Origin of the sequence: Cellulophaga sp. BC115SP (assembly GCF_009905545.1) — a bacterium.
In the GTDB taxonomy this organism is placed as follows: Bacteria; Bacteroidota; Bacteroidia; order Cytophagales; family Spirosomataceae; genus Flectobacillus; species Flectobacillus rivi.
The window spans coordinates 1-57671 of sequence record NZ_JAAALB010000024.1 but is presented as its reverse complement, the minus strand read 5'-3'; the positions used below and the strand labels follow the sequence as shown (position 1 = coordinate 57671).

At 37.2% G+C, this 57671-nt stretch carries 49 protein-coding genes (1 of these 49 running past the window's edge); 29 read left to right on the top strand and 20 right to left on the bottom strand.

The annotated features are described in order from the left end of the window. The 4 genes from GVN22_RS17105 to GVN22_RS17090 all read left to right on the top strand — a co-directional run. On the top strand, positions 1-633 hold the 3' portion of the coding sequence (locus GVN22_RS17105) for a hypothetical protein (RefSeq protein WP_166552228.1). Its footprint begins 321 nt before the window's first position; 633 of the gene's 954 nt are visible here — the last part of the coding sequence; the start codon falls outside the window, past its left edge; its stop codon occupies positions 631-633. Positions 634-693: 60 nt separating this feature from the next. Further along, positions 694-1140, top strand: a complete 447-nt coding sequence (locus GVN22_RS17100) for a YdeI/OmpD-associated family protein (RefSeq protein WP_370520430.1) — start codon at positions 694-696, stop codon at positions 1138-1140. Between the two features lie 302 nt (positions 1141-1442). Next, complete coding sequence (locus tag GVN22_RS17095; protein ID WP_166552227.1) at positions 1443-2651, top strand: exo-beta-N-acetylmuramidase NamZ domain-containing protein; 1209 nt, start codon at positions 1443-1445, stop codon at positions 2649-2651. A gap of 285 nt (positions 2652-2936) precedes the next feature. Further along, complete coding sequence (locus GVN22_RS17090) at positions 2937-3692, top strand: alpha/beta family hydrolase (RefSeq protein ID WP_166552226.1); 756 nt, start codon at positions 2937-2939, stop codon at positions 3690-3692. Here the strand turns inward: GVN22_RS17090 and GVN22_RS17085 are convergent. Then, positions 3670-4530: a ThuA domain-containing protein gene (locus GVN22_RS17085; RefSeq protein WP_166552225.1), complete on the bottom strand. Its 861-nt coding sequence runs from the start codon at positions 4528-4530 to the stop codon at positions 3670-3672. The two genes, GVN22_RS17090 and GVN22_RS17085, sit on opposite strands and share 23 nt — an antisense overlap. Positions 4531-4712: 182 nt before the next feature. Between GVN22_RS17085 and GVN22_RS17080 the strand changes: the two genes are divergently transcribed. Both GVN22_RS17080 and GVN22_RS17075 read left to right on the top strand, forming a co-directional pair. Then, entirely contained in the window at positions 4713-5327 is a 615-nt protein-coding gene (locus GVN22_RS17080) for a DUF3828 domain-containing protein (protein WP_166552224.1), read from the top strand. Between the two features lie 103 nt (positions 5328-5430). Further along, the gene (locus GVN22_RS17075) at positions 5431-5868 is read left to right on the top strand and encodes a DUF1801 domain-containing protein (RefSeq protein WP_166552223.1); all 438 of its coding nucleotides are present in this window, start codon (positions 5431-5433) and stop codon (positions 5866-5868) included. Positions 5869-5954: 86 nt separating this feature from the next. On the opposite strand, the gene GVN22_RS17070 is transcribed toward GVN22_RS17075, so the two are convergent. Beyond that, complete coding sequence (locus GVN22_RS17070) at positions 5955-7037, bottom strand: acyltransferase (protein ID WP_166552222.1); 1083 nt, start codon at positions 7035-7037, stop codon at positions 5955-5957. 165 nt (positions 7038-7202) lie between these two features. Then, the gene (locus tag GVN22_RS17065; RefSeq protein WP_166552221.1) at positions 7203-7850 is read right to left on the bottom strand and encodes an NAD(P)-dependent oxidoreductase; all 648 of its coding nucleotides are present in this window, start codon (positions 7848-7850) and stop codon (positions 7203-7205) included. A gap of 289 nt (positions 7851-8139) precedes the next feature. Here GVN22_RS17065 and GVN22_RS17060 point away from each other — a divergent pair, with 289 nt between their 5' ends. Together GVN22_RS17060 and GVN22_RS17055 are read left to right on the top strand one after the other, a co-directional pair. Next, on the top strand, positions 8140-8973 hold the full coding sequence (locus tag GVN22_RS17060; RefSeq protein ID WP_166552220.1) for an AraC family transcriptional regulator: 834 nt from the start codon (positions 8140-8142) through the stop codon (positions 8971-8973). 77 nt (positions 8974-9050) lie between these two features. After that, entirely contained in the window at positions 9051-9593 is a 543-nt protein-coding gene (locus GVN22_RS17055) for a cupin domain-containing protein (protein ID WP_166552219.1), read from the top strand. Between the two features lie 272 nt (positions 9594-9865). Here the strand turns inward: GVN22_RS17055 and GVN22_RS17050 are convergent, their stop codons facing one another. Next, a complete protein-coding gene (locus GVN22_RS17050) occupies positions 9866-10204 on the bottom strand; it encodes a helix-turn-helix domain-containing protein (protein ID WP_166552218.1) in 339 nt (112 codons plus the stop codon). Between the two features lie 116 nt (positions 10205-10320). Between GVN22_RS17050 and GVN22_RS17045 the strand changes: the two genes are divergently transcribed. The 3 genes from GVN22_RS17045 (at position 10321) to GVN22_RS17035 (ending at position 12102) form a co-directional block, all read left to right on the top strand. After that, positions 10321-10713: a DoxX family protein gene (locus tag GVN22_RS17045; RefSeq protein WP_166552217.1), complete on the top strand. Its 393-nt coding sequence runs from the start codon at positions 10321-10323 to the stop codon at positions 10711-10713. A gap of 84 nt (positions 10714-10797) precedes the next feature. Continuing rightward, a complete protein-coding gene (locus GVN22_RS17040; RefSeq protein WP_166552216.1) occupies positions 10798-11439 on the top strand; it encodes an ankyrin repeat domain-containing protein in 642 nt (213 codons plus the stop codon). 207 nt (positions 11440-11646) lie between these two features. Next, on the top strand, positions 11647-12102 hold the full coding sequence (locus GVN22_RS17035; RefSeq protein ID WP_166552215.1) for a hypothetical protein: 456 nt from the start codon (positions 11647-11649) through the stop codon (positions 12100-12102). Positions 12103-12616: 514 nt separating this feature from the next. Here GVN22_RS17035 and GVN22_RS17030 read toward each other — a convergent pair. Then, complete coding sequence (locus GVN22_RS17030; RefSeq protein ID WP_370520429.1) at positions 12617-13471, bottom strand: helix-turn-helix domain-containing protein; 855 nt, start codon at positions 13469-13471, stop codon at positions 12617-12619. A gap of 88 nt (positions 13472-13559) precedes the next feature. Between GVN22_RS17030 and GVN22_RS17025 the strand changes: the two genes are divergently transcribed. The 4 genes from GVN22_RS17025 (at position 13560) to GVN22_RS17010 (ending at position 19439) form a co-directional block, all read left to right on the top strand. Then, on the top strand, positions 13560-15077 hold the full coding sequence (locus GVN22_RS17025) for a succinate CoA transferase (RefSeq protein ID WP_166552214.1): 1518 nt from the start codon (positions 13560-13562) through the stop codon (positions 15075-15077). A gap of 226 nt (positions 15078-15303) precedes the next feature. Beyond that, positions 15304-16659: a TolC family protein gene (locus GVN22_RS17020; protein WP_166552213.1), complete on the top strand. Its 1356-nt coding sequence runs from the start codon at positions 15304-15306 to the stop codon at positions 16657-16659. Between the two features lie 84 nt (positions 16660-16743). Further along, positions 16744-17793, top strand: a complete 1050-nt coding sequence (locus tag GVN22_RS17015; protein WP_166552212.1) for an HlyD family secretion protein — start codon at positions 16744-16746, stop codon at positions 17791-17793. Between the two features lie 65 nt (positions 17794-17858). Continuing rightward, positions 17859-19439 carry an MFS transporter gene (locus tag GVN22_RS17010; RefSeq protein WP_166552211.1) on the top strand — a complete coding sequence of 527 codons (1581 nt, stop codon included), beginning with the start codon at positions 17859-17861 and terminating at the stop codon, positions 19437-19439. Positions 19440-19691: 252 nt separating this feature from the next. Here the strand turns inward: GVN22_RS17010 and GVN22_RS17005 are convergent, their stop codons facing one another. The 9 genes from GVN22_RS17005 to GVN22_RS16965 form a co-directional block, all read right to left on the bottom strand. Continuing rightward, on the bottom strand, positions 19692-21605 hold the full coding sequence (locus GVN22_RS17005) for a YgiQ family radical SAM protein (RefSeq protein ID WP_166552210.1): 1914 nt from the start codon (positions 21603-21605) through the stop codon (positions 19692-19694). A gap of 343 nt (positions 21606-21948) precedes the next feature. Next, complete coding sequence (gene trxA, locus GVN22_RS17000) at positions 21949-22272, bottom strand: thioredoxin (RefSeq protein WP_095163746.1); 324 nt, start codon at positions 22270-22272, stop codon at positions 21949-21951. A 129-nt stretch (positions 22273-22401) separates the two neighbouring features. Beyond that, positions 22402-23253, bottom strand: coding sequence for a type IV pili methyl-accepting chemotaxis transducer N-terminal domain-containing protein (locus GVN22_RS16995; RefSeq protein WP_166552209.1), 852 nt, complete (start codon positions 23251-23253; stop codon positions 22402-22404). A gap of 83 nt (positions 23254-23336) precedes the next feature. After that, complete coding sequence (locus GVN22_RS16990) at positions 23337-24098, bottom strand: tetratricopeptide repeat protein (RefSeq protein WP_166552208.1); 762 nt, start codon at positions 24096-24098, stop codon at positions 23337-23339. Between the two features lie 205 nt (positions 24099-24303). Further along, positions 24304-25449: a hypothetical protein gene (locus tag GVN22_RS16985; RefSeq protein WP_166552207.1), complete on the bottom strand. Its 1146-nt coding sequence runs from the start codon at positions 25447-25449 to the stop codon at positions 24304-24306. Positions 25450-25584: 135 nt separating this feature from the next. Beyond that, on the bottom strand, positions 25585-26568 hold the full coding sequence (locus GVN22_RS16980; protein ID WP_166552206.1) for a hypothetical protein: 984 nt from the start codon (positions 26566-26568) through the stop codon (positions 25585-25587). A 157-nt stretch (positions 26569-26725) separates the two neighbouring features. Beyond that, positions 26726-28102 (bottom strand): MBOAT family protein, encoded by a 1377-nt coding sequence (locus tag GVN22_RS16975; protein ID WP_166552205.1) that lies wholly within the window; start codon positions 28100-28102, stop codon positions 26726-26728. 214 nt (positions 28103-28316) lie between these two features. Next, positions 28317-29948 carry a M28 family metallopeptidase gene (locus tag GVN22_RS16970; protein WP_205690937.1) on the bottom strand — a complete coding sequence of 544 codons (1632 nt, stop codon included), beginning with the start codon at positions 29946-29948 and terminating at the stop codon, positions 28317-28319. A gap of 59 nt (positions 29949-30007) precedes the next feature. Further along, on the bottom strand, positions 30008-30463 hold the full coding sequence (locus GVN22_RS16965) for an Lrp/AsnC family transcriptional regulator (protein ID WP_166552204.1): 456 nt from the start codon (positions 30461-30463) through the stop codon (positions 30008-30010). A 149-nt stretch (positions 30464-30612) separates the two neighbouring features. Between GVN22_RS16965 and GVN22_RS16960 the strand changes: the two genes are divergently transcribed. From GVN22_RS16960 to hmpA, 6 genes are all read left to right on the top strand, one after another. Continuing rightward, positions 30613-33138, top strand: coding sequence for a serine hydrolase (locus GVN22_RS16960; protein WP_166552203.1), 2526 nt, complete (start codon positions 30613-30615; stop codon positions 33136-33138). A gap of 91 nt (positions 33139-33229) precedes the next feature. Further along, on the top strand, positions 33230-34270 hold the full coding sequence (locus GVN22_RS16955; protein ID WP_166552202.1) for a DUF1611 domain-containing protein: 1041 nt from the start codon (positions 33230-33232) through the stop codon (positions 34268-34270). Positions 34271-34279: 9 nt separating this feature from the next. Beyond that, positions 34280-35350, top strand: coding sequence for a mandelate racemase/muconate lactonizing enzyme family protein (locus GVN22_RS16950; protein WP_166552201.1), 1071 nt, complete (start codon positions 34280-34282; stop codon positions 35348-35350). A 129-nt stretch (positions 35351-35479) separates the two neighbouring features. Next, positions 35480-36850 carry an APC family permease gene (locus tag GVN22_RS16945; protein ID WP_166552200.1) on the top strand — a complete coding sequence of 457 codons (1371 nt, stop codon included), beginning with the start codon at positions 35480-35482 and terminating at the stop codon, positions 36848-36850. A 119-nt stretch (positions 36851-36969) separates the two neighbouring features. Next, complete coding sequence (locus GVN22_RS16940; protein ID WP_166552199.1) at positions 36970-37404, top strand: Rrf2 family transcriptional regulator; 435 nt, start codon at positions 36970-36972, stop codon at positions 37402-37404. Between the two features lie 187 nt (positions 37405-37591). Further along, a complete protein-coding gene (hmpA, locus tag GVN22_RS16935) occupies positions 37592-38779 on the top strand; it encodes an NO-inducible flavohemoprotein (RefSeq protein ID WP_166552198.1) in 1188 nt (395 codons plus the stop codon). Between the two features lie 265 nt (positions 38780-39044). Here the strand turns inward: hmpA and dnaE are convergent, their stop codons facing one another. Together dnaE and GVN22_RS16925 are read right to left on the bottom strand one after the other, a co-directional pair. Next, a complete protein-coding gene (dnaE, locus tag GVN22_RS16930; protein WP_205690936.1) occupies positions 39045-42617 on the bottom strand; it encodes a DNA polymerase III subunit alpha in 3573 nt (1190 codons plus the stop codon). Between the two features lie 66 nt (positions 42618-42683). Next, positions 42684-43370: a DUF2461 domain-containing protein gene (locus GVN22_RS16925; protein ID WP_205690935.1), complete on the bottom strand. Its 687-nt coding sequence runs from the start codon at positions 43368-43370 to the stop codon at positions 42684-42686. A gap of 164 nt (positions 43371-43534) precedes the next feature. On the opposite strand from GVN22_RS16925, the gene trpS reads away from it, so the two are divergent. The 3 genes from trpS (at position 43535) to GVN22_RS16910 (ending at position 45844) form a co-directional block, all read left to right on the top strand. Then, positions 43535-44509, top strand: a complete 975-nt coding sequence (gene trpS / locus GVN22_RS16920; RefSeq protein ID WP_166552197.1) for a tryptophan--tRNA ligase — start codon at positions 43535-43537, stop codon at positions 44507-44509. A 307-nt stretch (positions 44510-44816) separates the two neighbouring features. Then, a complete protein-coding gene (locus GVN22_RS16915; protein ID WP_166552196.1) occupies positions 44817-45374 on the top strand; it encodes a phosphatase PAP2 family protein in 558 nt (185 codons plus the stop codon). Between the two features lie 35 nt (positions 45375-45409). After that, a complete protein-coding gene (locus tag GVN22_RS16910; protein WP_166552195.1) occupies positions 45410-45844 on the top strand; it encodes a DUF2147 domain-containing protein in 435 nt (144 codons plus the stop codon). A 214-nt stretch (positions 45845-46058) separates the two neighbouring features. Here GVN22_RS16910 and GVN22_RS16905 read toward each other — a convergent pair whose 3' ends face one another. Then, a complete protein-coding gene (locus GVN22_RS16905; protein ID WP_166552194.1) occupies positions 46059-47075 on the bottom strand; it encodes an acyl-CoA reductase in 1017 nt (338 codons plus the stop codon). Between the two features lie 221 nt (positions 47076-47296). Between GVN22_RS16905 and GVN22_RS16900 the strand changes: the two genes are divergently transcribed. From GVN22_RS16900 to GVN22_RS16880, 5 genes are all read left to right on the top strand, one after another. Continuing rightward, positions 47297-47644 (top strand): 4Fe-4S dicluster domain-containing protein, encoded by a 348-nt coding sequence (locus GVN22_RS16900; RefSeq protein WP_095165955.1) that lies wholly within the window; start codon positions 47297-47299, stop codon positions 47642-47644. Positions 47645-47986: 342 nt separating this feature from the next. Further along, complete coding sequence (locus GVN22_RS16895; RefSeq protein WP_166552193.1) at positions 47987-49093, top strand: porin; 1107 nt, start codon at positions 47987-47989, stop codon at positions 49091-49093. A 128-nt stretch (positions 49094-49221) separates the two neighbouring features. Beyond that, positions 49222-50559 (top strand): ammonium transporter, encoded by a 1338-nt coding sequence (locus GVN22_RS16890; protein WP_166552192.1) that lies wholly within the window; start codon positions 49222-49224, stop codon positions 50557-50559. Between the two features lie 493 nt (positions 50560-51052). Continuing rightward, complete coding sequence (locus tag GVN22_RS16885) at positions 51053-51643, top strand: 3'-5' exonuclease (protein WP_166552191.1); 591 nt, start codon at positions 51053-51055, stop codon at positions 51641-51643. A 238-nt stretch (positions 51644-51881) separates the two neighbouring features. Next, on the top strand, positions 51882-53048 hold the full coding sequence (locus GVN22_RS16880; RefSeq protein ID WP_166552190.1) for a hypothetical protein: 1167 nt from the start codon (positions 51882-51884) through the stop codon (positions 53046-53048). A gap of 42 nt (positions 53049-53090) precedes the next feature. On the opposite strand, the gene mtaB is transcribed toward GVN22_RS16880, so the two are convergent. From mtaB to GVN22_RS16865, 3 genes are all read right to left on the bottom strand, one after another. Then, on the bottom strand, positions 53091-54446 hold the full coding sequence (mtaB, locus tag GVN22_RS16875) for a tRNA (N(6)-L-threonylcarbamoyladenosine(37)-C(2))-methylthiotransferase MtaB (protein ID WP_166552189.1): 1356 nt from the start codon (positions 54444-54446) through the stop codon (positions 53091-53093). Between the two features lie 35 nt (positions 54447-54481). Then, the gene (locus GVN22_RS16870) at positions 54482-56293 is read right to left on the bottom strand and encodes an LTA synthase family protein (RefSeq protein ID WP_166552188.1); all 1812 of its coding nucleotides are present in this window, start codon (positions 56291-56293) and stop codon (positions 54482-54484) included. Between the two features lie 134 nt (positions 56294-56427). Beyond that, positions 56428-57441, bottom strand: coding sequence for a glutamine synthetase beta-grasp domain-containing protein (locus GVN22_RS16865; protein ID WP_166552187.1), 1014 nt, complete (start codon positions 57439-57441; stop codon positions 56428-56430). Between the last annotated feature and the right edge of the window lie 230 nt (positions 57442-57671).

Below are 57671 nucleotides of genomic sequence, written 5' to 3'. Positions count from 1 at the left end.
CTTAAACAACAAATTGATAATCGTGTGTGGATGGCGAATTCTGAAATAGATGCTCTCAGCGCCGAGCTTGATTGCGAAGGTGAGCGGATTGACCAAATTGCCAATTTTGTGGATAATGCCAATTCGAGTAAAACCACCAAGTTTACGGTTGCTTCTATCGTAATTGGTGCCGCATCGAGTATTGCTACCGTGTTAATTTCGAATGAATCACTGAACAATGGCGTAGCGATTGGAGCAGGTGTGTTAGGAGCAAGTCTTGGGTTTGCGACTTTAAATCCAAAGGGAAAAAAGGTCGAAATTAATACTAGTCGAAATTTATTACGTAATGTTTGGCTGAATCAAAACGAGCATGAAATATCGTCATTTGTATGGTATATGCTTACCGAACCAAAGTTTAGTAATTCAGGCAAAACAACCTTATTACAGAACACAAAGGAAAGGTGGTTGATGTACCAATTTGACGAAAACATGATTAACGCTAACAAATCGGTGAATTTTTCAAAAGGGGGTATTTACTTTGCGGATGACCTCCACGCACGAAGCCAGATGATTAATCAGTTTCAGTCAGTAGTACGTTCGATAAAACAAAATGTCAATCTTTTTCTTGCAGAACTTAATACTGCTTTTGATTAAATTTCAGCGATTATGACATCAAAGAGGTTTTCATTTTCGGGAGAACTCAAAATAATTGGAGTGAATCCATATCTAGAAATTCCACAAGAAATATTGGAATCTATTTTTGAACTTGCAAAAAAAGATAAAGGGCCAATTCCCGTTTGTGGAACAGTAAATCAACAGGAGTTTCGACAGACTTTAGTAAAATATGCTGGTGAATGGCGTTTTTATATTAATACTGTGATGTTGAAAAACTCTCCCAAAAGGATAGGAGAAATATTAGAAGTTGAGATTACATTTGATAATGAAAACCGAGAAATAGCTATTCATCCCAATTTACAGCAAGCTTTAAATTCAAATGTTGAAGCCCTGCAAGTGTTTGAAAAACTTACACCATCGGTTCAAAAGGAAATCGTAAGATATATTGCAAACCTAAAATCAGAAGAAAGTAGAGAGAGAAATATCGCTAGAGCCATTCAGTTTTTATTAGGAAATGAAAGATTTATCGGAAGAGATAAACCTTAGAAAGGGATAGTGATTTTTATTTATCTTCGTATGTTTGAAACTAATAATATCTTTGATTTTTATAAGTGATTAATAATTAGAGTCTTGTGTTTTTTGTGTGATTGATTTTATGAAATCCTACTGTTTGAGCCGCAGGCGAGTTTAGGATTTCTTGACTTTCTTTTGTTACTTTTCTTGTGTTAAGACAAGAAAAGTAAGAAGCTGCGAATGGCAATTTAGTTCATTCTAAAATATCAACCTTTTTAAATGTACTTGTTCATAAACCCAATTTCAATTTTTCATTTTACTTCATCCGAAAGCCTATGAAATTTTTACTTTCAGTATTGCTTATGCTTGGTTCGTCGGCATTATTTGCCTCAAACGAGCCAACATCCAAAACACCCAAAACAATAGTAACTGGTGCCGACCAGACAGACCAATATTTCGAGTATCTAAAAGGTAAAAGAATTGGAATTTTGGCAAATCCTACCACGATTATTGGCAAAAAACACTTAGTGGATAGTCTTTTATCTCGTGGTATCAATATCGTAAAAGTATTCGGGCCAGAACATGGATTTAGAGGAAATGCCAGCAATGGGACAAAGGTTTCGGATGAAAAAGACGCTGCCACTGGGATTCAAATTATCTCTTTGTATGGTAAAAAACGTAAGCCTTCAAAAGAAGATTTAGCCGATGTTGACTTGATGATTTATGACATTCAGGATGTAGGCTGCCGTTTTTATACTTATATCAATGTGCTCAGAGATGTCATGGAATCTTGTGCCGAATTTGATAAAGAGCTCCTAATTCTTGATCGTCCAAATCCTAACGGATATTTGGTTGATGGTCCAATTTTGGACATGAAACTAAAATCTGGGATCGGGCAGTTTCCTGTGCCTATAGCGCATGGCATGACGATTGCAGAATTTGCTCAAATGATCAATGGAGAAGGATGGTTGCCTGAGAAAAAAATCTGTAAGCTCAAAATCGTGAAGGTTTTGAATTACAAACATGATATGGAATATGTCTTGCCTGTCAATCCATCACCAAATTTGAATACGCCACAAAGTATTTTGTTATATCCTTCAACATGCTTGTTCGAAGGTACACGTTTGAATCATGGTCGTGGTACTTATTTTGCCTTTACTATTCTGGGTAGCCCTTTGTATAAAGGAGTTTATGATTTTTCGTATACACCAACTAGTATCAAAGGTATGAGCGAATCTCCGCTGTATATGGATGAGCTATGTTATGGAATAGATTTGCGAAAATATGATACCAAAGAATTAAGAAAAACCTGTCAAATCAACCTTAAATGGATCATAGATTTGTACAATAACTATCCCGATAAAGATACGTTTTTTGATAGAAGTATGAGTAAGCAAATTGGAAATATCGACTATTTGATAGGTGTTGCTGATTTTAAAAACCAATTAAAAGAAGGAAAATCGGAAAAAGAAATCAGAGCCTCGTGGGAACCAGGACTAAGCGATTACAAAAAAATGAGAAAGAAGTATTTGTTGTATAAATAAAGTTAGATATGAATCATCCTGAAAGGGAGTGAATGGTGATTTTGAATTTATATTCTATCAGTAGAGATGCAATGATTGCGTCTTGAGCCGAGTCATATCGAACATGGTAATATCAAAAAAGGGGTCGAAAATTGTTTTTCGACCCCTTTTTTAATAAAAACTTAAAGAATAACCCCGATTCTAAAATTCGGGATGACTAATGTGTATTAATTTTGGTATAATCTTTGAGTGGTTTGAATTGATTTTTGCTCAATCTTCATTTATTTTCTTCGAAAATACACTTCAATGGCGAATCATCACTCCAAACCGCCCCTTATCCTATTGCTAGGTCGAGATGACTGGCAAAAAGATATAAATCTGAATTATATGCTAGTGCATTATATACAGAAAAAAGGAATAGCTATTGCTTGGGAAGACCCAATTGGAGGACCAATTTGGTGGCTTAGACATACGTTAAGTCATTTTTTTCAACTCTCAGAATTTTGGGATAAACTTATGGTTCGTGTTTTGCAAATACTGTATGCGGGTGTCAACTGGCGCTATGCTCAGCACCTCTTGCGACAATTCAGTGATGAGCAACGCCATACGGTAAATGGTCGTTGTCAACGGGTGGCGAGTCGAATAAGAGAGCTCAGTAAGAATTATAAGGTATATGTAATTTCGAGGTCCTCGGGCGGGCGAGTGGCTTCGTTAATAGCAGATAGTGTTACCTTAAAACATATCATTTGTTTGGGATACCCCTTTCAGAATCCTGAGAATGGGATAGAACCTGAGCGATACACACACCTACCAGAGGTAAGTACGCCATTTTTGATAATTCAAGGAAGAAATGACGTATATGGTGGTTGTGAAATTTTGAGAAAATATACATTTAACTCGAATACTTCTATATTTTTGATGGATACTGATCACGGTTTTAATATGGAAAAACATCAATGGCAGATTTTATTCAATAAAATGGAAGAAGTTTTACCAAAAGATCAGGTCAAAACCTCGCTTAGTTTTGACCTGATCTCTACTACTTCATTTGTGTCCAGCTAATTGCATTCTCGATAAGTTTAACGAAGTTTTCATTTTTCCAAGCTACCTCATTATGTCCCAGTGAGGTGTAAAATGTTTTCCCTTTTCCAATACTTTTACACCATGCTAACGGATGGTCTTTTCCCATACCAAAATTTTTGTCGGAAGCCAATATGGGCATTGAACCGTTAGTGTCAATTTTATCTCCATCCATAAAATAGATGATATTAAAGCCTTTAGCACGAGGATTTTCAAAGAACACATACCATTCATCTGCATGCTTCCAGCTAGTTGGTAATCCATTACTCACAGTACTATCTGCTTTACTATCTTTTTGAATTTCAGCTGTTTGGAACTGTTGTGCAAGGGCATGATGCGAAAATTTGGCACCCAATAAATTTTGCTCATACCAATCCCAGTGGTGTGAGTCGTCGCCAGCACCATGAATTCCAATCAAGCCACCGCCATTTTCGACGTATTGTTCTAAGGCTCTTTTTTGTTCATCATTAATTACTTCACCAGTCGAATTGTCGAAAATTACGGTACTAAATTTTGCGAGTTGCTCAGGATTAAAAACACCGCCCTCCTCAGTTTCATACATAAACCAGTGATTTTTTTGAGCTAATTGCTTCAGGACTAACTTAGAAGCATCTATGGACGCCGAATGTCTAAAACCAGTGGTTTTCGAAAAGACTAATACTGCTTTTTGATTATTGGGAAAATCAATAGTAGGTTTGTCGGTTTCGTATGATACAGGAAAGCCATTTTTGACTTTATAAATAAAAAGTCCCATCGCTGTTCCAAGTAAAATAACAATCGTGAGTAATGTCCAACCGATTATTTTGAAAGCTTTTTTCATGGTGAAATTTTCTTAGTTAAATGTTTTGTTTAAGTAAATATAGGTATTATTATTTTATTGTCCCTGTTTGGGACAATAAAATGAATCAAATATCTCGACAAAAATGTTTTTATTTCATTTGTTAGCCCTTAAATTACCATCCATTTTTCTTGTACATACAACTAAATGATAAACATAAGCTCATGAAAACTTCAACGTTTTTTTTGTCTGTGCTTCTTGCATGTTTTGCTATCTCGATTTATGCTCAAGTAACTCCACAAAAAAGTGCTAATACCAACACATCTTTAGACCAAAAGGCGATTAAAGACCTACTTGTGAAAGCCTATAAATGGCAAGAATCAAATACTTCGCAGGTAGATTTTGAGCCTATAAGTGACAAAAAGGAAGAGCATTTTATAGGGTTAGACCACAAAATTCACCAGAAAAGAATGGCATCATTGCAAAATACGGGCTACTTCTCCACAGAATTTCTTCAAAATTATGATGCAATAGCAAAAGGAATCGACACTCAACTGAAATCGAAAAAAGAAGAATGGATGGTCGGAGATATGTCTCCTTTTGGTGAAGATGCAAATCCTTGGTGTCGTTGTCAGGATTACCCTAGCGATAATCCATGGGATAAAATCGTCTTGAAGAAAACGGATATAGCTCCAACGACTGCCACAGTATGGTGGACTTGGGGAGACAAGACTTTTTCAAAAGGATTTGTCTATAAAGTACGATTAATAAAAGAGAATGGTAAGTGGAAAATTAGTTATTTACAAGGATTTGACAAAGATGTATTCTTGAAAAAGTAGTCTGTAGACCTATTAGATTTAGAAGAAAATATTTTTCAATTACTATGTAAATTATTGTATATTAATGCTTTATTTCACAGTTGCTGTTTAAACCTCTTTAAAAATGGCAAAAAATAAAACCCAAGAAACCGAAAAAAGTGTTTACCAATTTCTGGATGAATTTGTGGATACTGAAACTAAAAGAGAAGAAAGTAAAATACTCATCAATTTGATGTCGGAAGTATCAGGTTTCGAGGCAAAAATGTGGGGGCCAAGCATCATTGGTTTTGGTACCTACCATTATATATACGATAGTGGGCGAGAAGGCGATGCACCAATCATTGCATTTTCACCAAGAAAAGCTGCCTTTTCTATGTATGTTTTTCGTGGCAATAAAGAGGAGTCTACTCTATTGCCACGATTAGGAAAATACAAAATGGAAAAGGGTTGTATTTATGTGAAAAAAATCGCTGATATTGATTTAAGCATATTATCCGAAATTTTGAAAAATACAATCAGATTAACCTTAGAACAATACCCTCCTCAAACAGATCTAACTTAAAGTGATGAGTTTTAGCTTTGCCTTTGAATCCAAATATTACTTTTGAGGGCAATCACAACTCATCACTCACAATCCTACATTAATCTTTACCTTCCATATTTCTGCAATAAATAGGTTCGGATAGGTTTATCTACATACTTCATGACGATATACGCGAACAGTATCAATGCCAACGTTGAGAAAATGACCACTAGGACAATCTCGCTGGTATTGGGTTTTGTTTTTGTTAAATATTCCGCAAAAAACCAGTTTGTCCAATAGTGACACATATAGAGAGGGTAGGAGATTTCACCTGATAACTTTGCAACCTTTTGAGTAGCCTTGTAGTTAATAGTTCCAGCGCCAAGTGATACTAATAAGGGCGAATAGAATAGAACAACCAATAATTCAGAAACCCAATATTTCCCAACATACGGCATCATCATCATGCACAATAGCATAATACTGAGACCAATAAATCCAATTTTATTTTGAATAATCCACTGCTTTCTTTGTATTAAAATACCTATTATAAACGAATAACCAAGGCGAGCTAAGCCATCCCAAAAGGTAGTTCCTCCCCAGCCACCTGTTAGTGTGCCTTTGGAATAAGCTGTGTAGGCGATAAATAGCGTAGCAAAAAATAGCAATATTTTTAATGCCTTAACGGACAATTTATGCAAAATAGTCGCATAAAGTATATTGGCGATATATTCCCAAAAAAGTGACCAAGAAGGCGCATTTAATCCAAATAAATTCAGTAGTCTGTCAGCCATAGTGGGCATTGGAATAAGCAATAATGATGAGACAGAAAGCAGAATAATTTGTGTAACAGAATACTTGCTTGTATCAAAAGATGTGGGTGCCCAAAACCAGAAAATGATTCCTAATAGCGAGCCAATCACAACTAATGGGTGAAGACGGATAAGGCGTAATTTAAAAAATTGCCCTAGACTCATTTGTTGGATTCTGTCATCATAGGCATAACTAATAACAAAGCCAGAAAGACAGAAAAAGAAATCTACGGCTAGAAAGCCGTGTCCAATAAAGTTTTTGCTAGAGTCAGGAAATAGCCATTCTGAAAAGTGAAAAACTACGACTCCTATCGCGGCAATTCCTCGAAGCCCGTCGAGAACTTCAAAATGATTTTTGGCACTTAGCGGTGTACTAGTTGTGGTTTGTGCGATCATTGATTTATAGAAAAATTGAAATGTTAACACAAGAACGTACAGATAGTAGGCTTCTTTGTGGGGATTTGTAGGTGTTTGAAACGATTTGAAAAAGAATTGAATTGAATTGACAAGGATTGTCCTATAATTCTAAAATTATAGGAAACAATCCTTGTCAATAAATTACTAAACTTGATTAAATACAAATGGTGCTTGTCTTGAGAATTCTTTAGAGAAAAGCTGTGTTACAACAAATTTTGCCAAGCTTTTCGCACTAATTTTATTTCCTGTACAATCCTTCAAATCTGTATGGACAAGTACATTTTCCTCTGTTAATTCAATCAAAGGAAGACGAATCAGTGTCCAGTCTACCGTCGCGTTGACTAGTAAATCATATTCAATTTGTTTGTTGGCAGTTGAGATTGGGAAATTTTGTTTCATCCACTGAGTGCCAAATTGTGTTTGCTCACTTTTTTGATCGCTCGGCGTATCAACATTTAGTCCTGTCGTTACGATATATCTCAGAATCCCTTCTTGTTGCATAGCACTTAAAATATGCTGTGTCGATTGAGCAAAAATCGTGGGTTCGCTAGGTGGAGTACCCATGCCCAACATACTCACCACGTGAGTACATCCTTTCAGTAAACGATTAATGGCGTCTATATCGGTCACATCACCTAACACGATTTCTGCCCCAGCAGGAATTTGACCCACTTTTTGTGGATTTCGTACTAATACTTTTACTTGAAAATGATTAGAAAAAAGTTCTTGGAGAAGATAAGAGCCTGATTTGCCTGTTCCGCCGATAACAGCGATTTTATAAGAAGATGTCATGATTTTTCTGATTTTATATACAACAAAAAACTGTCACAACATGAAGTATGTTGCAAGGAGAAGAACCAAGTCGTGCAAAGTTCGATTGTTGGTATGTAAATCAGCGTTTAATAGGTCAAAATTATCATTTTCTTGCTGAAATACTGTATATTAGGTATAAGAATCTGACCGTTTTATTGATAATTATTAAATAAAACGATTTTGAGAAAGATTGAATAGGTTGGTGACAGAAGCAAAAAAATGATTTTTGAATATATTCTCATCGAAATCCTTATGCACAATTAAGACTATGGTTTTGCTAGAATTTCCTCCATCGCCCATTTTGAAGGAATTTGTCCGCACTTTCCGCATTGTAGATTTTGTTTTTTCAGCAAATCAAGCTATTCCCTACAAACCTTATCCTCCCAAACCTGAACACTGTTTGAGTTTCTATCCTCGAGATACCGAAACGGTAAAGTATGCTGTTTCTGGTAAGACCGAATCAAAACTTAAGTCTGTGGTATTTGGTCAGCAAACAGAAGTTACACATCGCTATGTTGGTCAAGATTTTTTGGTTTTTCAGGTTGTTTTTCGCCCTGGAGCATTGTATCGTCTAACAGGAATACCGTCTTTCGAACTCAATAACTCCTACATTGACGCTGAGGCTATTTTTCCCTTTTGTATCAAAGAAGTCAATTTACGGTTACAGGAGGTACAGAATTATACCAATATGATAACGATTGTAGAATCGTTTCTGATGGGTTTGTTAACCAAGAAAGTTAAGCCAAGTCATGGTTTGGATATGATTACCAATCATATATTAAATCAATCGACCGTAGTAGATATTGACTGGCTAGCGCATGAATCATGCTTGAGTACTCGTCAATTTGAACGTAAATTCTTGGAAAGAATGGGCGTTTCTGCCAAATATTATAATTCGTTGATTCGGTTTGAAAATGCGTTTCGTATGAAAAATAAATACCCACAATTAGATTGGCTCACAATTGCTATTCAATGCGGGTACTATGATTACCAACACTTATCAAAGACCTACCAAAAGTTGACTTTAAAGTCGCCAACAGAATTTCATTTGATGGACTTAAATTCACCTGAAAGAAGCTTTGGACAAGCAGATACTTACTAAGAAAAATGTCGTTTTTTTACCACTAGATTGCATTTTCAGCCTTGCAAATTTGTGTTATAACTTTTACCCCAACAACTATGCAACGCAGAAATTTTCTTTCAACAGCAGCAGTATTTGGCACTACTTTGACGCAAGTAAGTGCCGAAACGAAGCTAGCGCCAATAGCGCCATTTGTGATTCGTTCTGGCGAGAGCCGTTTTCAGGAAAGCACTCAAGTTGGGCTTAGTCCTAATAATATCAAGGTCTCATCGAAAGATACTAGTGGGCAGCTTACTGTATTTGAGTACATTGGAAGAGAAAAAGGTGGACCTCCTCTACATATTCACCCCAATCAGGATGAAATATTTTTTATTGTAGAAGGAGAATATCTTTTTCAGGTAGGAAAGGAGCAATATAGATTAAAAGCAGGAGATACAATATTTTTGCCGAGGAATATTCCTCATGCTTTTGCGCAAACTTCTTCAGCAGGAAAGCTATTTTTTATGTTTCAACCCTCTGGAAAAATGGAAGACTTTTTTCGTGCTTTAGGTGCGCTTAAAACCCAACCAACTCCAGAAGAAGGAGCACGGATATTCGCTGCACACGATATGCAGGTGGTAGGACCACCATTACAGTTTTGATTTTTTGTAGAAAAACAACAGTCGTCCTGAATTTTTAGGATTGGGATTATTCTCTAAGTTTTTATCAAAAAAGCGGTCGAAAAATATTTTTCGACCGCTTTTTTGATGCTACTATGCTAGATATAACTTGGCTTGAGACGCAATCATTGCGTCTCTACTGCTAGAATACAAATTTTTACATAATCACTCATTTGCTCAATCTCTAAATCGCTAAATTCGGGATGACTCATGTTTGATACGTAAACACAGGATAATACATCTTTATATATGATTTACTTTTCCATAATCACCTTTCTATGTTCAATACCCCATAGATGTAACTCTTCAACTACCCTTTGTAGCGACTGCCCGTGTGGCGTAATAGAATACTCCACCGTCGGTGGATAGGTATCAACGGCAGTTCTAGTAATTAAAGTATTCGTTTCAAGACTTTTGAGCTCGTTGGACAATACTTTATCTGAAATACCCTTCACTTCTTGGGCAATTTGATTAAACCTTTTAGGTTCAGCACCTAAGGCAAACAGAATTAACAACTTCCATTTGCCTTGTAAGGTTTCTAAGGTATCCTTAATAGAAAGTATATTTTTAGGACAATCAATGCCGTTTATCATCGTCTTTGAGTTTATGATTCGTTTTACTTTCTTCGAGGTAAGTGCTTACCTCGAAGAAAGTATCCCTGTGTTGTAAAAGTTAAGTGGGTAGTTTTGGCAAAAATAAATTTACAACCATGACAACACACAAACAAAATTCTAGGTTCAAAACATTATCCGCTTGGGTACTGCAATTTCTTTTGGCATTGTGCCTTACTTATGGAGGCATCATGAAATTAATAACTCCGATTGACCAACTAGCTTTGATGTGGCCATGGGTTGCGCAAGTGCCTAATCTTGTAGTTTGGGGAACAGCCCTATTAGATTTACTTGGAGCAGTAGGTATCATACTGCCGAGTCTTCTGAACATAAAACCTTATTTTAGTCGATGGGCTGCCTATGGTATACTTGGGTTGATGCTTTCTGCAATTGTATTTCATCTGGTGCGTGGTGAGACTGAGGTTCTGGGTTTTAACATCTTTATGATTGTGTTAACTTTAACATTACTCCGACTTTGGAGGGCAGATTAGTGTCTGTTAAATCTTCTTTGACTGACCCAATTTCGTAACAAAAACTAGTAAATTTGATATTCTTAACCTTTAATCATTTTTACTATGTTACAATCAATCTTAAAAACTGGCGATACTATATTACTCCATTCCACGCTCGCATCAAATCCTGAGTTGGCAAATAGTGGAGTTCCACTAGATGACAAAACCCCTGCTTTGGCACATCCCTTGCACCGAATTGCTGATTGGGTATTTACGAAGGATATTTCTGAAGAAAAAGGAATCGAGCTAGCTAGTATTTTACTTGATTTTGGCGCAAATATTGACGGTCAAGATTTGAAAATTCTTCAAGATACACCCCTAATTGCTGCGGCTAGTCTTTACGCTAATCAACTTGGGAAGTATTATCTTAGCAAAGGGGCTAATTTACACCATCAAGGATGTTTTGGCGGAACTGCCTTACACTGGGCAGCTTGGTGTGGTGGTGTTGAATTGCTGGAAGTATTGTTACAAAAAGATCTTGATTTGAATCAAAAATGTATTGAGTTTACCTCAACGCCATTATTTTGGGCTGTTCATGGGACTTATCAGGATAAAAATATCGCAAGAAGTGCTCATTTGAAAAGTATTGAATTGTTGATAAAGGCTGGTGCGGATAAAAATATTCCTAACATTGAGGGTTATACCATCTTTGATTTGGCAGAAGGTGATGCAGAGGTTTTGAGAATACTAAATCATCAGAATTAAACTAACAATTAAGGTGATTTTGATACTGATGATAATTATTTAAGTGTTTGATTTTAAGTATTTTATTGCTTGGTTTTTTGTGCTAAATAGGTTACGACTCTATTTCGGTAAAGCAATTGGCTTGAAAAAAATAATACGTGTTTCCAGAACTTATCCGTTATATTTGAAAAGATGTCTTGAACCCAAATAGGTATAAACGTATAAGAAATGAAAAAGATTACCGTGAGTGCCGCCGTTATGATGAGCCTATTAACCGTAGGTATATCACAACACTCAGTGGCGAAAATTGTAGAAACACAAAAAAACACTGTAGGTGATGAACCGTCTATGGCTTTTCTGAGAAAACTTCAAGGAAAGTACCCTTTTGATGTAAAATTATTTAACTCACAAAGTTTAACAACTCGTCTTAAAAAATTATTGGGAAATCGTTACCAATTTATGGTAAGCACTTGGGCTGTCGAGGTTCCTATTGAAGTAAAAAACAATCTCTTTGTAGCAAATGGTTGTGAGCAACATAACTGTGGAGCTACCAATTTTATTATTGTGTATGACTTTACTAAAAATAACCTTTCAGCAGGCATTCGCGAAGGAGACAAAGTGAATACTTACTCGGAAGATGGAAGTAATTCTCCAAGAGTAATGCAATGGGTTAATAATTATTAACCATGAAAAACATCAAAAGCCTCAGATTTCTCTGAGGCTTTTTTACAAAGTAAGGCTATAAAGTTAAAGTTTTATGTGTTAGACTTAAAATAAAATCCATTATTCATTTTAAAATCCTTTTCGAAAGAAGGAAATTATACTATCCTAAAAAACACCATTTGATGATTTGTTTTCGTATGGAAAACAAAAAGAGGGTAGATAAATATAATTGGGTGTTAGTTAGTTAAGGTAAAAGAAGCTTTTCAGATATTAATTGAAGTCCACATTCTTCTACAACTGAAAGTTATTACCATAAAAAATAAAATCAAAATTTTTGAGGAAAAATTTATATCACATGATTTGGTGATATTGGATGCAAATTAGTGATAATTGATGTTTTTTTTATTTAAGATAAGTAAAATCATTGACAAAAGTTAATCGTATTGCGGTATAATGTAATTTTTTATAAAAATAATTACATTTTTGAATTTTAAGGAATGTTTCTATTTATCGTTTATTTGAAGTTGAACTTCGTTTATTTTAATATGGTAGTCTGTATTTTTAAATATTCTGACGGGCGACAGCCAATGAGATTGCAAAAAGTGTTACTAAATGTAGGTATGCTACTATAGCCTACACTAATCGCAACCTCGCTTACGGGTAATTTTTCTTCCAGCAATAGTTGTAAAGATTTCAAAATTCTTAATATCGTATAATATTGAATAAAAGTCATGCCTAATTCTGCATGAAATAACCTTGCTAAACTTCGTTGACTAAACCCAAACTTATCACATAGCTCAGGAAATGCAATAGGGTTATGTAAATTACTTGCCATAAACGCTAATATTTTTTCGAGCCTTTGGTTATTTGAAAAAGGTAAAGCTAACGGTAAATTCATCGTACTGATTTGTGGCAAAATAGCACGTATAGCCTCTGCTATGATATAATCTTCTTGCGAACTTGTCAAAATATCTCCATGCCAGCGATTCGAAAACAAGAGTAATTGGAGTAATAAATCATTGACCGCATAAATACCTATTTGTTGGAAAAAATCTATTCCCTGATTTTTGATGGGAAAATACAGATTACGCATCATGATTTCAGGTGAACTCGCATGAATACTATGTGGTACTTCGGGTGGAATCCACATATAATGTCTAGCTGGCAAAAAATAGGTTTTGTCAGGTACCGAAATATGTACGACACCACCTTCAGTATATAGCAATTGTGCCTTTTTATGTTGATGTAGCTGAATGTCGTTTTCGCCCATAGCGTCGTGAAAACAATAGATAGAGTCTTCCACCTTATCAACTTCAGTAAGGTAATATCGTTGCGGAGTCATTTTGGCAAAAATTGATAAATAGTTGGCTTTTGTAGATATTTCTACCACAAAGATACTCGCTAATTTTGTCTTACCATATTTCAAGAAACAAAACAAACGCACAAGAAACTCTAACTATTTTTCGGAGGAACAAATCATGAATTCAGAGAGAATCCAAATTCCTACTTTGCTTGCCAAAGTAAAAACCGCACAAGAAGCTGCTGCTTTAATAGAAGATGGCATGGTTGTAGGCTCTAGTGGCTTCACACGTGCAGGCGATAGTAAGGCCGTTTTGCAAGCATTAGCCGAACGTGCCCAATCTAATCCGCTGAAGATAACCTTGCTAACGGGAGCCTCTCTGGGTCATGATACCGATGGATTATTGGCAGAATCACACGCACTATATAAGCGTATGCCCTTTCAATCTGATAACGGCTTAAGAAGTCATATCAACGATGGGGAGGTACTTTTTATAGACCAACACTTGGGAGAAACAGCGGAATTATTGCAAGCCGAAAATATTCATCCTATCGATTTGGCGGTGATTGAAGTTGCCATGATTAGAGCCGATGGACAATTGATTCCAACTACTTCGGTTGGTAATTCAGCAACTTTTGTCCAACAAGCCAAACAGTTGATTATTGAGGTCAATATGGCTGTGCCAACGAGTATCGCTGGGATTCATGATATTCATATCCCCGAACGTTATCCTTTTCGTAAACCTATATTGATTGAAAAAGTCGATGACCGTATAGGGAGTATCGGTATCGAATTTGATCCTGCTAAGGTGGTGGCGGTTGTCTTTACAAACTTGTCGGATAGCGCAGCTACAATCGCTCCACCTGAAGCAAAAACAGATGCTATTGCGGCACATTTGATTGAATTTTTTGAAAAAGAAGTACATAAAGGTAAACTTTCCTACCATTTGTTGCCGCTACAAGCGGGTATTGGTAAGGTGGCGAATGCCATTTTACAAGGTTTTGTCAATAGTCCCTTCGAGGGTCTTACGATGTATTCAGAGGTATTACAGGATAGTACTTTTGAGCTAATCGATGCAGGAAAAATGGATTTTGCTTCAGCGTCTTCTATTACGGTTTCGAAGGAATGGTATCAAAAGCTTTTTATCAATTTTGAACGATATAAAGACAAAATCCTACTTCGACCTCAGAATATTAGTAATTCAGCGGAGGTGATACGCCGATTGGGCGTTATTGCGATCAATACTGCCATCGAGTTTGATATCTACGGAAATGTAAACTCAACGCATATTTACGGTACCAAAATGATGAACGGAATCGGTGGTTCAGGTGATTTTGCCAGAAATGCCTATTTAAGCATTTTTGTGTGCCAAGCTGCTTCCAAAAATGACACAATCTCACATGTAGTACCTATGGTAGCCCATGTAGATCATACTGAGCACGATGTTGATATTTTGGTAACTGATTTTGGACTAGCAGATTTACGAGGTTTAGCTCCACGCGAACGAGCCAAAGTTATTATCGAAAACTGTGCACACTCCGATTACCGAGAAGCTTTGTTGGATTATTATACCAGAGCTTTGGAGAAAGGAGGACAAACGCCTCATTTACTTGGCGAGGCACTTAGTTGGCACGAAAGATTACAGAAAACGGGTAGAATGACCACTGAATTAGAAAGAGTAGCATCAATCCAGTAAAAGATAGTGGTTTAGATTACTTGTTAATTGGGACAATGAGTATGAGGATGGTACAAAATTGTGGTACTCATATCCCATGCCATGAGGGTAAAATAGTTTTGCACCTGTTTTTAAGAATGATATTAGTTAAAATTTATTGGTGGAGGAATTTATAAACTTTCACCCAAACATATTTTCATTTTTCACTCTCGCAATCAGGTACATTTATAGTATCTGAGTTGATTTTATGACAACGTACAAACAGCCAATTCAAGGAAAGAGTTTTTTCCTTGGAGGTTTGCTTATGCTTGCCCAAACCACTTATGGACAACATATTAGCCATACCACAAGCAATAAGGTTTCTTTAAATTTATCGGAGGCTCTGAATCGCTTGAAAGAAAACAGTCCTTATCTCTTACAAGCAAGGATTCAGACTGAAGTAGCCCACGAAAAAGTAAAGGAAGAAAGAGAAATTCAGCTACCAGATTTAGATTTTCATGCTTCGTATTATCGTATGAGCAATATGGTTGAGTATCAACATGCAGACCAAGTAGTTCATTACCAGACAATTCCTGACATATATGATGCAACTGTGAATGTCAAAATGCCTCTTTATCAAGGTGGAAGAATCAAAATTGGTATTAAGCAAGCTGAAAAAAGAGTAGAAATTGCGCAACTTCAAGAGAAACAAGTTTACCGAGAAAAAGCCCTTGAAGTCATACAAACCTATTTGGGGATTTGTAAGTTGGTGGCGCTTGACTCACTTTTGAAAGAAACGCTAAAAGAACAAAACGAACGACTTAATTTGGTAAGTGCTTTCAAAAAAAATGGTACAATTACCAAAGAAGAAGTGTTACAAGCGAGTCTTCAATGCTCAAATTCAACCCTCGATATTTTGACTAATGAGCGAAATACAAAAGTATTGCTCAATGATTTGAAAACTCTTCTACAGATTCCAGAAAGAGATACTCTGTTGCTAGACACTAAGTCGGCTCTCAGCATGAATCATACAGAATTGTTGATAGATAAGCTTCAAGAAGGTGCTTTAAATCGTGAGGAGGTAAAAATAAAACAACAAGCTACTGAAATTAATGAGTTGGGATACCAAGCCATCAAAGCATCGACCAAGCCAACTTTGAGTTTGTTTGGGACTTTTGGTTACAACTATCCCAACTATATGTTGTTCTTATTTCCTCCACATCCATACCTGTATAGCCTTGGGAGAATTGGGATTGATATGAATTTTAGTATTTCTCACTTGTTTAAAGTCAAGACCAAATTAGCTATGGCAAAGCAATCGATTGAGCTTGCACAAGTTCAAGAAAAGATTCAAAAAGATGCCATTCAAGATGTTATGTATCGAAGATATATGGCATGGCTGGAAACTCAGGATAAGATAAAGGTTATTGAAAAAGCGATTGCACAGGCCAATGAAAATTATAGAATTCTGAAACAAAAGTATTTTAACCAAATGGCATTACATACCGAATTGATGGATGCTGATACAGCTTTGTTTCGAACTCGCTATCAACTTTTGTCAGCACAAATAGATGCTGTGGCAAAATACTACGATCTTCTTTACACTTCAGGTCAACTCAACTAAATGGGCATAAGGGGTTAGTTATTAGGTAATTGAAGGAAATAATTCTCTTTTTTCTAATAACTGTCCCTTAGGCTGTTTTTTACAATGAATCAAATTAAGCCAAACGATACAAGTCGAATTTTTAATGCAGTAGTCAGTGTTTTTGCCAGCGGACTTACCCTCGGAGGCATTGCCTTAGGAGGCTGGTATATCATGTATTATCGTAATCATGAGCAAACCAATGATGCCCAAATAGAGCAATATGTTACGCCAGTCATGAGTCGTGTGACAGGATATGTAAAGGCAGTTAACTATCAGGATAACGGTTTTGTCCATAAAGGAGATACGTTGATTCAGCTTGATGAACGTGAGTATAAGGCTAAACTAGATATGGCGTATGCCGATTTTGAAAATGCCTTAAAAAACGAAAATGTTATTACTAAAAAGGCACAAACTACGCAAAGCAATGTGGCAATACATCAAGCACAATTGAGTGCATTGAAGGCAAAAGTTTGGGAAATGGAAAGAGAGTATCAGCGTCAGCTCAATTTGTTGAAAGAGGAGGCAACGACTGAACAGCGAGTAGAAAGTGCCAAAACGTCTTATGAGGCTGCTCAAAGCAATTATCAGGAAATAATTGAAAAAATCCATAGCACAGAACTGATGGCAAGCGAGGCAAATTCGGTAATTCCGTTTGGCAATACCATTATTCAACAGAAAAAAGCTAGTTTGGATAATGCAAAATTATTTTACTCATACACCGTTATTACAGCCCCGTATGACGGTTGGGTAGGAAAACGAACTATTCAGCCTGGACAATTAATCAAAGAAGGACAAACCCTTTTGTCTGTAGTAAGTAAGGAAAAATGGATGGTTGCCAATTTTAAAGAAACCCAGATTCGTTTTCTGAAAATTGGTCAAACGGTTGAATTCAAAGCCGATGTCACAGGTGATAAAGTATGGCATGGACAAATTATCTCTTTTTCTCCCGCCTCAGGAGCACGATTTTCGTTGCTTCCTCCCGACAATGCTACAGGTAATTTTGTCAAAATTGAACAGCGAGTTCCTGTGAAAATATCTATCCAAGAAATAACCGATGTCGCCTATCCTTTATTGAGAGCTGGGCTGAATGTGGAGGTTTTTGCCAAACATTAGCGGTGAAAGTACCTTATTATGAACGCTGGTTTTAGAGGTATTTTGCTTTGAACATATATTTAAAGATGAAGAAAACATCCATTTTCAAACCTTGGGTGCCTAATTGGGCTATTCAGGTGGTGCTGGTGATTTGTATGTTGCATACCATGGCTTTGCTTGGATTATACACTTCCAATATTTCTTATGCTGCCAGTTATTTCGACATTGAGCCTGAAGACTTACAATTTAGTATGAGTCTAACCTATGGCACTTTTCTGGCGACGATATTAATAGAAAGTCGACTATTCAAATATTTTCCTCCGCGCAACTATCTTATTTCGATTTATCTGCTTTCGGCAGTATTATTTGTGACTTCTGCCTATACCAACGATTTTGTTGTTTTTGCCTTTCTGCGAATACTCGAAGGAATATTAATGGCATTGCCTTGGATACCATTGCGTATTTTGATGTTGTCTAGAACTAAAAGTCCTAACGCAACGATTATCGTTTTTTCGATTACCTATGGTGCTTTGTTGGCTGCAAGTCCCTTCATAGTCAATATTGCAGTTTGGTTGCTCGATGTACACGATTGGAAATACATGACTTTTGGATCTGCTATTTTCCAAATTATGGTGGCAAGCCTGATATGGCTAACATTTACAGCTAATCGTTTTCATCGAAAAATACCGCTTTATAAAGTTGACTGGACCAGTTTTGTTTTGTTGACCATTGCAATCTTGACAGGTGTATATGTGCTCAATTATGGCGAAAAATTGTATTGGTTTCAGTCTGAGAATATTGTTATTTGTGCCATTACTAGCTTGGTATTGAGCGCTTTGTTTATTATACGACAAATGACTTACCGACGTAGTTGTTTTGATATGCGAGTGTTTTCTTATCGAAACTTACGATTGAGTTTGTTACTTTTCATTGTTTTTTATATCTCCAGAGCTACACTGACGATATGTCACACCACCATGAGTAAAGTCTGGCAATGGGAACCGCTCAGAGTAGCACATGTACAGTATTTAAACCTGTTAGGTGTCTTTTTCGGAATGACCATTGCTGGAACGATGATGGTAAAAAAGTTGCCTACCAAACTGATTTTGATTCTAGGCTTTTTGACGATGGCTATTTACCATTGGTGGTTTACTTTTTTATTTTTACCTGATGTGGCACTTTCGCAAATGTGGATTCCTTATATGTTGCAGGGTGTTGGAGTAGGGGTATTGTTTGTGCCTTTGGTGCTCAATACCGTTTCGGCTGTTCCAGCTTATTTAGCTCCGTTTGCAGGTGCAATTGGTGTGGCAGGAAGGTTTTGGGGCACGAATATTGGTTTTTGTTTAGTTCAAAATTTTCAAGTGTATTTTATCAATAAACATCGATATATTTTTCTGGAAAAACTGTTACCCGAAAATCCAACCACAACAGGAATCGTGAGTACCATCCAAGAATCATTTGTTCAAAAAGGATATGACCTTGCGCCAGCCGCCACTTTGGCCATGAAGAAAGTCAATGCAGGAGTGCAGACCCAGTCTTTTTTATTGGGAAATATGGAGCTTTTTACCGTATGGGGCTACGGCTTATTCTTGGTAGCGTTGTATATTGCTTTTAACAAGCACCTCCGTTTTTCCTTTAATTTGCTGAAAAATAAATACTTTTCTTAGAAGTTCTTATTGAGTGAGTTAGTGATTGAGTAGTTGAGTGATTGTTTTTAATCAATGCTTCATGATTAAGCATTATCCTATCAAAAAAAGCGGTCGAAAAATCAATTTTCGACCGCTTTTTAATGAAAATACTTGAAGGAAAATCCTTATTCTGGGATAAGTCTATATTCTATGTGTCCGAAATCAGAAATCCCAAATCAGAAATCCTTTGTCCACTCCAAACTCCACATTCTTAACTCCGCACTCAAAAGCTTATCTTCTAAATTTGTTTTTTCTTCGTTGGCTATTAGAAGATTTATCAAATTCGGCAATCTGATCTGCGGCTTGTTTTTTAGGATTTGCCAATAATTTTTCCGCTAAATCAGGGCGTTTGAGTTTAATCAAACGTTGCTTAATCCAAGTCTTGATTTCTGGTTTGTACCAGAAGAAATATTTGTTTTGCGCTAATTTTTCTTCTCTTGTTTTAGCCGTAGCAATAGGCTGTAAAGTGTATGGGTGTACACCAGAATAGTAAATTACCTCAGCTACTGTCATTGGGGTTGGCGTAAAATCCTGAACTTGTTCTAGTTGGAAGCCCAAGTCTTTGGTTTCAGCCGCCAAGTTAGCCATATCTACCTCCTCACAACCAGGGTGCGACGAGATAAAGTACGGAATCAGAGGTTGATTCATGCCGTGTTTCGTCTGAATTTCATCATATTTCTCCTTAAACTTTCTGAAATATTTGAAAGAAGGTTTACGCATGATTTTCAAGGTGTTGTCAGAAGTATGCTCTGGCGCTACCTTCAAACGACCCGACACGTGACGTGTAATCAATTGTTCCATGTATTCATCATGGTTTCCGTCTTGATTATTTTTGTTGAAATCATCAACCAATAAATCATAACGAACTCCAGAACCTACGAATGCTTTTTTGATTTTCGGATGCTCATCTACCTTTTTGTACAATTGCGTCAATGGCTTATGAGAAGTATCTAAGTTTGAGCAAATCACAGGGTGAATACAGCTCGGACTCTGACATCTGGCACAAATCGACTCATCTTTACCTTTCATGCGGTACATGTTGGCTGATGGTCCGCCTAGGTCAGAGATATAACCCTTAAATTCAGGATGTTGTGCAATTTGCTCAACTTCCTTCATAATAGAGGTTTCACTTCTTGAAGCAATAAACTTACCTTGGTGTGCCGAAATAGTACAAAAGCTACATCCTCCAAAACAGCCACGGTGCATATTCAAGGAGAATTTAATCATCTCGTAGGCAGGAATCGTACCTCTCTTTTTGTATTTCGGGTGCGGTAGCCGAGTGTATGGCAAATCAAAAGATTTATCCATTTCGGTCTCCTCCATTGTCTTAAAAGGAGGATTGATTACCAATGTTTTTTTACCTACTTGTTGAGTAATACGATTGGCTTGCCATTTATTCGACTCAACTTCTACAATTTTGAAATTGGAAGCATATTTAATTTTGTCTTTCAAACAAACCTCGTGACTTGCCAATTCAACCGTTTCCCATCCATTAAATTCTTGTAAAGGCTCATTTGATGGCTGTAAATAGGCAATTTGGTTCACGTTTTTGATAGTATTCATCGGAATACCTTGCTTAACCAATCGCAATAATTCCCTGAGAGGTTGTTCTCCCATGCCATAAACCAACAAATCTGCACCAGAATCCTCTAAGATCGTTGGCATCAATCTGTCTTGCCAATAGTCATAGTGTGTGACACGACGCAAAGAAGCCTCAATACCCCCAATCAATACGGGCACATCTGGGTATAATTCTTTCAGGATTTTGGTATATACAGTCGTGGCATAGTCTGGACGATAGCCAGCTTCGCCACCTGGGGTATAGGAGTCATTAGAGCGCAAACGCTTGTTGGCGGTATAGTGATTCACCATTGAATCCATACAGCCAGCCGTTACGCCAAAGAAATATTTTGGACGACCAAATTTTTTAAAATCTCTTAAATCATCTTTCCAGTTGGGTTGTGCCACAACTGCTACTCTAAAGCCCTCGCTTTCGATAATACGGCCGATTACGGCAGTACCAAAAGCAGGGTGATCTACGTAGGCATCTCCCGAAATCAATACTACGTCTACATCGTCCCAGCCACGTTTTTCAATCTCTTTTTTGGTAAGAGGCAACCAGTCGGTAATCGGTCTTTCTAACATAATGCAAAATTACGCAAAAAATGCGTGTGTCGTAGCTCAATCAAGAGATACAGGCTAACAAGTGGTATGAATGTTTCAAATGGTGCAAAAAAATCTGCACAGCAGCATACGGTGGTGATAGATTATGAGCTATTAACCTTGATAGCTCGATTGCTAAACAATCTGAGAAGCAAAAAAGTTTGAAAGAATCAAAATATTTATGGAAGGTTGCAGAAAATAATTGGGTATTCTTGCGGAAATAAAAAGGCGAAGTTAGAAATCATCTAACTTCGCCCTTATATAAAAACAATTGAAATCGTATAAATTTAAGCTTGAAAAGCATAAAACACTTTTCAAATTCTTATTATGCGTGTTTCAAAAGAGTTTGTTCCAATACAGATTTAGGGATATTACCACCTACTAATCTTTCTTTCAATTCACCATTTTTGAAAATCATCAAAGTAGGGATAGAACGGATACCTAAAGTTGCAGGAACTACTGAGTTTGCATCTACGTCCATTTTAGCTACTACTGCTTGACCATCTACGTCGTCAGCAAGAGCCTCTACAACTGGACCGATCATTTTACATGGTCCACACCATTCTGCCCAAAAATCTACTAATACAGGTTTGTCTGAGTTAATAAGCTCCTGAAAGTTTGCGTCAGTAGCTACTACGTAATTTCCCATTTTTTTAATCGTTATAGTTAATGTATTTCGTCAAAGTTAAAACATTTTATTCAACAATATTGGTTCACTTTGAAGGAAAATAATCTATGTTATAGAATGGAATTTGCTAACAAATTGGCATAGAGAACGTTATTCTAGGAGTTTTGCATACATTCCCGTTATCTTATCCATCTTCTGTAAAATGTTGCTTGTGACCTTAAACATCTGAGCAACATCCATTCCTTTATTCTCAAAAGTATAACAATTGTCTTTTGTACATCGTTCCTCAACTTCTCTCCAATCTGCAATTACGTTGGCCAGAGCATCGTCGATATCTGTAGTGTTAACCTCAGATATAATGAGTTTGCTAAAATTTTGCTGAATAAACTCTGCAAAAGATTTAATTTTTTCAGTTGGAAATTGCTCTGTAATTCCCCAAACATAGGCTGCATAATAAAAAGTGAGTCTTTGCGATAACATTCTTTGGCGACCAGCGGTATTGGTATTTTCGGCGATCGATAAAATGGTAGCTCCTTCCGAATTAGGTTGCTTCGGGAGAGTTCCAGCATATTCCACGTATGCCTTGACCAATTCGTCACAGGCTGTTAAAACAGAGGTATTTTTCTCTAAAATCAAAACAGCATTATCCTTCGTTGTTTCGGCGCTAATGAGCTTTTTATATTCTTTCCACAAAACTTCCTCTTTTATCAGGTGTGCTTTGATTTTTTCTGATGGTGCAAAACCTGATAATACTTTGAAGTTTTCCTCAAAAAGAATGATGGAGGAAGCTCGCTCCTTGGTAGCTAGTTCTGTATGGATATTCATTCCAATATATACAAAATCTTTTGCCATCCTTTGGGTTAGCATACGTTGTTTGCCTGCTATATTGACAGCTGTGCCCAGCGAAATTTGATTGCCAGCGTCAACGGATGTAGTATTTTGAGCTATCAAAAAGGTTAAATTCGAGATAGTGATAAGAAGTGCTAATATTATCGTTTTCATGGGTATGGAGTTGGGGTTAATAATGATTGGTTAAGACAGAAGGTACTAAAAGCCAGCACCAAATCCTTCAAGGATTAGGTGATTTAGTTGTTACTTATAAGGGTGTTTTTTAAACTAATGCTCTGATTATAAAGTCGGTACCATTTTTTGGCTTCAGGAAGATTTTTCGGCGTATTGGGCGTGCCCTTTGTGTACAGATTGGCTAGCATCCATTGTGCTTCGGTATGCCCCTTTTGACCAACATCGGTGAGAATATCCAAAGCTTTGGGGAAATTTGCTTCAATCTGGTTTGCTCCAAACCAATATAATCTACCAAGTTGAAACCCCGCCTCCAGATTACCTACCCGATAAGCCATCTCAAAGTAATCCTTAGCAAGAAGTGCATTTTTGGGAATTTCGGATACTCCTGAAAGGTATAATTTACCAAGTTCTGTGGCAGAATCTGGGTCAGAATCATACAAATAAGCTCGTTTGAAATACTTTTGAGCATTTAGAAAATCACCAGTCTCTTTGAAGCAAATTGCCAAATTCTTTAATGAGCTAGCCTTCATCATTGGAGTATCCTTGTAATCGAGATACAAAGGAAACGCCATGTTATGTTGCCCCGATTTGAATAAAGAATCTGCCCTTAACAGGCCATCTTTGGCAATTCCGATTGGAAGGGTTGAATGCGCAACTGTCCTAAACTTGCTTTTTAGCTTTGGTTGGGATAGTTTTTTGTGAGAAGATTTTTTGGGTTGATTTTTAGCAATGGAGGTACGTGCCTTCCGTTTGTTGACAGAAGACTTACGCAAAGTTTGTGCCTGAATATTGATGCTCCCCCAAGCTAACAATATCCACAGCATTTTTTTGTGCATAGGACGAAACGTATATAAGTAAAAATTAACAGAGTTAGCGTAAATATACCCAAGTGACCGAATAAGTCAAGTAGTTTGGGTAAGTAATTTTTTAGAAAATGATATAAATTTCTACCGAGAAATACTTACATAAAAATAGTCCAGTATTTTCTTCGATAGAGAAAATACTGGACTATTGAAAAGGACTTGTTTATTAATAATTCTCGTAATACTTACGAATTTTTCGAGTTAGCTGATCATAGATTGGTTTGGTAAATTCCGTGAATAGAATTTGTGGTGCTGGTGGCAACAATTCCTTGTTTTTGCAAAGATTCAATTGATCTTTGGTTAAGGCACGTTCATCGCCGTTGAAATTAGCCCACTCGTTTACCCACACAAAACTCCCAGGTATTTTATCTCTATAAATAACTTGCTTGGTCTGAAAATCAATTATTTGCATATCCAAAATGCCGTTTGAAGTGACTGTTTTACGACTTTTGGTATATTTGGCTGTTACTTTATTGTAAACAGGTACTTTCTTGCCGTTTACAGTTGCTTCGCCTACTTTCACACTATCCTTACTCGTAATATTTTCGGTATTGGTATTCATATAAGTTTGCCCAACCATGAACTCGTCGAATTGCAAACGGATAATTTGTTGCGGTTTAAGTTTTATATCACTCGCTTGTTGAGGACCATAGAATTGTACGAAAATATTCATCTTAGGGTTTGTTCTTAAAAACTCATTCACCTTATCCTGAAAATATTCGTTACTCAACTGGTATAATTTTGAGGTAACCGTTACTTGTTCCACTACGACATTTACGGCAGCATACGAATAGGCATTATCCATTTTGTTGGAAACGTCTTTGTACCCAGGAATAATTTGAGATGCGCGTTCAAAGTCTAAAAATGCCATTTTGGCCTCTTGACGATTTCCTCTGGCATTGCCTAAATGGAAATTTCCAGAATCATATCGGTCGGCCGCTGCCAAATTACGAGCAGCTTGTAGCGGCTCAACAAACTTTTTGCCATCGCCTATCACACGAATACAAGGGGGGCAATTATCAATTGCCGAACCAAGTTGATTCATCGCATCGTACTCGGAGATTACTTTTTCCCAATGAAACGGTTCTGTAGATTTTTCCCAATTATTAACTCTGCCCTGATGATAATTCAGTGCTAAGGGATAAGCTTCCTTGAGAACTTGTTGAGAGGTGCTATTGGTAGGGCTTTTTTGAAGTCTTTCGACGGCCGTGTAAACAGCCTCGTCGAAATTTCCTTTTTCTAATGCTTTTTTTCCTGTTGAACAAGCCGTCAAGGCAACACCAAGAAAGATTGTATAAAGTTTTGAATTCATAGAGTTTTGATCCGAGTTCTAAAGTTTTGTAGGTCTATTAAAACTGCAAACTTTGTCAAGTTTCTTCAAATATCCTAGAATGCAAGGGTAAAATGAATAATCGGGGTAAAAAGCATGACTTTTTACCCCGATTTGTTACTTAGAAAAATGCTTTTGATAAAAACTCTTTTCTACTTCCGATGGATTTTGTGGTTGTTTATTTCTTGAAAAACGATTTCTATGTGAAAAATACATGTCTAAAAAATCATTTCCATTGACCGTTAGAATGACCACATCTGGCTCAGCAAATTGAGCTTTTTCTTTATACAAGCTCACATAATCGTCAATTGAATACCCCCAGTTGGCGGCATTCAACATTTCTTTGTCAGGAAAAGCAGTTTGCAGGAGGTTGGTACCAATATTTTTATTATCCAAAAAAGGAAAATACATTTCCGAATCTCCCAAAAACAAGATACGTTGTTTGGTTTTAGTGCTTGATACATCCGTATCCATTCTCAAACCTTGGGCATTGGTTTTTACACGGTAAGGAAGGCCTTTTCCACCATCCAAAATTTCATCATTTGAGGGAAATAAATCCCCAAAAGTTTCAGGCTTTTCTGCAAACGTCTTCGTTGATTTTACAGTACTGAATTGTTTTATGATGGGTGTTAATTCTTCAGCAATAATTTTAGCGCCTTCTTTTGACCAGTGACCGTCCTTGGGTAGTTGCGTAACTACTTTTGGGTCTTGATTGGCTAGTTTTTGTGTTAAATCATAAAAAGGGACCTGTAATTCTTTGGCATATCCTTCTACCAGTTCTTTGCCAAGACGATTACTTTTGGTCAAACTTTCGCCCACTTCTGGACTTAAAAAGGTAATTACTAGCTGTGCACCGTTTGAGCTAACAGCTTTTTGAAGTTCTACTAACTGGTTTTTATAGCGTGTCTTAAGTTCATTGTACACTTTTGTGGAAAGTGTGTCATCCTCAAGAATTTCTTCTCTTGGAATTTCAGGATATTCAGCTTGTACGGTTTCTTTTAAATTGGTCGATTGCGTTTCAGTCGTTTGTTTTTTGTCGCTACAAGCCATTATCATAACTCCTGTTGCAAAAGCAAAAGCCAAATTTGTTTTTTTCATCATGTCAAAACTGTTTTAACGGGTTGGTAAGTATTAGTGCCGAATTGTGAGCAATGAATTGTGAATGTAATTTTGTGATTATCAGTTTTTTACATTTAAAATTCATCGGCTCTTATTCTACACAATTACTAAATTGATTAATCTATTATAGTCTGTAATATTAAAATTTAAAGTATATATACTCGATGGGATTTTGAGTTGGCCACATCCAGTAAATAACACTGATAACACTGGCGTAAATGACCAATCTAATTGACAGCGACCATCCAAAAATATCAGCAGGATGCTTCTTATTTCTCTGCAACCATTCAACAAACACTATCATTGCTGATAAACCAAGTCCCATGATTCCGATATCTGGGATAGAAAAGTCATTGAGTTTAAACATGTCTTGATAGTAGGTAATGGCAGTAGCAAAGTCGGGAGACCTGAAAAACACTCTCGTAAAAGCGATAGATAAAAAAACTAAAAGCATCGAGAAAAAGCCTTTCATGCCATATTGGGTATCATTTTTCTCTCTCGTCCAACCTGTCAAAATTGCCAATATGAATAAAAGTCCGTTGAAACTTCCCCACAGAATAAAGTTGGCGTTGGCACCATGCCAAACACCACTCATAAAAAACACGATAAAGATATTGACCATATATTGCCACTTGCTGCTACCTCTACCGCCTAACGGAAGGTAGATATACTCCTTGAGCCAAGCACTGAGTGATAAATGCCATCTACGCCAAAATTCGTCTATGGTTCTTGAAATAAATGGGGAGTTGAAATTCGCATTGATTTTAATACCAAAGAGTTTGGCAATTCCCCAAGCCATATCTGAGTATCCAGAAAAATCCATATAAACCTGAAAGCTATAGAGGACAATGGCAAGCCAGAGGTAAATAAATCCTAGTTCGCTATGGTTATAAAAGATATAGTCGACTGGCTTAGCTAATAACCCAGCCACGATTACTTTTTTAAATATTCCAAATAAAATGCGCTGAGTAGCCTCCTCAACAGAACTGATTGAAATACTTCTCGATTGGCTATATTGTGGAAGATCTTTGTAAGCAATAGGAATCGGACCAGACAGAAGTTGCGGAAAGAAAGACAAATAAGCTCCTAGGGTAACGGGGTTAGTTACAGGCGATAATTTTTTTCGGTAAATATCTACCAGATAACTGGAGGCAGCCAAAGTGTAATAAGAAAGCCCAATGGTGGAGGCAAACTTATAGATTGACGTTGTACCTGAAAAATCACCCAACATCCAGTTGTAATACTTGGCAATAAATAGTTGTGAGAATATGAGAAAAAGACCAAGCCATAGGATGGTTTTTCTTTGCTGAAACTTCTCTAAAGCATTACCAAGCGACCATGTTATCAGCGATATTACAGCCCACAAAGCACAAAGTTTAAGGTCGACCTGTGCATAGAAATATAGACTTCCGACAAGGAGAATGATATTTTGGATTTTGAAGTTAGCCTTAAAAAGCCAATAAATAGGACATATTACGCCAAAGAAATAAATAAAATTAATCGAGTTAAACGGCATACGTTAAGTTTGTGTGTTATAATTTAGTAAGGTATGGTTCTGTATTACAATGACTGAAAAAAGATTACAAGCGTTGCCTAGAATAAAATATTCTATTTTGGATGGGTGCAAGAAGTAAATTAAGATAAGCTATTTAATAAGAAGAGGAGTAAAAAAAAATGAGCAAAAAAAATGCCAATAAAAAAAGGAATGACAAACGTCATTCCTTTTTTACTTATTTCTTTCCAAATTTTCCTCCGAAGAAATCTCCAACATTCCAATCTGGTGACTTGGAGTCTTGTGCTACATAGTAGCCAATCAAATAATTTACTTTTACATGAGTGGCTGCTGCATCAAAGTCAAAGGGTTGAGACATATCGTCTTGGGGCGTGTGATAGATGGTGCTTCTCCAACCAACGTCAGATTTGCTTCTATCAATCGTGTCACTTGGGACAGTTTTAAAACCACTTTTTATAAATAAGGCTGGAATACCTTTTTTGATAAAACTAAAATGGTCGCTACGAATAAATACCACTTGCTCTGGAAATGGATCAGGACTAATACCCAATCCTAAAATTTTTGCCGTTTTTTCTACTTGCTGATTCAAACTTGAATGCTGTGCACCATAAGGCACAATATCCAAAACAGGGTGGAAGAAGAACGGCATATCAATCGCCAAATCGGCTACGATTTTTCCATTGAGTGGACTATTACTAGCAAAATAATCAGAACCAAGCAAGCCGAATTCTTCACCCGTAACGATGGTGAAAACAATGGAACGTTTTGGTGCTTCTGGTAAATTTTTAAACGTTTGAGCAATTTCCAACAAAATCGCCACACCCGACGCATTGTCATGCGCACCATTGTAAATAGAATCACCTTTCACTGGAGCTCCAATACCAAAGTGGTCAAGGTGTGCAGTGTAAACGATATATTCGTCTTTTAGCTTTGGATCAGAACCTTCGATGATTCCTACCAAATTTGAACCTGCCACAGAAGTAAACTGTGTATTAACTTTAATATTTGCCTGAATATTTAGATCAAAAGATTCGGCTTTGCCAGCTTTGGTACTTTCTACTGCCGAAGCAAATGTTTTTCCTGATTTGGCAAATAGTTTCTCAGCTTTGTCAGGATTAAAAGTAGCTACAGCTTTCAAGGCAGGGAAGGCATCATTCGGCTGTCCTTCTTTGTTTAACCATTTGAAAGTCCCTTGTTTGGTTCTGCGAACAGTAGCTTCCCAAGTAGAACGCTTATCGTTAGGGAAGTTTACAGCGATTACGCCCACCGCGCCACGTTTGATAGCTTCGTTATATTTTACAGGGTTTGTTGTAAAATAGGCTCTTTGATTGGAAGGGAAACTTTCTGGGGCTGCATTGAAAAATACGACAATTTTGCCTTTTACATCAATTCCTTTATAGTCGTCATACTGCATTTCTGGCGCTGAAATACCATAACCTACAAAAACCAGTGGTGCGGATACAGACGATTCAGATTGGGGCATATACGGACTAGCGATAAACTCTTGACCATAAGTCAAAGTTTCTTCTCCCAGCTTCATGGTCGTAAGTTTTTCACTCACGATTCCTTTTTTCAAAGGCACAGGCTGTAAATAACCTCCGTCTGGCATAGCTGGTTTCAAGCCGATGCGCATCATTTGAGTTTCTACAAATTTTGATGCAACCGAAAAACCTCTAGTACCGGGTTGACGACCTTCGACCAAATCATCTGCCAAAAAGGTCATGGTCGCTTTGATAGCATTAGGATTGATATTTTTTAGGTTTTTCACTTCTGGACCACCTTTTTGTCCAATAGCTGAAAAACCCAAAAGACAAGCCATGGCGCTTGCCGAAAGAAAAGATAATTTCATTGGTTTTTGTGTTGACGATTTTATGAAAAAATTTAGTTTGATTTACAAAGATACATGATTTAATCCACGGGTACCGCCGTTGTGTACTTAACATGATGAAGCACCACCGTACTACTATGCACCTTTATGGAAGGAATTTCGGCCATTCTGCGTAAAAAACCATCATACTCTTTGATGTCTTTGACATATACTTTGAGCTGATAATCAACCGTGCCTGCCAAGTGATAGCACTCTATTACTTCTGGCATATTTTGTACGATTTGTTCAAAAGTATCGATGTTCTCATGGGTATAAATGGGCATGGATATATTGCAGAAAACCACCTGCCCACGACCAGTTTTTTCGGGGTTGACTAAGGCAACGTACCCTGAAATAACACCCTCTTTTTCCAACCTTTTGATTCGCTCAAAAACAGGCGAGGTGGTCAGATTCAACATTTCGGCTAATTCTTTAATGGTGAGTTTGGCATTTTGCTGTAATAACTGAAGAATTTGTTGGTCGGTCGAGTCCAGCATAATATTCTGTTTAATAATTTAATTGTATGTTAATAAAGCAAAATATGCTTATTTTTTTGAAAATGACAAAAATTAGTAGCGTGATTTTTATTAAATTAAAGAATAAAATATAAATTTCGAATAAGTAATCAGCATAAACATCTGATAAAATGCCTCTAAAAAGAAACTTGTTATGGCTGCTTATGGCAGTGCTTTATCCTTTTTACAGGACGACTGCCCAGCTGACTCCTCAGAAAATTGTCCAAGTGGATAGTGCTATGCGTGTACTACATGCTCAAGGTCAATTTAGTGGAGTGGTTCTTTTGTCTGAAAAAGGAAAAATCAAGTTTCAAAAGGCGCTCGGATACACTGATTACTTACAGCGCAATGCGCTAGATGCGGCTCAGCCCTTCAATCTTGCCTCAATTACTAAACAATTCGTAGCCACGATGACTATGAAACTCTTTGAGCAAGGGAAATTGGAATATGACCAGCAGGTTATCAATTTTATTCCAAATTTCCCTTATCAAGAGATTACTATTCGTCACCTACTGACGCATACTTCTGGTTTGCCAGAATATTTTGATTTGGCCATGAGTCATCTCAATACCTTAGATACCCTTACCAACGATAAGCTCATTCAATTACTGGTTGAAAAACATCCTCCGCTCAATTTTGCTTCAGGAACAAAATGGGAGTATTGTAATACAGGTTATTTGCTTTTGGCAAGTATTATTGAAAAAGCATCAGGAACTTCTTTTGAACACTTCTTCAGCACTCAAATATCCCAGCCTTTTGGACTTAAAAACACTTTTGTTTATTTTCTGAATGGTCCTAATCAAAACAGAAAACATGTTTTAGGTTTTGAAAGAAAAAATGGGAAAGCCATCTCCAATGATCTCATTCGTTTGGATGGGGTTGTTGGCGATGGCAATATCTATGCAAGTGCAGAGGATTTGAATAAATGGATTCAATTGGTGACTGAGAACAAGGTGCTTAAACCTGCCACTTGGACTGAGGCTTTCAAACCTGTTCAACTCAAAGATGGTACAACTTATCCGTATGGCTTTGGTTGGGGAATTACGGAAAATGGATTTGAGCACACAGGCTCATGGGTTGGTTTTCAAAATGCTATTTTCAGAAATAACAAAACCCAGACAACTGCCATTGTGCTATCAAATGGTACAAACCCAATTTTTAGAAATATTCTCAAAAAAATACTTGCGGGTCAACCTTTTCATTTACCCAAAACACATTTAATCAAAAATATCAAATTGATAGATGGTACAGGTTTACCTAGTCAACAAGTTCAGGTTAGGATTAAAGATAATAAGATTTGGGAAATTGGCAAATTAGAGCCTTTTGATGGCGAGACTGTCACCGATGGAAATGGACAAATCTTGGCTCCAGGCTTTATTGATTCGCATAGTCACCATTTTGGAAGTTTGGATAAAACGCCAACTGCCATCCCAATGCTTAGTCAGGGAGTTACCACGATTGTTATAGGACAGGATGGTAGTAGTTATGCCATGGATAGTTTGAGCAAATGGATGAAAGAAAAACCTGTTGCGGTTAATGTTGCGTCCTATACAGGTCATGCGACGCTCCGACAGAAGGTGATGGGACCACGAGGTTTGTACCGAACTGCAAAGCCAGAAGAGGTCAACCAAATGAAAATCTTGTTAGAAAGTGAACTTCAAAAGGGTTCGATCGGCTTGAATACTGGTTTAGAATATGAATCTTCCTTTTTCTCGAATCGTGATGAAGTCCTTGCACTAGCCAAAGTAGCTGCTGAAAACGGTGGACGATATATGAGTCATATCAGAAGTGAGGATATAAATCTGACCGAAGCAATCGACGAAATTATTGACATTGGCAGAGAAACAAAAATTCCTGTTCAAATTTCTCATGGAAAAATAGCCCTTCGTTCTCAATGGAAATCTGCACACGAAATATTAGCGAAACTTCAAGAGGCTAGAGCAGAAGGTATTCAAATTACGGCTGACTGCTATCCATATACTTTCTGGCATTCGACCTTAAGAGTACTTTTTCCTAAAAGAGATTATACCAATCTTGAGAGTGCCCAGATGGCAACTGAACAGCTTTTTGACCCCAAAGAATCTATCATAGTTCGTTTTGCTCCCAATAAGACTTATGCTGGCAAAACGCTTGTAGAAATTGCTGGTTTACGTGGAAAATCAGAAGCACAAACGCTGATGGATTTGGTAGCCGAAGCTGAGGAGTTTGACAAGAAAAACCCTGATTATGACGAAGGAATAGAAGCCATCATGGGCAAATCTATGGACGATGAAGATGTGGAGGCCATATTGGCTTGGCCTCATACGAATATCTGCTCAGATGGAGCAGGAAGTGGACATCCGAGAGGACATGGGGCCTTTACGAGAGTGTTAGGTAAATATGTGCGAGAGAAAAAGCTATTCACTTTGGAAACAGCCATCTATAAAATGACAGGACTCACAGCCGAAAATCTTGGTATCCAGCTTAGAGGTCTTATCAAACCAGATTATTTCGCCGACATGGTACTATTTGACCCAGAAACGGTCGTAGACCATGCCGATGTGAAAACCCCAAAAGCTATATCATCAGGTATCAAAATGGTTTGGGTCAATGGTGAATTGGTTTGGCAAGACCAAAAGCCTACAGGAAAATTGTCTGGACAAATGATCAAACGATAACATTCATTTTTCACCTTAATATCTAATCCTAAAAGGGCAATCGCATTCATTTGCTTTTGCCCTTATTTAAACTCCCTATCACCTCACAAACATGAACAAAGCGATAGTATTAACCAACGGTTTATTAGAAACAAACGACGCCAAAACGGCACATGGCTTAATAAGAGGTACCGAGCGATTCGAAATCGTTGGTGTAATCGATACGCCTAAATTGTCGGGCCAAGATGCTGGAGAAGTTTTGGATGGAAAACATCGAAATATACCAGTGTTTGGTTCTTTGGAAGAAGCTATTGAACAATTGTTAGAGATTAATTATTTAATCATCGGTGTGGCAACTGTAGGCGGAGTATTGCCTCCAGCCATGGTTGGAATTGTAGAAAAGGCCTTGGGAGCAGGTATTTCTGTGGTAAATGGACTTCATGAGTATTTGACTGACAATCCTGTTTTTGTCAAATTAGCGGAGGAAAAAAACTTGGAACTCATCGATATTCGTAAGCCCAAGAAACGTCAGGATTTACATTTTTGGACAGGAGAAATTAATCAAGTAGATGTGCCAATTGTGGCAGTTATGGGTATGGATTGTGCTTTGGGAAAACGTACTACTGCGAGATTATTGCGTCAATGTGCCGAACAAAAAGGTATCTCCGCAGAAATGATTTATACGGGTCAAACGGGTTGGTTACAAGGCGGGAAATACGGATTTGTATTTGATTCTACGCTCAATGATTTTGTTTCGGGCGAATTAGAACATGCCATTGTTACTTGTTGGAAAGAAGCTAAACCTGCCTTTATTTTGCTCGAAGGACAATCTGCCTTAAGAAACCCAAGTGGTCCTTGCGGATTTGAGTTCATTATTTCAGGAAATGCCAAAAAGGTTGTATTAGTACACGCACCCAAGAGAAAATATTACGATAACGATCCCCATTGGGGCGAAATACCTAGCGTGAGTTCAGAAATTGAATTAATACAAAAACTAGGAGCAGAAGTGATAGCTTTGGCACTGAATACGGAAGATTGTACCGAAGAAGAATATCTAGGATTTAGGGATAGCTACCAAAAAGAATTAGAAATTCCTGTCATTTTACCCCTTCAAGATGGGGTAGAGGAGGTTTTAAAGCTAATTTTAAACTAACCATACACCATGAAAATCGTAGCTATTCGTGCTTATATCAAGTATTTGAAACTTACCAAACCTTATACAATTGCCTATAGTACATTTTCAGATGTGCAACTGGTATTTTTAGAAATTGAATTAGCAAATGGAATTGTCGGCGTAGGTTCGGCAAGTCCTGCTGAAGAGGTTGTTGGTGAAAATCCAGCTCAAACTTTAGTTTCCCTACAAACTGATTTTGTTCAAAAATTAGTAGGACGTGATATTCGACATTTTCAGAAAATTATCTTTGAATCGCAACAGTATTTTGGGTATTTGCCTGGCACTCTGGCAGCGATTGATTTAGCACTTCATGATGCTTTTTGCCAATATTTATCAATTCCAGTAGTTGATTTTTATGGGAGAAAGATAGAGGCTTTGCCAACTTCTGTTACCATCGGTATCAAGAGCGTGGAAGATACCTTAATAGAAGCAAAAGAGTATTTGGAGGCAGGTTTTACAACACTAAAAGTAAAAACAGGATTGGATTGGCACGAAGATATAGAAAGAATTGTGGCACTTCGCAAATCGTTTGGCAATGCTATAACAATCCGAGTAGATGCCAACCAAGGATATGATATAGATACGCTTCTAAAATGGCTAGAACATACGCAAAGTCTCGCTATTGAATTGGTAGAGCAACCCGTAGCGGTTGGAGAAGAAAAGAGCTTATATCAAACCTTAGATTATGCCTCAGGAATTGCCGCAGATGAAAGCTTGAAGGATGCGAACTATGCCATCAAGTTTGCTGCTGAACCCAAAAGGTTTGGTATTTTTAATATCAAACTGATGAAATGTGGAGGACTTTTACCTGCTTTAGAAATAGCTCAAATTGCCAAAAATGCGGGAATTAGCCTATTTTGGGGTTGTAACGACGAAAGCATTGCCAGTATCACAGCAGCCTTACATCTTGCCTACGCTTGTCCCAATACAAAATACCTTGACCTAGATGGCAGTTTTGACTTGGCTGAGGACTTGGTAACAGGAGGTTTTGAAGTCAAAAAAGGTTTAATGTATCTCAATGAGAAAAGTGGATTTGGTCTTTCTTTGTTGAAGCTATAAATAGGAGGAAGAATCTCTAAAAAGCACCATAAATACGATGAATTGGCTTGTTTTCTGAAATATTTACAGAACTCTAAAGCGAATACCACAAAAACTCAAAACTCAGCATTCTTAACTCATCACTCAACTATGTCTCTTCTACAACCCAAAATAGGACTTCGTTCGGCAAGCTTGCTTGTAGTAAGCGTGATTGTTGGTTCGGGTGTTTTTAAAAAAATAGCCCCAATGTCAGCCGAATTAGGCTCGCCTTGGTTGGTGTTATTGTGTTGGGTAGTTGCAGGGCTTATTACCTTGGCTGGGGCACTGACGACGGCTGAAATGGCAAGTCTTTTTCCTGATTCAGGAGGGGAGTATCAGTATTACCGAAAAGTCTACAATCCATTTTTTGCATTTTTGTACGGTTGGGGCAATTTTACGGTAATGAAAACAGCCTCAATTGCCGCCTTAGCCTATGTGTTTGCAGAATCCTTTTATTCAATTTTTGCCAAAAATTTACCGCTATACTTCATCGAGGCTTCCATATTAATCAAAATTATAGCTACGCTTTTGGTTGCTTCGCTAACCTATGTCAACTACAAAGGATTAACTATTGCAGAGAAATTAAGTAACAGTTTGACATTTTTGATGTTTTTGTCAGTAGGAATTTTTGTTTTTTGGGGACTATGGAGCCCTCAGGGGTCGTGGGAAAACTTAAGCCATTCATCATCTCTTGAAATTTATCAAAATCGTACTGCTGGCACTTGGATAAAAGCCTTATTCGCAGCTTGTCTTGGAGCATTTTGGGGATATGAAGGTTGGAATCATATAGGATTTATTGGAGAGGAGGTCAAATCTCCCCAAAAGAATTTACCCTTAGCACTGACTTTTGGTACGCTATCGGTTATCTTGATTTATGTATCACTCAATCTAGTATATCTACGGATACTACCGATTGAGGCATTTATTCAAATGAACGAAAATCCCAACACCATTGCAGCCATTGAAGTTGCCAAGGTGATGATAGGACCCATCGGAACGATCTTATTGGCGTGTTTAATTTTGCTTACTACTCTAAACGCCACCAATGGCACTATTCTGATGTCAGCAAGGTTATTTTATGCCATGGGCAGAGATAAGCTGTTTTTTAAGCAAACTTCACATATTCACCCACAACATCAAACCCCTTCTTATGCCTTGTTATTTCAAGCTTTATGGTCGGTGCTATTGATTTGGTCTGGTAGTTTCGACCAACTGACCGATATGTTGGTTTTTGCTTCTTTTATCTATTATGGCGCCACAGCATACGGTGTTATATTGCTTCGACAGAAAGAACCTACGCTCGAACGGGTCTACAAAGTAGTGGGCTATCCCTATATACCCATGATTTTTATCTTGTTTTGTTTGGTATTAGTTACAGTCACGTTGTTTACTCAACCCGTACAAGCTTTTTCTGGCTTGGCGCTAATTGCCTCAGGAATACCATTTTATTTTTACTGGAATAAGAAAGAAGGTAAAGGCTAAGCATAATGATGCTTCTTGCTGAAATTTTAATATCGGCATTGTGAAAAAAAATACAATAAAAGACTTTTTTATCTTTTATTGATGATTTATCTTTGTTGTGTTAATTAACAATAGTAGTTATGTTTTCTAAAACTTGTGAATATGCTATCAAGGCCTGTATTTACATTGCTTCTCAGTCTTTAGTACAAAAAAGGGTGGGGATAAAAGATATTGCCCAAGCCATCGAATCACCTGAGGCTTTTACTGGAAAAATCATGCAGGTTTTATCCAAGAATCATATTGTAGATTCGGTAAAAGGACCTCATGGCGGATTTGAAATTCCTGAATCGGCGATGAAGGAGAAAAAGTTGGCTGAAGTAGTACGTGCAATGGATGGCGATGATATTTTCAAAAGTTGTGGATTAGGACTAAAGGAGTGTTCCGGAGCAAATCCTTGTCCTTTACATCGTCAATTTGCTAAAATTAGAGCAGACATTACCAAGCTTCTTGAAACGACCACACTCTTTGATGTGGCAACAGGTCTGGCTGATGGCTTAACTTTTTTGAAGCGATAGACTTTTGGGGTGAGTTGTCTATAAATCATTGGAATTTTTGTAAATGGTATTCCTACGGATTGGATGAGAAACTGTTTGCGAGTAATCCTCATGTCGTTGGCAAATCACCACGTAATCATTTTCTTTAAAACACATTTTTTTAATTATATAAAAGATTAAAAGGTCTTTTATTCTTTATTGTAAAATTATGGCAAGTGCAAAAACTATAGAAATCGTAAAGGCTACTGTGCCTGTATTGGCTGTTCATGGAGAGGCAATTACGAAAACTTTTTACCAGTTGTTATTTGAAAGAAATCCTTCTCTCAAAAATGTGTTTAATATGACACACCAAGTGCATGGAACACAACCACGTGCTTTGGCGAATGCGGTTTACGCGTATGCTGCCAATATTGAAAATCCTGCGGTTTTGGCAAAAGCGATCACACAAATCTCACAGAAACATACCAGTTTATCAGTTACTCCTGAGATGTATGATATTGTGGGAACCAACTTATTGGAAGCTATCAATATAGTTTTAGGAGATGCAGCAACGGATGATATTATTAATGCTTGGGCAGAGGCTTATCAAGAGTTAGCCAATTTGTTGATAGGTATCGAAGAAAATATCTATCAAGAAGCTGAGAAAGCGGAGGGTGGATATCGAGGACAGAAAAGTTATACAATTGTCAAAAAAGAGGAGGAATCGAGTATCATTACCAGTTTTTATCTGAAGCCTTCTGATAATACAGCTATTCCAACCTTCAAAGCAGGGCAATATGTGGCTGTAAATGTCAGTATTCAAGGTGCTGAGCATACGCATACTCGTAATTATAGTTTGTCTGGTTGTACTACTCAAAATACGTTAAGAATTTCGGTTAAAAAGGAAACGGGTAATCTAGCTGGTGTTGTTTCAAATTATTTACATGAAAAAGCGCAAGTAGGAGATACCATCAATTTGGGAATTCCTGCAGGTGAATTTGTATTAGAACCAACGCAAAAACCAATTGTTTTGATTGCTGGTGGTGTTGGTATTACACCTTTGATGAGTATGTATATGCACTTATTTCATCACGCCGAAAACGAAGTATTGTTTATTCAATGTGCCAAAAATGGAGTTGTTCACGCTTTTGACCAAAGAAGTCGTCAGTTGGCAGATAAAAAGGAGACTCTGAAGGTGATTTCTATTTATGACGAGCCATTCGCGACTGACCAACCAGATTATCAAGGATTACTTACGCCTGAAGTGCTTAAAGCAAATATTTCATCGCTCGATGCAGAATATTATTTCTGCGGACCAGTACCATTTATGAAACAGGTAAAACAGATGCTTTTAGCGCTAGAAATTCCAGAGGGGCAATTACATTATGAGTTTTTTGGTCCAAGTGGGGATTTGTAGAGAAATAGTAAAATGAATATGATATAGCTGTTTACTGGGAAATTTTTCTGAGTCTTATCTAAGGCTTCAGCTCCGTAGGAGCGAAAGTTTGGTAGTAATGAATCATTTCCTGCACTATTATAAAGAGCGCCGTAGGTGCGACAGATTTCCATATAATTGGCTTTCTGTCGTACCTACAGCGCTTTAAAAAGATAGTAACTTCCTAGTTCAAGACTTAGTCTCAACTAACTTTTGCCTTTGTTCCTTTCTAACTATGCTCCTCTAACTAATTCAACTTAAAAGTCACTCCATTGATTTGTTGAAGCTCTTCCAAGAATTCATTATTGGGAGAAATTTTATTTTTCCTTGAAAGCATAGTAACCTCAACTTTGTCTTCAGGGTCGACAACTTTTACAGAAACACTACAAGTTCCTTGGTGCTTGAGAAAAAGTTGATTGAGTGAATCCACTATCATAGCGTTTACAGACTGCAATCCTAGTGTAATGCTGAGTTCTTTGGTGTATTTGTCCCTAATTTCAGACAGCAACTGCATACTCATAGGCTTGTATTCCCAATCATCAGGCTTGCCCCAACGGTTGCGAACGGTACCTCTCACATACAAGAATCTATCTTGTGACACATATTTGGATAAGTTGACAAAATCCTCCCCAAAAAGCGCAAACTCATAACTACCATTATAGTCTTCCAGTGTGAACAACATAAATGGATTTCCATTTTTAGAATATCGTTCCACTACTTTCGTGACAATTCCTCCAACACTCACTTCTTTTCCTCTGTAAGCAGGATCCATTACTTTATCCAAAGTGGTGGTACAAAAACTATCAAGCTCCAGTCGATAGGTATCGAGCGGGTGACCAGAGATATAAATACCCACCACATCCTTTTCGAACTTTAATCGCTCCATTTGCGACCATTTTTCGATACTCGGAATTTTTGGTTTGGCAATATCTGCTCCACCACCTTCACCCAGCATTCCAAATAGTGATGCCTGTGCCGAAGAAGCTATTTCAGAAGATTTGTTGGCATAACGGATAATTTTTTCAATAAAAGTAGAGCCTTCACTTTCTTCAAAATAGATAGCACGGTGAATTTCAGGATAGCAGTCAAAAGCTCCAGCATACGCTAAACTTTCGAGTGTTTTCTTGTTTACAGTACGTAAATTTACACGAGTCACAAAGTCATAAATATCCTTGTAAGGACCATTTTTGTCACGCTCCTCGATAATAGACTCAACTGCTGCATCGCCAGTACCTTTAATAGCACCCAAACCAAAGCGAATTTCACCTTTCTTGTTAACGGCAAACGAGCGATAAGATTCATTAATGTCTGGTCCCAATACAGGCAATCCCATACGCTTACACTCTTCCATAAAAAAGGTAATCTTTTCAATGTTACCTAAAGAGTTAGACATCACGGCAGCCATGTATTCAGAAGGATAGTGGGCTTTCAAATAACCAGTTTGGTAAGCTACAAAAGCATAACAAGTCGAGTGAGATTTGTTAAAAGCATATTGTGCAAAGGCTTCCCAGTCTGTCCAGATTTTATTGAGTTTGTCTTCAGGATGCCCTTTTTCTTTGGCACCATCCACAAACTTACTTTTCATTTTATCAAGCGTATAACGGTCTTTTTTACCCATCGCTTTTCTCAGAACGTCGGCATCTCCTTTCGAGAATCCTGCTAATTTCTGAGACAAAAGCATCACCTGCTCTTGATAAACGGTAATTCCATAGGTATCCGCCAAATATTCCTCCATGTCGGGCAAATCGTAAGAGATTTCCTCACGACCATGTTTACGAGCAATAAAGTTGGGAATATAGGCAATTGGACCAGGACGATACAAGGCGTTCATGGCAATCAAATCCGAGAATTGATCGGGCTTAAGATCCAATAAGTGCTTTTGCATCCCACCAGATTCAAATTGGAAGGTAGCGTTTGTTTCGCCTCGTTGATATAATTCGTAAGTTTTTACGTCATCAAGAGGAATAGTATCCAAATCAATTACGACACCATAATTTTGTTTAATCAAACGAAGTGCTTCCTTGAGGATAGAAAGGGTCTTCAGACCCAAAAAGTCCATTTTGATTACCCCTGCATCTTCAATGATTTTTCCTTCAAATTGGGTAATCAATAAGTTTACTTCTTTTGAAGTAGCAACAGGCAAAATTTCTGTTAAATCCTTAGGCGCAATAATAATCCCAGCAGCATGAATACCCGTACCACGTACAGAACCTTCCAAAACCAAAGCTTCTTCTAAGACTTTTGAACGCAAAGAACCTTCTCGACGTATTTCACGGAGTTTCTTAACGTTTTCAATATCTTCAGCTTGTAATTGTTCTTTTTCAGCAAGTGATTTTTCCCCAATTAATGGAGCATTCATTACTCTATTCAAACTAGTACCAGGCTTATCAGGGACTAATTTTGCTAGCTCATTGGATTCATTCAGCGGTAAATCCATCACACGAGCTACGTCTTTGATAGACATTTTGGCAGCCATTGTACCATAGGTTACAATGTGCGCAACTTGCTGTTTGCCATATTTATCTACTACATAATCAATCACCTTTTGGCGACCTTCATCATCAAAGTCCGTATCAATATCGGGCATTGATTTACGGTCAGGATTTAAGAAACGCTCAAATAGGAGGTTGTATTTAATGGGGTCAATATTGGTAATACCGATACAGTACGCCACTGCCGAACCAGCCGCCGAACCACGGCCAGGCCCTACAAATACGCCTAAGTCTCGACCTGCATTGATGAAATCTTGTACAATCAAGAAGTAACCTGCAAACCCCATGGTTCTTACTACGTGCAACTCAAACGCCAAACGTTCTTTAATGTGAGGTTCCTCCCAGTTTTCACCATAGCGATTACGAGCGCCTTCCCATGTCAAATGTTCGAGGTAATCATCTTGAGAAACAAAACCAGCTGGAATTTGATAGTTAGGAAGCAAAATATCTTGCTTCAACTTCAAATGGTCACACTTGCCAACGATTTCGTTGGTATTGTCAATTGCCTCTGGAATATGACTCCAAAGGTCAGTCATTTCTTGTGTTGACTTAAAATAAAATTGGTCATTATAAAAAGCAAAACGCTTTCCCTTCACGCTTTCGCCATCATCTACATCCTTGTAAGTTGGCGTAGATTGCTTTTCGCCAGTGTTGATACAAAGCAAAATATCGTGGGCATTGGCATCTTTTTGGTCGAGATAGTGAGAGTCATTGGAGGCAATAACTTTTACGTTATATTTCTTCGCAAATTTTAACAAAACCTCATTGACCTTCAACTGGTCAGGAATTTCGTGGTTTTGTACCTCGATATAATAGTCTTCACCAAATAAATCCAGCCACCATTTGAACTCTTTCTCCGCTTCTTCCTCCCCGTGTCTCAAAATGGCTTGAGGAACAGACGCACCGATACAGCATGTAGTGGCAATTAACCCTTCATGGTATTGTAGAATCAACTCTTTATCAATACGAGGATATTTACCGTATAAACCCTCGATGTAGCCCAATGAACATAGTTTTACCAAGTTTTCATAACCTTTACGGTTTTTGGCAAGCATTAATTGGTGATTACGACGGTCTTTTTGGTCTTTTGAAAAAGATTTTTTGTGACGGTCTTCTACAACATAGAACTCGCAACCCACGATAGGTTTGACGTCTCCGTGTTTGCCTGCTTCTGCCACAAATTGGAACGCCCCAAACATATTCCCGTGGTCGGTAATAGCCACCGCAGGCATATTATCAGCCTTGGCTTTGGCAAAAAGCCCAGAAATTTTTGAAGCTCCATCAAGCAAGGAGTACTGCGTATGACAGTGTAAGTGACTAAATTGCATAATTTCTAAGGGTAATATTGACAAAGAAATAGTTTAAAGAAACCTATTTCAGAATTAATTTCATTTCTACAACAACTGAATATCTGGTTCTTCGTGGTCAAAGAAAATTATGTTCAGGTAATCCAAATAAGGTTTTAATATCTTACAGGTTTCAGTTACCTGTTCCACAAAGTTGGGTGAAAGCACTTCTTCATTGGTGAATTTTTTCCAGAAAAACATTTGTTTCCATTTCAATAACTCAATTTCTGGATGGTTTTTATCATAACCTTTTGGAGACGTTTTTACTTTCTCACCTTCGGGCGTTCCAAAGGTTTTGACAAAAAGAGGGTCAAAGATAATACCTTTTAAACTTTCTGGACTAAAATCTATTTCTTGACGAAAAGCGGCGAGTTGCTCAGCTGTTGGCGAATACATACCTCCTCCAAGGAATGATCCACCATTTTCGATATGTAAATAGTAATCCATTTTTCCAGACTTGCGACCGCCTTCCGAAAAACTAGCTGAGAGCCATGTTTTATAGGGATCTTTGTTTGCCGAAAAGCGCACATCACGGGCAATTCGGTAATTACAGTCTTTAATTTTTACGCCAGACAAGTTTTCGAATGTTCCAATACTATTAATTAATTCTTGGATACTTTCTTCAAAACTTGCTTTTACTCCGTCATATTCTTTCTTGTTGGCGTGAAACCATTCTCGGTTGTTGTTGATTTTGAGTTGATTAAGGAAGTCAAAAGTTTGTTGAGTAATGGCCATGTGTTTACTTTTTATAGATTTGTATCAGTTCTTATTTGTGAAGTTACTCAAAATGTTCAAACCATGATTTGACGGATTGGAGGAATTTGTGGAATTTTGTGTAAAAATGGACTCGAAGCTTGCGAAGGCTTCAATATCACAAAGAACCAATTAATCCTTCTAGCATGAGAATACTAACAGGCATTCAAGCATCGGGGCGTCCACATTTGGGAAATATTTTGGGAGCGATTCGCCCAGCCGTAGCCTTGTCTAAAGAACCAAATAATGAATCATTTTTGTTCATTGCCGACTTACATACTTTAACAAGTTTGAAAGATGGTGATGCACTTCGTCAAAATACTTATGCTATTGCAGCCGCATGGTTGGCTTGCGGATTTGACCCTGAGAAAAACTTTTTCTACCGTCAATCAAGATTGGCTGGATATCATACCGAATTGATGTGGTATCTTAATTGCTTTACGCCATTCCCAATGTTGGCCAATGCGCATAGCTTTAAAGAGAAATCTGAAAAGTTGGCAAGTGTCAATGCGGGCTTGTTTACCTATCCCGTATTACAAGCGGCAGATATCGTTTTATATGATGCACATTTGGTGCCCGTAGGAAAAGACCAACGTCAGCACCTTGAAATGACACGTGATATTGCATCAGCATTTAATCGTCAGTATGAGGAGGAGGTTTTGGTGCTTCCAGAGGCAAGAATCGATGAGTCAGTTATGACGATTCCTGGGATTGATGGACAAAAGATGAGTAAATCTTATGGCAACTTCATCGATGTGTTTCTACCAGAAAAAGAATTATTGAAAGTTGTTAAGAAAATTGTTACGGATACCACTCCTTTAGAGGAACCTAAAAATCCAGATACTTGTAACGTTTTCAAATTGTATGAATTAGTAGCAACAGCTGAAGAAATTGCTTCAATGCGTGAAAAATATTTGGCAGGTGGCTTTGGTTATGGTCATGCTAAACAAGCGTTGCATGAAGTTTTGGTGCGTGAGTTTGCTGAAGAAAGACGTTTGTTTGAGTATTATATGAATAACTTGGACGAACTAGAAGCAAAATTGAAAATCGGAGAAGCTAAGGCAGAGGAAATCGCTAAAGCAACGATTGAGCGTGTTCGTAAAGTTTTAAGATTTATTTAAAATACCAAACCGTGTCAAGTGAGTGCTGAGTTTTGAGTGTATGTGTTAACGTCTAAATACTCAAATTCACAACTAGTACTTTACGAAGTTATAAAAACCATTTATTTCGGATATCTGATGTTGGATTTCGGAAGTGTAGACTTCTATATTTTGTAAAAAATAAAGATATTTTACTTTATTTCCGAAATCCCAAATCCCAAATCTGCAATAGTTTAGAATCCTTCGTACAGCACTCATACCTACTTAATTCTGACACGGTTAATTTTCTCCTCATCCATCTGTTTCAGATAAGAATAGCCTCATGTTTATGTTAGAAGCGCTCAAATCATTAGATACACAAGCCTTTCTTTTGTTGAATGGTATTCATCATCCTGTCATGGACAGTTTTATGAGTTTGATGACCAATAAGTTTACATGGATTCCCTTGTATCTCTTTTTTATCTATTTTATTTTTAAACAAGAAGGTAAGTCAGGCTGGAAGATACTTGTTGCTATACTAATGTGTATTTTGATTTCAGATCAAGTTTGTTCTGGTTTGTTAAAACCTTGGGTCGCCAGATTAAGACCTTGTCATGAGCCTAGTTTAGGCAATGTGATACATTTGGTAGGAGGTTGTGGAGGACAGTATGGGTTTTGTAGCTCTCATGCCGCCAATAGTTTTACGTTGGCTGTTTTTTTCTATTTGATCTACGGGAAAAGCCAAAATTGGGTCAAATTTTTATTGCCTTGGGCAATAATTGTAAGTTACAGCCGTATCTATGTTGGAGTTCATTACCCTGGCGATGTAATTTGTGGAGCTTTAATTGGCTCAATTGCAGCTTATGGCGTAGTTAAAGTGTTTCAGAACATTCAGAGCTCAAAATAGTTTACTCTTTAACAATACTCAATATTTGATAATCTATGAAAATGCTCATTAACCTCTTTGGAATCGGCTTTATTTTTTTGTTTTCTCACTTTTACAAAACAGAAAGTACCTCTGTTGAAGGAATGTGGCTCACAGCAGATAAGCTTTCCAAAATTCAAATCTATGAAGAAAACGGAAAGTATCATGGAAAGATAGCTTGGCTTAAACAACCTTCGGTTAACGGAAAACCTGTTTTGGATACCAAAAATCAAGATGAGTCATTGCGCAACAAACCCATGTTGGGTTTGATTTTGTTGAAAAACTTTATTGCAGAATCAAAGAATACTTGGAGAAACGGGACTATATATGACCCAAGAAGTGGGAAAACGTACGACTGTGTTTTAACACTCAAAAACAGTAATACCTTAGATGTGAGAGGATATATTGGCAAACCAATTTTTGGTAAGTCGGTTACCTTTACCAGAGAATAACCTCTAGATTGAGTGAATTGAGATTGAGGGAATGAGTGTTTTTTATAAATGTATTACTTCTAACCATGGGTTATCACGAATTTTAGCATCAAAAAAAGGGGGTTGAAAAATTTTTCAACCCCCTTTTGATATTTCTATGCTGTATGATTCGCATGTATATTTTTAAAATAATCACAAATCACTCAATCAGCACTCACTCAATTCAAAAAGCACCTTACATTTCTAACAAAAACTTCATGGTATCTACACCATCGGCATAATCTGCCAATTTCGGACATTGTGCATCTCCGAATGGAACTGAATTAGGATACCAACCATCTTTTGCGACGATACACTGAATTTTTTCCTCATGGAGGGCTAATTTCTCTGCCAAATCTTGTTCGTTTTCATATTCCTCATAGAAAATAACAGAGATAGGAGAGACCAAATTTTCACTTGGCGTAGCTACCAAGAAACCATTGTCGAAATGTTTTACCCCATTAATCAAATAAATAGACTTATTATAGTCGTAATTATTTTTGTATTTATGATTCAAGAAAATGTCTCCTAATGGCTCAATAGCATCATAGAAACTGATGAACTCATAACCTTTTGGTACATACAATTTAGAAACATTGCGACAACCCAATCCAAAGTAAGACGTAATATCTTTTCCTAGTGCCAAAAACTCTTCAGTTGTTTCATCACCCTTGATAATACCCAACGAACTACGGTTTTTACGAATAATATGTGGTTTATTACGGAAGTAATATTCAAAATAACGAGCGGTATTGTCTGAGCCAGTTGCAATCAAAGCATCCACATTTTTCATTTGCTCAGCAAATTCAATCGGAAGTGCTGGTGCAAACTCTAACAATTTAGAGATCAGCCCTCGCATTAAAGCGGTATCCTGCGAACTAAGTTTTACTACACAGATATTGCCAGAAATCAACACACAGAATAAATCATGAAAACCTACCGCAGGTATATTGCCAGCCATGATTAAGCCCACACGTTGAGGATTAGGGTTTTCGCTTGGGATTTGATAATTACCAATCCATTGGCGAATAGCCGTTTCATCCAAGAGGTAATTAGCGATAGCCTCAATAGCCGAGCGGGTATTTTCTGGAGTAAACCAGTTGTTTTGATGGTATGCTAAATCTACCCAAAGTTCAATTTCTGATTGATTTTTTGAGTCTTTCAAAAAGCGTCCAAGCGCCAAAAAAGCCTCAATTCTTGCTTCTAATGTCATAATCATTCGATAATTTTCACAAAGGTAATCAAAAAGAGGAAATAAAATTTTTACAATAGTCTTCAAACTATCTAGTCTATTCGCTGTTTACTTATTAAATTTGCGTTTAGTTATCAGTTATCAAAACCATTATCAATAAATTTTGAATTTAGCGCGATAATCTTTTCCGATTAACCGATAGCCATAAACCGATAACGTTTTAATCAATTATTTAAAAAGCTATGGCAATTATTATCACTGAGGAGTGTATCAACTGTGGAGCCTGCGAGCCAGAATGCCCAAACACTGCAATCTATGAGGGTGGTGTAGAGTGGACTTGGTCAGGTGGGACAAAATTGGTCGATGTTGAATTGGAAGACGGTACTGTTATCAACGGTAAAGAACCAATGGCTCCGGTTTCTGACGAGTTTTACTATATAGTATCCGATAAATGTACTGAATGTATGGGATTCCACGAAGAACCACAATGTGCAGCTGTTTGTCCAGTTGACTGTTGTGTTCCAGACCCAGAGTATGTGGAAGACGAAGAAACTTTGTTGGCTAAAAAAGCATGGTTACATGCTGAATAACATGGTATAGTACAATTGTACTGAAAGGCTCTAAGCCCCGATTTCGAAAGAAATCGGGGCTTTTTTGTTAGAAAAATGCAAAAAAATATTGAAATGTGCAAAAAATAATATTTGGTATATTAGTCGTTTTGCCAAATAAGTTTAAAAACGAACTAGTTTGTTAATTTTTTATGTAAAAAGAGGTATTATTGGTTTATAAAAAGATTGATTTTGGATTATTTTTTGAAAAATAGCAAAAAATAGGTTTAAAAATTATCTAAAAAATTTGGATTAATGATTTTTACCTATAATATTTGCACTGTAATCAAGCATTAATAATTAATCAATTAACCAAATAATATTATGAAAAAGACTTTAACGGCATTATTTTCTTTGTTTTTAGCAGTTCCTGCATTTTCTCAAGATAAGGAAGAAGATAAAGGTAAGTTTACATTCTCTGGATACATTGATTCTTACTATTTATCAAACTTCAATAATCCTAGAGATATGAAGAACACAGGTGCTTCTGGTACAGCTAGAGCATTTGATCAAAAAACAGGTTTCTCTTTAGGTTTGGCTCAAACGAAGATTGGATACTCGACTAGCAAATCTGATGTTGTTTTAGACTTGACATTCGGTCCGAACGCTGACTTAGGAAACTACGGAAACAATATTGGTCCATTAGGAAAAGACGGATCTTCTTCTTTGATTATCAAACAAGCTTATTTCAACTGGAAGGCTACAGATAAATTTACTTTAACAGCTGGTCAGTTCGGTACACACATTGGCTATGAAGTAATCGATGCTCCAGCTAACTATCACTACTCGCTTTCGAACTTATTTAATAATGGTCCTTTCTACCATGTAGGTGTTAAAGCTGCTTATGCATTCTCTGATAAATTTGCTTTGATGGGCGGTATCGTAAGTGGTGTTGACCAATTGTATAGCAACAACAATAAACCAGGTTTGATTGCACAAGTATTTGTTCAACCAACAGCAGGATGGAATGTATATGTAAACGGTATTACTATTAACCGTAACTCAAAAGATCCTGTAACAGGCGTAACTCCAACAGGAACTTATAACTTATTAGATTTGACTACAACCTACCAAGTTACTGACAAATTCTTGTTCGGTTTGAACGCAGCAACTGGTGAGCAAGGTGGTAAAACATGGGGCGGTATCGCTTTGTATCCTAAATATGACTTCTCAAGTACGTTTAGCTTAGGTGCACGTTACGAATCATTCTCAAACAAAGACGGTGTAACTGCTTTGATCGATGCAAACGGAAATGGTGTTAGTGTAAATTCATTCACAATCACTCCAACATTCACAGTAGCTGATGGTCACTTGTTACTGAAGCCAGAATTCAGAGTTGACTCTTATGACAAAAACTTCTTCGTAGATGGTGACGGAAAAGACACTAAATCTCAATCAACATTTACTTGGGCAATGATTTACAAGTTCTAATTAAGATATTACAACTAAGTCAGGAATATCTATCCCTTTATTCCTGACTTAATTTAAGATAATTGTCCGACGGCAACGTTTGACATTCTCTGAAAACAAAATCCATAAACCCTAAAACTTTTAGTATCATGACACAACAAAAACCAACTTGGATCCCAATGTTGATCCTCTTGGCAATTGCGCTTTTTGCTGCCTTTGGTGTTCCAACTCCAGGTCCTGCTGTAACAGAAGGTCTTGACACTGGTGACATCGCATGGATGTTAGTATCTGCAGGTCTTGTATTATTAATGACCCCAGGTTTGGCTTACTTCTATGGTGGTATGGTTAACCACAAAAACGTAATCTCAACAATGTTGCAATCATTCATTGCGATGGGCGTAATTACATTGATTTGGGTAATTTTCGGTTTCTCATTAGCTTTTGGTAGCTCAATCAATGGTCTTATTGGAAACCCATTCGAATATGCTTTCTTCAAAGGTGTATTTGATGGCAAACCTTGGTCATTAGCTCCAACGATTCCGTTTGCTTTGTTTGCATTTTTCCAAATGAAGTTCGCTGTAATCACTCCAGCTTTGATTTCAGGTGCTTTGGCTGAACGTATCAACTTCCGTGCTTTTGTATTGTTCATGGTATTGTTCTGTGTGGTAGTATATGCTCCATTAGCTCACTGGACATGGCACCCAGATGGTTGGTTGTTCAAATATGGTGTTCTTGACTTCGCAGGTGGTACTGTAGTACACATGTCAGCCGGTTGGGCAGCTTTAGCAGGTGCTATTTATTTGAAACGTCGTAAATCACACGTAGAGGCAAATATTCTTCCTCCAGCAAACATCCCTTACGTATTGTTAGGTACAGGTTTATTATGGTTCGGTTGGTTTGGTTTCAACGCTGGTTCGGCAGTAGGTGCAGGTGCTTTAGCAGTTTCAGCTTTCGCAACAACACACGTAGCAGCAGCTTCAGCAGGTTTATCTTGGGTATTATTTGATGTAACTCGTGGTCGTAAAGTATCAGCATTAGGTTTCTCAATCGGTGCAGTAGTTGGTCTAGTAGCAATCACGCCAGCATCTGGTTTCGTTTCAGTTCCAGCGGCTATCTTCATCGGTACAGTTTCGGCAATCGTCTCAAACATCGCTGCACACTGGAGAGCTAATTCTAAATTGGATGATACATTAGATGTATTCCCTTGCCATGGTACAGGTGGTATGATGGGTATGTTGTTGACAGGTTTGTTCGCTTCAAAAGCAATCAACGGAGCTGTAGCTGAAGAAGGTTTATTCATCGGTGGCGACGCTTCATTGTTCATCAAACACATCGTTGCATTGGTTGTAGTATCAGCATTCGCTTTCTTAGCATCTTACGCATTGTTGTTCATCACAGACAAAATTATTCCATTGCGTGTAACAGAAGAAGAAGAAAGAGTTGGTTTGGATATCTCACAACACGACGAATCTTTAGTAGAAGTTTAGGATTAATAACTATACAAGCATGACCACAAGTAATGGTTCTTGTGGTTTTGTTTCAGAAAAAATGCCCTCAGACTATGTCAGAGGGCATTTTGTTGTTATATACACCACCACATTTTCGAATTGTCACTAAAGTGTCAGTAAAATGTCAGTAAAGTGTCAGTTGCAGTTAAAAAAAAGAATGGAAAAGGACTCAAATTTTCAAAGCCATTTACTATCAGAACCAACCCTCGTAAAGACCAAAAACGTGAACGGTTGGTATGTGAATGTATGTATTGGTTGTAGGTTTTGGATGTCTCTAAGCAATCCTACTAATCGATTCATTTACTTTGGCTCGCTGGTTGGTTGATTATTCAATTTTTCTACCATTTTCGCTCCTTTTTTCCGATATTTGCAGATATAGAGAACAGAAACTTATTTTATATTCGATGAATTTGGTTTACAGATTTTGCTTTTATGGAAGCGTTTGAGCCGATGTGATGAAGATGTTATTAGTATGAATTTTACAGCAATAGATTTTGAAACTGCCAATAATAGTAAAAGTAGTGCGTGTGCTTTGGGTGCAGTCAAAGTCGAAAATGGCGTGATTACTGAGAGAAAAGAATGGTTGATTCGTCCCGAACCGTTTGAGGTGGGGTACTATCAATTCCGTGTGCATGGTTTGTCGGCAGAATTGTTGGAAGAGCAACCAACCTTCGATCAAGTATGGCCAGAAATTAAGCCCTATCTCGAAAATACTACTTTAGTGGCTCATAATGGGAAATTTGATTTTGGAGTTTTAAGTACTGTTCTAGAATTATATGGTATTCCGCCAATTCGATATGCCTCTTTGTGTTCGCTGGAGTTGTCGAAAAAGATTTGGAAAGAAGAACCTGGCTATGGCTTGAATACACTCGCAACAAACAAACTCAACCACCGTTTTAACCACCATAATGCGATGGAAGATGCAGAGGTAAGCGCATTATTGTTATTAAGAATGGCTGAAGAAATTGGAACGAATGATGTATATGAGATTATGGCTTCCTATACGCCTTCGCGCCCAAGGTTTTACAAGAAAAGAAAATTTCCTAAAGGTGGAAACCCTTGATAATCTACTGAATATGAAGGATAGAATGGGTAATTGAACAATTTGGAGAAAATTCGCTTATTGTTAGTATTATTCTAAGAATATTAATTATCTTTGCAGACCACAAGTTTGGTTTCTTGTGGTTTTGTTTTGTTATAAGAAAAGGCTGCTCAACTCTGAACAGCCTTTTTTGTTTTGTATTTATCTAAGATTTTCTTACTTTTAAATAAAATTAATAGTTTTATTTTTATTTAAATTTATGACTGAAGACTTTCTTATTTATTCATTTCTTGGGAGTATCCTAGTAGTATTTTTATTCTATGTTTGGATATTTTTTTCAAAAAAAACAAGTTCCCAAACTGAGGCAGAGGAGGCTAAGAAAAGATTTCATATTAGAATTCTAAAGGAGGTTTTTGATTCTAAAAGTTATTATACAGCATTATCACAAGCTTTACCACGAGGTAAAAGTGATGAAAAATATGGCTTCGATTACATTCCTTTTATACTTGAACTTTTAGAGAAGAAATCCGCAAGGAACAGGAGAACTGCAAATGGTTTCCTGATTGCAACAATATCTTTAACCTTTTTTTTTATAGCTGTTAGTTTAGTATTTAGTTATATACTATTAATAGATTCTTCAATAGGAATAAATAAGGAGATTCAAGAGCTTAAACAGATAGCTCTTGAGTTTAATAAAACAGATCAATTAGCCAAAATTGATGATGTTAGCGATAGATTTGAATCATTAAATAATTTTGAAATTTTTAGTGAGCTAAAAGCAGTTTTAAATGAAAAAAATAGAGATAAGCTTCTAAATTTTGGTGGTTCTGAACAAAAAACGGAAATAAATACTAGAGACTCAGTCGCGATTCAAGCTATTAAATTAAAATTTGAAGCAAATCGAAGTCTACTTGAACTTAAAACCCTACTACATAAAGAATTTGATAATAAGCAAGCGTTTTCAGAAGTGCTTATTCGTATTGATAATGGAATTGAGAATTATCAAAAAGTGATGAGAATTAATGCTCTAGCCACTGATTCTGAAAAGAATAAGATACGAGTCATTTTGGAGCAAATTAGTTTAAAGTTGAATTCCGAAAGGTCTCAAGTTAGTGAATTGATAAAACGCTCAATTATCGGAATTCTTATTATAAGTTTTTTCATTGCAATTTTGCGATATTTCAGAAATCTATATCAGTTTCATTTGAATGAAATGCTTAAGGACGAGGCAAGAGAAATGGATGTTAGAAAGTTTTATATAGCTATGAAATGTGCTGAATCAAACCCTGAGGAAAGAAAACTAGTTTTGTCAAACTTTATTAACGAAACAAAGCTTAATGTTGAAACTTCTCAGCATTCATCAACTCAACAACCTGAAATGGACATGTTAAAAGATATTTTGAATTCTTTGCTTAAAAAGATTTAAAGAATAGAAAAGGCTGCTCAACTCTGAACAGCCTTTTTTGTTTTAATGACTTTCGAATAATACTTCCGCTTCTTGAACCTCTACTAGCATTTTTTCATTAATGCTTACCAAGGCAACTTGCTTAGTTTCATTGATTAAGAGTGGGTCGTACTTGGCTGTCACCCGAACATAATTCTCGGTAAAGCCTTGCATTTGTCCATCTTCTACATCTTCTTCAAATAGTACTTCAAAGCTTTTTCCTAATTGTTGCTCATAAAAATATCGACGTTTTTTGTCTGATAATATATGTAACATTTTCGAACGTTCAGCACGTTTGCTTTGTGGAACTACAGGTTTTATGGTCAAAGCGGTAGTGTTTTCACGCTCAGAATAGGTAAATACGTGCAAATAACTAATCGGAAGTTCGTTCAAGAAGTTATAGGTTTCCAAAAACTCTTCCTCTGTTTCACCTGGGTGACCTACAATGACATCGACACCAATACAACAGTCTGGCATGAGTTCTTTGATTTTTTGAACTCTATCAACGTACAGTTCTCTTTTGTATCGACGACGCATCAAGCCCAATACTTTGTTTGATCCCGATTGTAATGGTATATGAAAGTGCGGAACAAAGCGTTTTGACTGCGCTACGAATGCGATAATTTCATCCGTCAACAAGTTTGGTTCGATAGACGAGATTCTAAAGCGGTTGATTCCCTCTACTTCGTCTAATGCTTTGACCAAATCGAAGAAGGTTTCTTCTCTATTACCATTGCGCAAACCAAAATCTCCGATGTTTACACCTGTCAATACAATTTCTTTCACTCCGCTTGCTGCAATTTCTTGCGCTGCCTTTACCACATTAGCAATACTGTCTGAACGACTGGCTCCACGTGCCAAGGGAATGGTACAATAAGCACATGGATAATCACAGCCATCTTGTACTTTCAAGAAGGTACGAGTACGGTCATTCAAAGAATAAGAGGTATGATAATCAATAGCCTCTTCGATATTTTGATTATAAACCTTAGCTTTTTGTCCGCTTGGTTCTTTGACAAAACCATCCAATAAATCAATCAATTGAAACTTTTCAGCTGCACCCAAAACAGCATCAACTCCTTCAATATCCGCGATTTCTTGAGGCTTCAATTGCGCGTAACAACCAATAATAGTCACGTAGCCATCAGGGTTGATTTTGTTGGCTTCCTTGACAATTTTCTTACATTTCTTGTCGGCATTTTCAGTAACCGAACAAGTATTGATGATAAATATATCGGGTTTTTGATTGAACTCTACTTTTTCATACCCTTTTGATTCAAACATTCGGGAAATCGTTGACGTCTCCGAATAGTTCAATTTACAGCCTAAGGTATAAAAGGCTACTTTCTTTTTATCCGTATGATTCTCAGTGTTTTGCATAAATCTTTTTAGAAATCTATTTGGCAAAGTTACAGCTATAAATTCAAAAATGCTTGAAATGATAGCTGAAGATATGCTTTTCCTTGTTTTACAAGGTTTGAATCGACTTTTCCTGAGGTTTCGATAAGGTTTTTACCTTGATTGTCAAAAGCAAAATTTCCTTTTGGAGCGACCCACCCGAAACCATCATTGAAAACATAATATGCCGATGGTTGATAATTTTGTTGAAATATATTTTTAGACCATTGATAAGCTGAATTGCTCTTACGTAGTTGCGCTAGGAGAGTAGCTACCAAATCATTTTGAGAACAAATGGCATCGATTACTTTTCCTTTTACCTTCAATGCTCCACCAGTCCAAATCATTGGAATATGAAAATTGTCTATTTTTTTATCGTCATTAAGTAATGGATGTCCATGATCTGCCACAATAATGACGATGGTATTTTTCCACCAGTCTTGTTTTTTAGCTTCTGCAATAAATTTACCTAGGCTTTTATCGGTATAATGATGAGCATTGATAAATTTATCCTTCATATCATCTCCTTTAAAAACCGTTTCCATGGGTACTTCAAAGGGTTCGTGGCTACTTAAGGTAAAATAATTGACAAAAAATGGTTCTTTTTGCCCATTCAAATCATGTAATAGACGATTAAAGACTACATGGTCGTGAGCACCCCATTTGGAGTTCATATCCTTTGGGTCAAAGTTCTCTTTGGTAATCAACTGGTCAAATTCGCCCGCCAACATATAAGATTTAATATTGGCAAATTCTGGCTCGCCACCATAATACCATGCAGTACGGTATCCCTGTTTTTTGAAATCCTGACTTAGAATCGGCAAATGTGCCGTTTTCTTTGGCATAGTCATGACACTTGCAGTTGGTTGTGCTGGAAATGCGCTTAAAATGGCAATCAATCCTTTATCTGAACGGTCACCACTGGCAAAACAGTTCCTGAAAAGGATACCTTCATCAGCAATTTTACCTAATTCTGGCAAAACACCTTTCAATCCGCCAGTTTTATCAAATACTTTTGCCGTAAGACTTTCCCATGTAATGATTAAAACATTGGGTTTTGTAATCGTGGTATCTATGACATATTCAGTCGTTGGCGAATTATTTTGTAAGGTAGAAGATACCTCATGTTCAGCCTCTTTTACAGATAAATATTGATAAGGGTTTCCTTTGTCGGTTGTTTTATTAAACCAAGAATCTGCAAAATTCCAAAGGGGATTAATGGCAGCATGATTCGCAAATAGCTTATTAGAGAAATATACTGCACTTTGATTGATAGGTGCTAATTGAAGTCCTCCTCGAATTGGAATGATTAAAGCCGCCGCAAAAAAAAGCACAATTGGGAAGTTGAGCCATGGAAGTTTTTCAAATCGTAATTTTTGAAAAAGAAAATGAAAGGCAAAAATGGAAATGATACTAATCACTACCCAAATAAAAATTAACAATCCAATCGGCGAAGCCCCTGCCGAAGCCATCATCTCATCAGGATTGCTCAAATACATCAAAGGAGTTGCATCTATCCTGAACCCCCATGCACGATAAAGTTCCAAATCTATGGTAACAATCAAGGTACAAATGATGACACATAAATAGGTAAAGTATTTGACAAAACTCAAAACAGGTTTTTGAATTTTGGGATTGATCGAAAATGCTAATAAGGTAAAGGGTAAAATACTGAGGTAAGCAGCAAATGAGGCATCTAAGCGAAGACCAACTACAAAGATTTTTAGTTGAGTCAAGCTATCCAGTGCATGGAATTTATTGAAATGATAAAGAACGAAAACTTCTTTGCTGATGATAAAGTAGATAATCCAATAAAGGTAATATCTCATTAAAAAGTACAATCTATCTAACACGGCCTATAAATTTTTCCGCAAAGGTACGTCCATTTTATAAATATTTTGGAAGTGTGAGCAAATAAAAAAGCCCACCTTTTGGGTGGGCTTTAGATATATCATAATGCTGATTAAACATTAGCAGTTTTAACAGTTTTGATGATACGAGCTGCCACTTTGTATGGATCAGCAGCAGAGTTTGGACGACGGTCTTCCAACCAGCCTTTCCAACCTTTTTCAACTGCAGCGATTGGGATACGGATAGAAGCACCACGGTCAGATACACCAAATGAGAATTGGTCGATTGACTGAGTTTCGTGCTTACCTGTCAAACGCAAGTGGTTGTCAGCGCCATATACAGCGATGTGTTCTGCAACGTAAGGACGGAATGATTCGCAAATAACTTCGTAAGTTTCTTTGCTACCGCATGTACGCAATACAGTGTTAGAGAAGTTAGCGTGCATACCTGAACCGTTCCAATCTGTTGCGCCTAGAGGCTTACAGTGCCAGTTGATAGCTACGTTATATTTTTCACCTAATCTTTCCAACAAGTAACGAGCAACCCAAATTTGGTCACCAGCTTCTTTTGCACCTTTAGCAAAAATTTGGAATTCCCATTGACCAGCAGCAACTTCAGCGTTGATACCTTCAACGTTCAAACCAGCGTCCAAACAGATGTCTAAGTGCTCTTCAACGATATCACGACCGTAAGCATTTTTAGCACCTACTGAACAGTAGTATGGACCTTGTGGAGCTGGGTAACCGTTAGCTGGGAAGCCAAGAGGTTTATCAGTTTCTAAGTTCCACAAGAAATATTCTTGTTCAAAACCGAACCAGAAATCGTTGTCATCGTCTTCGATAGTTGCACGACCGTTAGATTCGTGTGGAGTACCGTCAGCGTTCAAAACTTCGCACATAACCAAGTACGCATCTCTACGAGCAGGGTCAGCACAAATATATACAGGTTTCAATAAACAGTCAGATGAACCACCAGGGGCTTGCTCAGTTGATGAACCGTCGAATGACCACATATCGCAGTCTTCTAATTTTCCACTAAAATTGTTTTCAATTTTAGTTTTGCTACGTAGACTCTGAGTTGGTTTGTATCCATCTAACCAGATATACTCAAGTTTTGATTTTGCCATGATAATTTAACTGATTTTTATTGATTGGTTAATTATTTCGTAATTCTTGGTACAAATATAAACTAGTTTATAAGAAAAATACAAAAAAAATTTCAAAAAAGATTTAAAATTTAACCTGTTTGGTTGCATTCGTCAGTTTTAAGTAAAAAATACTATCTGCATAAATGCCTAAATTCTTCTTATTGCGAATTATATTTTGTGATATTCAAAAGTACAAGATATAATTTTGC

Coding starts and splice junctions, on each gene's coding strand:
- trxA (WP_095163746.1), bottom strand. CDS start 22,272: ATGGGAAATTACGTAGTAGCTACTGACGCAAACTTTCAGGAGCTTATT.
- GVN22_RS17015 (WP_166552212.1), top strand. CDS start 16,744: ATGAATCAAATTAAGCCAAACGATACAAGTCGAATTTTTAATGCAGTA.
- GVN22_RS16975 (WP_166552205.1), bottom strand. CDS start 28,102: ATGCCGTTTAACTCGATTAATTTTATTTATTTCTTTGGCGTAATATGT.
- GVN22_RS16995 (WP_166552209.1), bottom strand. CDS start 23,253: ATGAAAACGATAATATTAGCACTTCTTATCACTATCTCGAATTTAACC.
- GVN22_RS16885 (WP_166552191.1), top strand. CDS start 51,053: ATGAATTTTACAGCAATAGATTTTGAAACTGCCAATAATAGTAAAAGT.
- GVN22_RS16940 (WP_166552199.1), top strand. CDS start 36,970: ATGTTTTCTAAAACTTGTGAATATGCTATCAAGGCCTGTATTTACATT.
- GVN22_RS17010 (WP_166552211.1), top strand. CDS start 17,859: ATGAAGAAAACATCCATTTTCAAACCTTGGGTGCCTAATTGGGCTATT.
- GVN22_RS17060 (WP_166552220.1), top strand. CDS start 8,140: ATGGTTTTGCTAGAATTTCCTCCATCGCCCATTTTGAAGGAATTTGTC.
- GVN22_RS17085 (WP_166552225.1), bottom strand. CDS start 4,530: ATGAAAAAAGCTTTCAAAATAATCGGTTGGACATTACTCACGATTGTT.
- GVN22_RS16900 (WP_095165955.1), top strand. CDS start 47,297: ATGGCAATTATTATCACTGAGGAGTGTATCAACTGTGGAGCCTGCGAG.
- GVN22_RS16970 (WP_205690937.1), bottom strand. CDS start 29,948: ATGAAATTATCTTTTCTTTCGGCAAGCGCCATGGCTTGTCTTTTGGGT.
- GVN22_RS16880 (WP_166552190.1), top strand. CDS start 51,882: ATGACTGAAGACTTTCTTATTTATTCATTTCTTGGGAGTATCCTAGTA.
- GVN22_RS16890 (WP_166552192.1), top strand. CDS start 49,222: ATGACACAACAAAAACCAACTTGGATCCCAATGTTGATCCTCTTGGCA.
- dnaE (WP_205690936.1), bottom strand. CDS start 42,617: ATGCAATTTAGTCACTTACACTGTCATACGCAGTACTCCTTGCTTGAT.
- GVN22_RS16865 (WP_166552187.1), bottom strand. CDS start 57,441: ATGGCAAAATCAAAACTTGAGTATATCTGGTTAGATGGATACAAACCA.
- GVN22_RS16980 (WP_166552206.1), bottom strand. CDS start 26,568: ATGATGAAAAAAACAAATTTGGCTTTTGCTTTTGCAACAGGAGTTATG.
- mtaB (WP_166552189.1), bottom strand. CDS start 54,446: ATGCAAAACACTGAGAATCATACGGATAAAAAGAAAGTAGCCTTTTAT.
- GVN22_RS17045 (WP_166552217.1), top strand. CDS start 10,321: ATGACAACACACAAACAAAATTCTAGGTTCAAAACATTATCCGCTTGG.
- GVN22_RS17070 (WP_166552222.1), bottom strand. CDS start 7,037: ATGATCGCACAAACCACAACTAGTACACCGCTAAGTGCCAAAAATCAT.
- GVN22_RS16895 (WP_166552193.1), top strand. CDS start 47,987: ATGAAAAAGACTTTAACGGCATTATTTTCTTTGTTTTTAGCAGTTCCT.
- GVN22_RS16990 (WP_166552208.1), bottom strand. CDS start 24,098: ATGCTGTGGATATTGTTAGCTTGGGGGAGCATCAATATTCAGGCACAA.
- GVN22_RS17065 (WP_166552221.1), bottom strand. CDS start 7,850: ATGACATCTTCTTATAAAATCGCTGTTATCGGCGGAACAGGCAAATCA.
- GVN22_RS16915 (WP_166552196.1), top strand. CDS start 44,817: ATGTTAGAAGCGCTCAAATCATTAGATACACAAGCCTTTCTTTTGTTG.
- hmpA (WP_166552198.1), top strand. CDS start 37,592: ATGGCAAGTGCAAAAACTATAGAAATCGTAAAGGCTACTGTGCCTGTA.
- GVN22_RS17035 (WP_166552215.1), top strand. CDS start 11,647: ATGAAAAAGATTACCGTGAGTGCCGCCGTTATGATGAGCCTATTAACC.
- GVN22_RS17020 (WP_166552213.1), top strand. CDS start 15,304: ATGACAACGTACAAACAGCCAATTCAAGGAAAGAGTTTTTTCCTTGGA.
- GVN22_RS17090 (WP_166552226.1), top strand. CDS start 2,937: ATGGCGAATCATCACTCCAAACCGCCCCTTATCCTATTGCTAGGTCGA.
- GVN22_RS17050 (WP_166552218.1), bottom strand. CDS start 10,204: ATGATAAACGGCATTGATTGTCCTAAAAATATACTTTCTATTAAGGAT.
- trpS (WP_166552197.1), top strand. CDS start 43,535: ATGAGAATACTAACAGGCATTCAAGCATCGGGGCGTCCACATTTGGGA.
- GVN22_RS16910 (WP_166552195.1), top strand. CDS start 45,410: ATGAAAATGCTCATTAACCTCTTTGGAATCGGCTTTATTTTTTTGTTT.
- GVN22_RS16950 (WP_166552201.1), top strand. CDS start 34,280: ATGAAAATCGTAGCTATTCGTGCTTATATCAAGTATTTGAAACTTACC.
- GVN22_RS17080 (WP_166552224.1), top strand. CDS start 4,713: ATGAAAACTTCAACGTTTTTTTTGTCTGTGCTTCTTGCATGTTTTGCT.
- GVN22_RS16905 (WP_166552194.1), bottom strand. CDS start 47,075: ATGACATTAGAAGCAAGAATTGAGGCTTTTTTGGCGCTTGGACGCTTT.
- GVN22_RS17095 (WP_166552227.1), top strand. CDS start 1,443: ATGAAATTTTTACTTTCAGTATTGCTTATGCTTGGTTCGTCGGCATTA.
- GVN22_RS17055 (WP_166552219.1), top strand. CDS start 9,051: ATGCAACGCAGAAATTTTCTTTCAACAGCAGCAGTATTTGGCACTACT.
- GVN22_RS16955 (WP_166552202.1), top strand. CDS start 33,230: ATGAACAAAGCGATAGTATTAACCAACGGTTTATTAGAAACAAACGAC.
- GVN22_RS17005 (WP_166552210.1), bottom strand. CDS start 21,605: ATGTTAGAAAGACCGATTACCGACTGGTTGCCTCTTACCAAAAAAGAG.
- GVN22_RS16960 (WP_166552203.1), top strand. CDS start 30,613: ATGCCTCTAAAAAGAAACTTGTTATGGCTGCTTATGGCAGTGCTTTAT.
- GVN22_RS16870 (WP_166552188.1), bottom strand. CDS start 56,293: ATGAGATATTACCTTTATTGGATTATCTACTTTATCATCAGCAAAGAA.
- GVN22_RS16985 (WP_166552207.1), bottom strand. CDS start 25,449: ATGAATTCAAAACTTTATACAATCTTTCTTGGTGTTGCCTTGACGGCT.
- GVN22_RS16945 (WP_166552200.1), top strand. CDS start 35,480: ATGTCTCTTCTACAACCCAAAATAGGACTTCGTTCGGCAAGCTTGCTT.
- GVN22_RS16925 (WP_205690935.1), bottom strand. CDS start 43,370: ATGGCCATTACTCAACAAACTTTTGACTTCCTTAATCAACTCAAAATC.
- GVN22_RS17075 (WP_166552223.1), top strand. CDS start 5,431: ATGGCAAAAAATAAAACCCAAGAAACCGAAAAAAGTGTTTACCAATTT.
- GVN22_RS17040 (WP_166552216.1), top strand. CDS start 10,798: ATGTTACAATCAATCTTAAAAACTGGCGATACTATATTACTCCATTCC.
- GVN22_RS16965 (WP_166552204.1), bottom strand. CDS start 30,463: ATGCTGGACTCGACCGACCAACAAATTCTTCAGTTATTACAGCAAAAT.
- GVN22_RS17025 (WP_166552214.1), top strand. CDS start 13,560: ATGAATTCAGAGAGAATCCAAATTCCTACTTTGCTTGCCAAAGTAAAA.